Raw genomic sequence first — 57,671 nt, 5'->3', positions numbered from 1 at the left:
GTCACCACCAGGTCCACCGACCGCTCCATGAGCACCGCTACCATGCTCTCGGCTCCGACGCCCAGGGACGTCAGATGCCGCGCAAGCCGGTTCGCCCGTGACTCCAGCTCCGCGTAGGTGAGACGGGTGCCCTCGCATTCCACGGCGATCGCAGAGGGAGTGCGCGCCGCCTGGTCCGCGATCCGATCCGGGACCGTCGACGCGATGGGCTGGGCCGCGGTGTCGTTCCACCCGGTGAGGATCCGTAACCGCTCGGTGGGACCCAGGATGTCGACGCAGCTGAGCGGAAGGTCCAGGTCGCCGGCGAACGCATCCAGCACGCGCCGCCAGCACTCGGCGATCCGCTCGACCGACGCACGCTCGAAGAGGGCCGCCGATCCGGTCAGCCAGCCGCACAGTCCGGCGGGCCGACCAGCCTCGTCATAGGTCTCGCCGACGCCCGCCTCGAGGTCGTACGGCGTCATGACCGGGTCGGCGGCCGTCTCGACCGGCGCCTCGAACCGCAGGCCAGGCATGCCTAACTCGGTGGGTCCGTTGTCCAGTTGCGTGAGCATGACCTGGAACAGGGGGTGCCGGGAGAGGGACCGGGCCGGGGCCAGCTCCTCGACCAGCCGCTCGAACGGCACCTCCTGGTGCGCGAGCGCGGCGCTGTTCCGCTCCGCGACCCGGGTGAGGAGGAGCGCGAGCGTGGGGTCACCGGACAGATCGGTGCGGACCACGAGGGTGTTGGCGAGGCACCCGACCATGTCTTCCAGGCTTCGGTCGCCGCGGCGGGAGACCGTCGTCCCGATCGGGACGTCCGTGCCCGCGCCGAGCCGGGACAGCAGCGCGGCGAACGACGCCCGGAGCACGGTGCCGACCGGGACCTGCCGCTCCAGGGCTACCTCCGCCAGACGCCGGTGCAGCGCGGCGGGTGTCCGGAACGGCACACGGTGACCCCGCCGGTCCGCGCCGGCGGGGCGGGGCCGGTCCGTGGGCAACACCAGCTCCTCCGGACACCGGCCAGGGCGTCGCGCCAGTACCTCACCTGCCGGGACAGCGGGCTCTGCGGGTCGTGCGCGGTGCCGAGCAGCTCGCGTTGCCGCAGCAGGTGATCGGGGTACCGGACCGGCAGCGGCTCCCAGACGGGAGTGTTTCCTGCGGAGCGGGCGCCGTACGCCGTCACGACGTCCCGTACGAAGGGCCGCGCGGACCAGCCGTCCCACGCGATGCGGTGCACCACCACCAGCAGGACGTGCCGTTCCGGTGCCATGGCGAAAAGCCAGGCCCGGACCGGCACGTCGGTCGCGAGGTCGAAGACACATGCCGTGGCTGTCTCGATCGCCTTGGGCAGCTCGCTCTCGGAGACTTCCGTCTCCTCCAGCTCCCACCGCAGCTCCTCCATGTCCCGGACGAGCTGGTACGGCGTCTCGTTCTCGACGGGGAACACCGTGCGAAGCGCCTCGTGCCGTGCCAGGACGTCGCGCAGGGCCGCGTTGAGCGCGCTACGGTCCACCGCACCCGGCAGGCGGATCGCCACGGGGTTGTTGTAGGTCGGGCTGGGTCCCTCCAGCCCGCTCATGAACCACAGCCGCTGCTGTGCGGGAGACAGGGGAATCATCGGGTCTCCTCCTGCCGGCGCATCGGCCGCAGTACGGGCCTGGGTGGTTCGTCCTCGTCCATATGCGCGGCGAGCCGGTCGGCGATCGCCGCCACGTTCGGCGTCTGGAACAGGGTGCGCAGGGGGAGTTCGACGCCGAGGACGGAACGGATCCGGCTGATCAGACGCACCGCGAGCAGCGAATGCCCGCCCAGCGCGAAGAAGTCGTCCTCCACCCCGACCGACTCCACACCCAGCACCTGAGCGAACGCCTCACACAGGATGCGCTCCTGCTCCGTCACCGGAGCACGGCCCGCACCGGTGCCGGTGCCGGTGGTGTAGTCGGGGGCGGGCAGGGCGCGGTGGTCCAGCTTGCCGTTCGCCGTCACCGGCAGTACCTCCAGCGTGACCACGGCGGAGGGAACCATGTACTCCGGCAACCGGGCCGCAGCCCACTCCCGCACCCCGGCCGGATCCACCTCCTGCCCACCACCACCGTCGGCGACGACATAGGCGACCAGACGCACCTCACCCGGAACATCCTCACGCGCGACCACCACAGCCTGCACAACCCCCGGATGCCCGGCCACCACCGCCCCCACCTCACCCGGCTCGATCCGGAAACCACGGATCTTCACCTGGTCATCCGCACGCCCGACGAACACCAACTCACCATCCGCCGTCCACCGCACCCGGTCACCCGTGCGATACATCCGCTCACCCACACCACCGAACGGACACGCCACAAACCGCTCACCCGTCAACCCCGGCCGGCCCCCATACCCCCGCGCCAACTGCACACCAGCCAGATACAACTCACCCACCACACCCACAGCCACCGGCCGCAGACGATCATCCAGCACATACGTGCGGGTATTGGCAACCGGAACACCGATCGGCACCACCACACCCGACTCCCCCGGCAGACACACATGCCAGGTCACATCCACCGACGCCTCCGTCGGCCCATACAAGTTCCACAACCCCACCCCACCCAGAACAGAGCGGAAACGATCCCTCGTCACACCCGGCAAAGCCTCACCACTACACACCACCCGCCGCAACCCCACACACTCCGCAGCAGACGGCTCCAGCAAAAACGCCTCCAGCATCGACGGCACAAAATGCACCGTCCCCACCCGCTCCGCCACAATCAACGACGCCAGATACCCCGGATCCCGATGCCCACCCGGCCGCGCCACCACCAACACCCCACCCACCAACAACGGCCAGAACAACTCCCACACCGACACATCAAAACCAAACGGCGTCTTATGCAAAACCCGCTCACCCGGCTCCAGACCAAACCGGGACTGCATCCACACCAACCGGTTCACAATCCCCGCATGCGACACCACCACACCCTTCGGCCGCCCCGTCGAACCCGACGTATAAATCACATACGCCGGATGCGACGACACCACACCCACCACCGGCTCCGACGCCTCCAGACCGGCCAGCACACCCACCACACCCGGATCATCCACCACCACAGCCGACACACCCCGCGGCAACACCCCCACCGTCCCCCGCGCAGCAATCACCACAACCGGACCCGCATCCCCCAGCACGAAAGCCACCCGCTCCGCCGGCAACTCCGGATCCACCGGCAAATACGCCGCCCCCGCCTTCAGCACACCCCACAAAGCCACCACCAGATCGACACCACGCTCCATACACACCGCAACCACCGACTCCGGCCCCACACCACGACCGACCAACAACCGCGCCAACCGATTCGCCCGCGCATCGAGTTCGGCGTACGACACCTCCACGCCATCAGCCACCACAGCCACGGAACCAGGGGTACGTGCCACCTGCGCCCCAAACAACTCCGGCAACGACCCCACCGACACACCAACAGCCGTGTCATTCCACCCCGACACCACACGACCCAACTCAACCGCATCAAGAACATCAACGTCACTGAGCCGGAGACTGGCATCTCGGGCGAACGCCTCGAGGCAGCGCGTCCACCGTTCCGCGATGCTCTGGACGGTGGCCAGGTCGAAGAGGTCGGCCGCACCGATGAGTTGGCCGCGCAGTCCGGCGGGGCTTCCGTCGGAGTCGAAGGATTCGCCGACGAAGATGTCCAGGTCGAACTTGGCCGCCGACGCTCCGGTGGTCGAGACCGGCGCGCCCGCGTCCGTCCGTAGGCCCGGCAGTTCCTGTGCTTCTCCGCCGGTGTGCTGCATGACGAGAAGGACCTGGTGCAGCGGGTTGCGTGACAGGGAGCGAGCAGGGGCCAGCTTTTCCACCAGTCCCTCGAAGGGGATGTCCTGGTGGGCGAACGCCGCCAGGCCGGCTTCGCGTACGCGGACGAGGAGTTGGGCCAGGGTCGGGTCGCCGGACAGGTCGGTGCGCACGACAAGGGTGTTGACGAAGAAGCCGACCAGGTCGTCAAGCCCCTCGTCGGTGCGTCCGGCCGTGGAGACTCCGACGGGTATGTCGGTACCGGCGCCGAGCCGGGACAGCAGCACCGCGAGCCCGGCCTGCAGCAGCATGTACAGGGTCACTCCCTGCGCACGAGCCACCTCGGTGAGGCGCCGGTGGAGATCCGCGGATATCTGCAGGGGCACCCCGTGTCCGACATGGCTCGCGACCGCGGGGCGGGGGCGGTCCGCGGGGAGTTCCAGTTCCTCGGGCGCGCCGGCCAGTGCCTCGCTCCAGTACGCGACCTGTTGGGACAGCAGGCTGTCCGGGTCGTCCTCGTCTCCCAGGAGTTCACGCTGCCACAGGGCGTAGTCCGCGTACTGCACGGGCAACGGCTCCCACTCCGGCGCCCGGTCCTGGAGCCGAGCCGTGTACGCCGCCGAGAGGTCCCGGGCGAGCGGGCCGCCCGACCAGCCGTCCCACGCGATGTGGTGGATCACCAGGACGAGGACGTGTTCGTCCGGGCCGGTGGTGAACAGCCGGGCCTTGACGGGGATTTCGGTGGCCAGGTCGAAGGCGTACCGGGTTGCCTCGGCGACCACCTCGGACAGGTCACCCTTCGTGACGTCGGCTGTCTCGAGTTGCCATGTCAGGTCGTCCATCGCCCGCACGTGCTGGTACGGCTCGCCGTCGGCGACCGCGAACGTCGTCCGCAGCACCTCGTGCCGGCCGAGTACGTCCCGCAGCGCCGAATCCAGAGCTGTCCGGTCCAGCTGACCGGTCAGGCGGAGGACGACCGAGCTGTTGTAGACCGCGTTGGCACCCTCGAGCTGGCTGATGAACCAGAGCCGTTGCTGGGCGAAGGACAGCGGCACGCGCTCCGGTCGCTCCTTGAGGGCCAGTGGGACCCGCGCACGGGCCGCACTGCTGAGTCGCGCCGCCAGCCCCGCGGGGGTGGGTACCTCGAACACGCTACGCAGGGGCAGTTCGACGCCCAGCAGGGTCCGGATCCGGCTGACGAGGCGTACGGCCAGCAGTGAGTGCCCACCGAGCGCGAAGAAGTCGTCGTCCATGGCCACCGACTCCACGCCCAGCACGTGTGCGAAGGCCGCGCACAACAGCTCTTCGCGCAGGTCGGCCGGTGCTCTGCCGGCTCGGTCACCGGCGGTGTAGTCGGGGGCGGGCAGGGCCCGGCGGTCCAGCTTGCCGTTGGCGGTCAGCGGCAGTGCGTCCAGTTCCACCACGGCGGAGGGGACCAGGTGGTCCGGCAACCGCTCGGCCACGAACTGCCGTATCGAGGGGGCGAGTCCGCTGTCCCCGGTGTTGTGGGGGACGACGTAGGCGACGAGACGCCGGTCGCCGGTGGAGTCCTCGCGGGCGATCACGGCGGCGTGGGCCACTGCCGGGTGGGCGGCGACCACGGCCTGCACCTCACCCGGTTCGATGCGGAAGCCGCGGACCTTCACCTGTTCATCCAGGCGTCCGAGATACTCCAGTTGCCCGTCCTTGGTCCACCGGACGAGGTCGCCGGTGCGGTACATGCGTCGGGCGGGTCCGCCGAAGGGGTTCGCCACGAAGCGTTCCGCCGTCAGCCCGGGGCGCCGCAGATAGCCGCGCGCGAGTCCGGCACCGGCGAGGTACAGCTCTCCGGCCACCCCCGGGGGGACCAGCGAGAGACGCGTGTCGAGGACGTACGCCTGGGCGTTGGATATCGGCCGGCCGATCGGCGGCGTGCCGACGGTGTCGGTGCCGGCGTCGGCGTACCAGGCCGAGCAGTAGACCGTCGCCTCGGTGGGACCGTAGATGTTGGCGATCCTCACCTGGGGAAAGGTCGCTCGTACGGCGTCCAGTGTCTCCCTGCCGAGGGCCTCGCCGGCCAGTGCCACGGTCCGTGGCCGCATGTCCAGACCGCCGCTCAGGACCTGGGTGAGCGCGGAGGGCACCCCGCTGATCAGGCTGACCCGCTCAGGGGTGCGTTCGGCCAGTGTCAGGAGGTCCTGGACGATCTCGATGCTGCCGCCGGACATCAGCGGGGCGAACACCTCGAAGACCGAGACATCGAAGTTCAAAGACGTGGAGGCCAGGACCCGGGATAGTTCCTCGGCGCTGAACTCGGCGGAAGCCCAGGAGAGCAGGGCCACCACGGACCGGTGTTCGACGAGCACCCCCTTGGGGCGCCCTGTGGAGCCGGAGGTGTAGATGACGTACGCCGGATGCGCCGGGGTCAGGGGCGCCGACCGCTCGTCGTCCCGCAGCGGGCCGGATGCCAGACCGGCCAGGGCGCCGGTGGTCTCGGGTGAGTCGAGGACGACGAGATGGGCGGACGAGGGCGGCACCGTGTCCGCGGTCGTCGTCAAGGCGAGCACGGCCAAGGGCGAGGCGTCGCCGATCAGGAACGCTGTGCGGTCGGCCGGGTAGGCGGGGTCGAGCGGCAGGTACGCCCCGCCGGCCTTCAGCACGGCGAACAGCGCCACCAGCACATCGATGCCGCGCTCCATGCACACCGCGACCACCGACTCCGGTCCCACCCCATGGCTGATCAACAACCGCGCCAGCCGGTTCGCGCGTGCGTCGAGTTCGGCGTACGACACCTCCGCGCCGTCGGCCACGACGGCCACGGTGCCGGGGGTGCGTGCCACCTGTGCCGCGAAGAGGTGGGGAACCGTCGTCGGTGGCACGTCGGCGGCCGTGTCGTTCCACTGGGTCAGCACTCTGTCCAGCTCTTGCGAGCCGAGGACCGGCAGCTCGTCGAGAGACGTGTCCGGTCCGTCGGCCGGTTCGTCCTCCAGGGCAGCCACCAGGTTCTCCACCGTGGTGTGCACCAGCGCGCACACCGCGTGCGGGTCGATGGGGGCGACCGCGTCGACGGTCAGCCACAGGTCGTCTCCGAAGTCGTCGACGGACACCATGAGCGGGTAGTTGGTGCGCTCCCGCATGTACAGGGTCGTCACGCCCTCGATTCCGGCTCCGTCGGTGCGCCCGCCGCCTTCGTCGGTGTCGTGATCCGTCAGGTCGTCGTCGGGGCCGCTGTTGTGGCGGTAGTTGAACAGGGAGGTGAACAGGGGCGTGTTGCCCGGCACTCCGCTGGCCTGCTGGGCCAGCGCGAGGGGAGCGTGCTCGTGCTCCAACAGCTCAGCGAGCTGCGCCCGCATCCCCGACACCGCGGCCCGGACACCCGCCCCGTCCACCCGCACCCGAACCGGCAACGTGTTGATGAACAGTCCGGCGGCCTGGTCGGCGCCCGCGCCCGCGTTCATCCGCCCGAACAGCACCGTGCCGAACACCACGTCGTCCCCGCCCGCCACCGACGCCAGCACCCTCGCCCACGCCACATGCAGCACCGTCGCCGGACTTGCCCCCACCTTCCGCGCCACCGAACGCAGACGTCCGGTGATCTGCTCCTGGACAGGGATCTGCGCGCGGACGGCGTCGGTACCGTCACCGTGCACGTCGGTCAGGCCGTAGGGGGCTGTGGGTTCGGTGACGTCGCTCAGCAGCCGGGTGAAGTACCGCTCATGCTCCTCACGCGCCACACCACCACGCGCCTGCGCCACAAAGTCCCGGAACGGCAGCGGCTCCGCCAGTCCCCTGGCGCGACCGGTGAGGAATGCCCGGATCTCGGCGAGGAGCACGTCCATAGCGGTGTGGTCCCGCACCATCTGATGGATGCGCAGAACGGCGAACCACCGGCTTCCGCCCTCGGGGTCCGGGGCGATGTGCAGCCCCATGAGCGGCGCCCGGCCCAGGTCCATGGCGGACCCGCCGAGGCCCAGCATCCCCTCGACGGGGTCCGCTCCCGCCGACAGCTCCACCTCCTCGACCGGCAGCTCCGCATGACGCCACACGACCTGCACCGGCTCGGTCAGGCCCTCCCAGACCACAGCGGTCCGATAGATGTCGTGCCGGTCCACGACCTGCTGCAACGCCGTGACGAAAGTGTCCAGCCGCATCCGCGAGTCGAACTCCAACACCACCGGCATCACGTACACGTCGCGCTCGCCGGCGTCTGCCATCAAGTGATGGAAGAGCACGCCCTCTTGGAGCGGCGCCAGTGGGTAGACGTCGGCGATGTTGGCCGCCCCGCCCGGCACGGCCGCGACGATCCGCTCGATCTCCGCCGCTTCCAGATTCACCAGGGGCAGCATGTCCGGGGTGATCTCCCGCGCCCCGTCCGGGATCCCGTTCTCCGGTACCACCACCCGCTCGGGCACCGCAGCACCCGCCAGGCCCTCCACCGTCGGTGTCTCGAACAGCGCCCGCACCGACACGGACACCCCACGCTTCCGCAGCCACTCGACGAGTTACCGCACCGTCAACAGCGAATGACCACCCAAAGCAAAGAAATCGTCATCCACCCCCACCGACTCCACACCCAACACCTCCGCGAAACCAGCGCAGAGAATCTCCTCACGGGTGTTGGCAGGGCCCCGGCCACTCCCGGTGCGATACGCGGGAGCCGGGAGCGCCGCGCGGTCGAGTTTGCCGTTCACCGTCAGCGGGAGGGTGTCCAGCACCACGGTCGTGGAGGGGACCATGTACTCCGGCAGCCGCCCGGCCGTGAACTCCCGCACAGATGCGGTCAGTTCGCTGTCGGTCTCGTCTCCGGCGGGAACCACGTACGCCACCAGACGCCTATCACCCGGGACATCCTCACGGACCACCACCGCGGCCTGCGCCACCCCCGGATGCACCTCCACGACACTGAGCACCTCACCCGGCTCGATCCGGAAACCCCGGATCTTCACCTGGTCATCCGCACGCCCCGCGAACACCAACTCGCCGTCCACCGTCCACCGCACCCGGTCACCCGTGCGATACATCCGCCCACCCACACCACCGAACGGACACGCCACAAACCGCTCACCCGTCAACCCCGGCCGGCCCACGTACCCCCGCGCAAGCCCCGCACCGGACACATACAGATCACCGACCACACCCGGCGGCACCGGACCCAGGGCGCCATCAAGCACATACACCCGGGTATTGGTGATCGGACCACCGATGTGCGGCACATCCCCCACGGCCAGCGGAGCGCTCATCGTCGCGCACACCGTCGTCTCCGTCGGACCATAGGCGTTCACGAACCGCCGCCCCCGCGCCCAACGCGCAAGCACATCACCACCCAACGCCTCACCCGCCGACACCAACGTCGTCACCGACGCCAAACCACCCGGATCCAGCGCGCCCAGCACAGCCGGAGGCAACGTCGCATGCGTCACCCCATGCCGCCCCACCAGACCCACCAGCGAAGGCCCGGGAAGCAGATCCTCCGCCCCGGCCACCACCAGAGCCGCACCACTGCACAGGCTCACCCAGATCTCGGCACTGGCCGCGTCGAACCCCGGGGAGGCGAACTGCAGTACCCGACTGCCCGGACCTAGGGCGAAGCGTTCGGCCTGGGCGGTTACCAGGCTGCCCAGGCCGGTGTGCGCCACGGCCACCCCCTTGGGCCGGCCCGTCGAACCCGACGTGTAGATGACGTACGCGGTGTTCCCTGGCTGCGGAGGAGTCAACAGTTCGGTGTTTCGCGGCGGTTCGTCCTCGACTGCCGCCTCGCCGCCCGTCATCACGACCGGCACGCCCTCGGGCACCTTCGTCGCACCGGCCGTCGACGCGACCACGCACACCGCACCGGCATCGGCCACCACGAAAGCGATCCGGTCAGCGGGATGGTCGGGGGCGACGGGCACATACGCACCCCCGGCCTTCAGCACGCCCAGCAGCGCGACCACCAGGTCGACCCCGCGTTCCAGGCACACCGCGACCACCGACTCCGGGCCCACCCCACGGCCGGCCAGCTCCCGTGCCAGCCGGTCCGACCGGGCGTCCAGATCCCGGTACGAGACCCGCACGCCGTCCGCGAACATCGCCACCGCATCCGGTGCGGCGGCCACCCGTGCCGCGAACAGCTCCGGCACGGTGGCAGCCGGAACGTCCGCGGCCGTGTCGTTCCACTCCCTCAGCACCCGGTGCCGCTCACCCGTCTCCAAGAGGTCGACGCCGCTCAGCCGGAGTTCGGGGTCGTCGGCCAGAAGACGGAAGACCCGGACCAGCCGGTCGGTCATGCTCTGGACGGACTCCCGGTCGAAGAGGTCCGCGGCCGCGGTGAGTGCGCCGCGCAGTCCTGCGGGATGCCCGGCCTCGTCGAACATCTCGCTGACACCGACATGCACGTCCATGTCGAACTTGGCCACGGCGAGTCCGCCCGAGGCCACCGTCGACAGGGGCTCGGCCCGGGTTCCCGGGAGTTCCAGAGACGCCCGTGCGGTGTTCTGCACGGTGAGCATCACCTGGAACAGGGGGTGGCGGGAGAGGGAGCGGGCCGGGGCGAGTTCCTCGACCAGCCGCTCGAACGGCACGTCCTGGTAGTCGAATCCGGCCAGACTGGTCTGCCGCACCTGGCGCAGCACCTGTGCGAAGGTCGGGTCACCGGAGAGGTCCGTGCGGACGACCAGGGTGTTGACGAAGAAACCGACGAGATCGTCCAGGGCCTCGTCGACACGACCGGCGACGACGGATCCGACCGGGATGTCCGTCCCCGCCCCCAGCCGGGACAGCAACACGCTCAGCGCGGTCTGCACGACCATGAACAGCGTCGCGTTGTGGGCCCGTGCCACCTGTGCGAGCCGCTCGTGGACGGCGGCGGGCACGGTGAAGTCGACCCGGTGGCCGCGGTGGCTGGCCACGGCCGGGCGCGGCCGGTCGGCCGGCAGGGCCAGTTCCTCAGGCGCCCCGGCGAGCGCGCTGCGCCAGTACGCCAGCTGTTCGCAGAGCACGCTGTCCGGGTCGTCCTCGTCACCCAGAAGTTCGCGCTGCCACATGGCATAGTCCGCGTACTGCACCGGCAGCGGTTCCCATTCCGGCGCCCGGCCCTCGAGCCGTGCGGCGTAGGCGGTGGAGATGTCACGGCCGAGCGGTCCGGTGGACCAGCCGTCGCCGGCGATGTGGTGCAGCACCACCAGCAGGACGTGCTCCTCGGGTCCCGCGGTGAACAGCCAGGCCCTGATGGGGATCTCGGCTGCGAGGTCGAACGCGTATCCGGTGGCGTCGGTGACCGCCCCGGACACGTTCTCTGCGGCGACCTCCACCACCTCGAGCTGCCAGTCCAGATCGTCGAGACCCACGATCCGCTGACACGGCTCGCCGCCGGACACTTCGAAGACTGTGCGCAGCACCTCGTGCCGACCCAGCACGTCCCGCAGCGCCGCTGCCAGCGCGGGCCGGTCGACCGGCCCCGTCAGGCGGAGGGCGATGGGGATGTTGTACATCGCGCTCGGGCCTTCGAGCTGGGTGATGAACCACAGCCGACGCTGGGCGAACGACACCGGGATCATCGGGTCTCCTCCTGCTGCCGCATCGGCCGCAATGTGGGTCTGGATTTCTCGGTGCGAGGGGCGTGGTCGGCGATCCAGGCCGCCAGTGCGACCGGTGTGGGTGTCTCGAAGACCACCCGGATCGGAAGTTCCGCGCCGAGCATCGCCCGTACTCTGCTGACCAGCCGGGTCGCCAGCAGCGAATGTCCGCCGAGGTTGAAGAAGTCGTCTTCGACGCCGACTTCGGCGAGTCCGAGCACTTCGGCGAACGCCGCGCACAGGGCCTTCTCGCGCTCGTCGGCCGGTGCCCGGCCGGCGCCGGCACCCGCTCCGTAGTCGGGAGCCGGGAGCGCCGCGCGGTCGAGTTTGCCGTTCACCGTCAGCGGGAGGGTGTCCAGCACCACGGTCGTGGAGGGGACCATGTACTCCGGCAGCCGCCCGGCCGTGAACTCCCGCACAGATGCGGTCAGTTCGCTGTCGGTCTCGTCTCCGGCGGGAACCACGTACGCCACCAGACGCCTATCACCCGGGACATCCTCACGGACCACCACCGCGGCCTGCGCCACCCCCGGATGCACCTCCACGACACTGAGCACCTCACCCGGCTCGATCCGGAAACCACGGATCTTCACCTGATCGTCCGCACGCCCCGCGAACACCAACTCGCCGTCCACCGTCCACCGCACCCGGTCACCCGTGCGATACATCCGCCCACCCACACCACCGAACGGACACGCCACAAACCGCTCACCCGTCAACCCCGGCCGGCCCACGTACCCCCGCGCAAGCCCCGCACCGGACACATACAGATCACCGACCACACCCGGCGGCACCGGACCCAGGGCGCCATCAAGCACATACACCCGGGTATTGGTGATCGGACCACCGATGTGCGGCACATCCCCCACGGCCAGCGGAGCGCTCATCGTCGCGCACACCGTCGTCTCCGTCGGACCATAGGCGTTCACGAACCGCCGCCCCCGCGCCCAACGCGCAAGCACATCACCACCCAACGCCTCACCCGCCGACACCAACGTCGTCACCGACGCCAAACCACCCGGATCCAGTGCGCCCAGCACAGCCGGAGGCAACGTCGCATGCGTCACCCCATGCCGCCCCACCAGACCCACCAGCGAAGGCCCGGGAAGCAGATCCTCCGCCCCGGCCACCACCAGAGCCGCACCACTGCACAGCGCCATCACCAGTTCCCAGGTGGCCGCGTCGAAGCCCGCGGACGCGAACTGCAGCACCCGGCTGCCCGGACCGGCACCTAACGCCTCGACCTGCGCGGCCACCAGGCTCGCCAGACCGGCATGCGACACCACCACACCCTTGGGCCGCCCCGTCGAACCCGACGTGTAGATCACGTATGCCGCGTTCCCGGGGGCGATGTCGAGGCCCGGGTCCGTGGTGGGCCCAGCCGCGATCGCCTCCGCCGCCGGACCGTCGATCGCGATGGCGCGGATGCTGGCCGACGGCAGCTCGTTGAGCATCTCCCTGGTGGAGACCAGGAGGGCGGCCCGGCTGTCGGAGAGCATGTAGGCGATCCGCTCGGCGGGGTACTCGGCGTCCACCGGCAGATACGCGGCCCCGGCCTTCCATACGGCGAGGATCGCGGTCACCAGCTCGAGGCCGCGCGGTAGGCAGAGGGCGACCGTCGACTCGGGCAGCACTCCGGCGCCGAGGAGATGGCGGGCCAGCCGGTTGGCGCGGCGGTCGAGTTCGGCGTACGACACCTCGACACCGTCGGCCAGTACCGCCACCGCGTCCGGGGTGCGCGCCACCTGTGCGGCGAACAGGTGCGGTGCCGGGGCGGCCGGTATGTCGGCTGCGGTGTCGTTCCACTCGTCGAGCGCCCGGCGCCGCTCGTCCTCGGCGAGGACGGGAACCGCGCTCAGCGGAAGGCGCGGGTCGGCCACCAGGACGTCCAGGAGCCGCGCCAGCCGGCTCACGAGCCGGTCGGCCGAGTCCGGGTCGAACAGGTCGGCCGCGACCGTGAGTGTGCCGCGCAGGCCCGCCGGGGTGCCCTGGCCGTCATATTCCTCGCCCAGGATCAGGTGCAGGTCGAAGTTGGTCGTCACGTCGTCCGTCGCCAGCGAAGCGACCTGCACGCCGGGCAGTTCCAGGGCCGCCTTCGCGGTGTTCTGCACGGTGAGAATGACCTGGGTCAGCGGGTGCCGGGACAGGGAACGGGTGGGCGCGAGCTCCTCGACCAGCCGCTCGAACGGCACGTCCTGATGCGCGAACGCGGTCAGGCTCGTGCCGCGCACCTGGGCGAGGATCTGGGCGAAGGTCGGGTCGGCGGACAGGTCCGTCCGCATCACCAGGGTGTTGACGAAGCATCCGACCAGCTCGTCCAGCGCCTCGTCCGTACGGCCGGCGATGGCCGCGCCGATCGGGATGTCCGTCCCGGCGCCCAGGCGGGACAACAACACCGCGAGCGCGGCCTGCACCACCATGAAGAGCGTCACGCCCTCGGTGTGGGCCAGCTCCAGCAGCCGCCGGTGCACCCCGGCCGGAACCCGCAGCGGCACCCGGTGCCCCCGGTGGCTCGCGACCGCAGGGCGCGGCCGGTCGAAGGGCAGCTCCAGTTCCTCGGGCGCCCCGGCCAGTGTCTCGTGCCAGAACGCCACCTGTTCGGAGAGGAGGCTGTCCGGGTCTTCCTCGTCGCCCAGGAGTTCGCGCTGCCACATGGCATAGTCCGCGTACTGCACCGGCAGCGGTTCCCACTGCGGCGCCCGGCCCTCGAGCCGTGCGGCGTAGGCGACCGAGATGTCCCGCGCCAGTGGCATTCCCGACCAGCCGTCACCGGCGATGTGGTGCATCACCACCAGAAGGACATGCTCATCGGTCCCGGTGGTGAACAGCCGCACCCTGACGGGCACGTCGGTAGCGAGGTCGAAGGCGTTCCCGGCGGCCCGCGCGAGCGCCGCGGGCAGCTCCTCCTCGCTGACGTCGGCCGTCTCCAGCCCCCAGTCCAGCGCGTCCAGGTCCAGGATGCGCTGGTACGGCTCTCCGTCGGCGACCGCGTACACGGTCCGCAGCACCTCGTGCCGGCCCAGTACGTCCCGCAGCGCCGCGTCCAGTGCCTCCCGGTCCACATGGCCGGAGAGACGCAGGGCGACGGGCACGTTGTAGACGGCTCCGGGGCCTTCGAGCTGCCCGATGAACCACAGCCGCCGCTGCGCGAAGGACAATGGCACTCGCTCGGGCCGCTCCCGCCGTGCCAGTGGTGCCCGGCCCGGTGCGGCCCCGCCCAGCGCGGCAGCGACCCCCGCCGGTGTGGGGGCCTCGAACAGGGTCCCTATCGCCACCTCGACGCCGAGGAGCGAGCGCAGCCGGCTCACCAGCCGCGTCGCCAGCAGTGAGTGGCCGCCGAGGTCGAAGAAATTGTCGTCGACTCCGACCCGGTCCAGGCCGAGCACGTCGGCGAACGCCCCGCAGAGGAGTTCCTCCCATGCGTCGGCTGGGCCACGGCCGCCGCGATCCGTCGCGTAGTCCGGCGCCGGGAGGGCGGCGCGGTCGAGCTTGCCGTTGGGGGTCAGGGGCAGCGCGTCGAGCGTGACGACGGCCGACGGCACCATATGGGCGGGCAGCCGCCGCCCCGCGAACTCCCTTATCGCTTCCGGCAGTCCGGCCGTGTCACCCTCTTCCGGACCGGCTTCGGCGAGGACGGCATAGGCGACCAGGCGGATGTCGCCGGGCGCGTCCTCGCGGGCGACGACCGCGGCCTGGGCGACCTGCGGATGCGCGGCCACGGCGGCCCGCACCTCACCTGGCTCGATCCGGTGACCGCGGATCTTGACCTGGTCGTCGGCGCGGCCGAGAAACTCCAGGTTCCCATCCTGGGTCCAGCGGACCCGGTCGCCGGTTCGGTACATGCGCAGGCCGCTCTCGTAGGGACAGGCCACGAACCGCTCGGCGGTCAGCGCGGACCGGTGCGCGTATCCCCGGGCCAGCGCGGTACCGGTCACGTAGAGTTCGCCGGCGACACCGGGCGGCGTCGGTTCCAGACGGTCGTCCAGGACGTAGACCCGTGTGTTGGTGATGGGCCGTCCGATGGAGAGATCCGCACCGGGTTCGAGGGCAGCGCTCATCGTGGCGCACACCGTCGTCTCGGTCGGGCCATAGGCGTTCACGAACCGCCGCCCCCGCGCCCAACGTGCAAGCACATCAGCGCCCAAGGCCTCGCCCGCCGACACCAACGTCGTCACCGACGGCAGGCCATCCGGGTCGAGGGCACCCAGCACAGCAGGCGGCAGGGTCGCATGCGTCACCCCATGCCGCGCCACCAAGTCCACCAGCGAAGGCCCGGGAAGCAGATCCTCCGCCCCGGCCACCACCAGAGCCGCACCACTGCACAGCGCCATCACCAGTTCCCAGGTGGCCGCGTCGAAGCTCACCGAAGCGAACTGCAGCACCCGGCTGCCCGGACCGGCACCTAACGCCTCGACCTGCGTCGCCACCAGGCTCGCCAGACCGGCATGCGACACCACCACACCCTTGGGCCGCCCCGTCGAACCCGACGTGTAGATCACATACGCCGGGTGGGCCGGCAGCAGTGGCCCGCCGAGTTCGGCCACGGTCAGCGGGCCGTCGTCCGTCGTCGACAGCTGCTGTGCCATCCTGGGCTCGTCGAGCACCAGGACGGGTACGCCGACCAGGCCCGGTACGGCCTCCTCGCACTCCTGGGTCGTGATCACACACACCGGGTGGGCGTCGTTCAACATGTACAGCACGCGGTCGGCGGGATAGCCGGGATCGACCGGCAGATAGGCACCGCCCGCCTTGAGCACCGCCACGAGCGTGACGACCAGGTCGGCGGAGCGCTCCATCATCACGGCGACGAGTGACTCGGGACCCACGCCGGCGGCGGCCAGGCGGCGGGCCAACTGGTTCGCCCGCGCGTCCAGCTGTCCGTACGTCAGCTCGGTTCCGTCGCAGATCAGGGCAGGGGCGTGGGGAGTGGCCGCGACCCGAGCGGCGAACAGCCCAGGAAGCGTGGCGGCCGCCACGTCGAGCGCGGTGTCGTTCCACTCGGTCAGTACGCGCCGCCGCTCCTGTGCATCCAGCACCGGTACGGCGCTCAGCGGAAGGTCGGGGTTCTCCTCCAGGGCGTCCGCGAGACGGCCCAGGCAGGTGTGCAGCATCGTGGTGACCTGGTGGGCGTCGCCGGGGGCCAGTGCGTCGACGGTCGTGACAAAGCCGGACCCGGTGTCGTTGACCGCCGCGTCCAGGGGGTAGTTGGTGCGGTCCCGGGACAGCAGTACCCGAACGCCCTCCAGGCCGGGCCCCGACTCCAGAATCGCGGTCTGCTGGTGCCGAAAGTTGAAGATCGATGTGAACAGCGGACTGCCGGCGGGCACCGCGCTCGCTTTCTGCGCCACCGCGAGCGGGGCGTGCTCATGTGCGAGGAGGGCGGTGAGCTGGTCCCGGAGTTCGTCCAGCGCGCCGCGCACGGTCCTGCCGTCGAGGCGGACCCGTACGGGCAGGGTGTTGATGAACGGCCCGAGGACCTGACCGGCCCCGGCACCGGCGTCCATCCGCCCGAACAGCACGGTGCCGAACACCACGTCGTCCCGGCCGGAGACCGCCGCAAGCAGCCGTGCCCACGCCAGGTGGAACAGGGTGGCGGCGGAGACACCGAACCGCCGCGACAGCAGGCGCACCCGCCCGGCCAGGTCGTCGTCCACGGGGGCCTGGACCCGCACCGCCTCCAGACCGTCACCGCGTACGTCGAGCAACCCGAACGGAGCCGTGGGCTCGGTGACATCTCCCAGCAGCTCGGCGAAGTGGCGTGCGTGCTCCTCCGGCGCGGTGCCGAGGCGTGCCTGGGCGACGAAGTCCCGGAACGGCAGGGCGCCAGTCAGCGTTCCGGCCCGCCCGGACAGGATCGCCCGCAGCTCCCCCAGCAGCACCTCCAGCGTCCTGTGGTCGCGAATCATGTGGTGCACGCGCAGCAGCGCGAGCCACCGGCCACTGTGCGGATCCGCGGCGATGTGGACCTGCAGCAGCGGGGCACGGTTCAATTCGATCCAGGAGCCGCCGGCGGCCAGCAACTGCTCGATCGCATCCGGCCCATCGGCATCCAGGACCACCTCTCGCACCGGAAGCGTGGCCCGGCGTGCGACGACCTGCACCGGTTCGCGCAGCCCCTGCCACACGATCGCGGTGCGGTAGATGTCGTGCCGCTCGATCACCTGCTGCATCGCGCCGAGGAAACCGTCCAGGCGCTCCCGGGAGTCGAAGTCGAGGACATAGGGCAGTACGTAGACATCGCCCGCGTCGCGGTCGGCCATGAGGTGCAGGAAGAAGATGCCCTCTTGGAGCGGCGCCAGTGGGTAGATGTCGGCGATGTTGGCCGCCCCGCCCGGCACGGCCGCGACGATCCGCTCGATCTCCGCCGCATCCAGGTTCACCAGCGGCAGCATCTCGGGCGTGATCTCCAGCGCCCCGTCCGGGATCCCGTTCTCCGGCACCGCCACGCCTTCAGGAGCCGCGGCGACCGCGAGCCCGGCCGGTGTCGGTGTGCCGAACACGTCCCGCACCGTCAACACGACGCCGCGCTTGCGCAGTTGCTCGACCAGGGAAACAGCGAGGAGGGAGTGTCCGCCGAGGGTGAAGAAGTCGTCGTCCACGCCGACGCCGTCCAGTCCGAGGACTTCGGCGAACGCGGCACACAGGAGCTCTTCCTGCGGGGTGGCAGGCCCTCGCGCGCCGACCGTGACGGCACCCACGTAGTCGGGGGCGGGGAGGGCTTTGCGGTCGAGTTTGCCGTTCGGCGTGAGCGGCAGTGCTTCGAGTTCGACCACGGCCGACGGCACCATGTGGGACGGCAACCGCTCCGCCACATACCGGCGCACCGTCTCACCCAGGTCGGGGTTCATACCATCACCGACCACATAGCCGACCAGACGGACATCACCCGGAACATCCTCACGCGCGACCACCACAGCCTGCACAACCCCCGGATGCCCGGCCACCACCGCCCCCACCTCACCCGGCTCGATCCGATACCCCGGATCTTCACCTGGTCATCCGCACGCCCGACGAACACCAACTCACCATCCGCCGTCCACCGCACCCGGTCACCCGTGCGATACATCCGCTCACCCACACCACCGAACGGACACGCCACAAACCGCTCACCCGTCAACCCCGGCCGCTGCACATACCCCCGCGCCAACTGCGGCCCCGCCACATACAACTCACCCACCACACCCGGCGGAACCGGCCGCAGCAAGCCATCCAACACATAGGTACGCATGTTGGCCACCGGACGACCCAGCGCCACCACACCACCCGCCACCGCACCAGCAACCAACCGCCCGGCAACCACACCAATCGTGGTCTCCGTCGGCCCGTAATGATTGAACACCGGCCGCCCACCCGCAGCCTCCAGCAACTCACCCACCCAACCCGCAGACGCCGCCTCACCACCCAGCACCACACCACCAGCCGGCATCAACGCCGACAAACCCACCACACCACCCAGAGCAGCCAGATGCGACGGCACCACCTTCAAGAAATCAATCCGATGCTCCGCCACATACCCGCCACCCACACCGGATCCGTCACCGCCCCCGGATCCCAGCACATGCAACACACCACCCGAAACCAGACTGGCAAACACCACCGTGTTCCCCAGATCCGTCACCACCGGCTGCAACAACGCATACCGGCTCCCCGCCACACCCCAACCCAACCCACCCGGCACAAAACCCACATAGTTCGCCAGACCAGCATGCGTAACACCCACACCCTTCGGCCACCCCGACGAACCCGACGTATAAATCACATACGCCAACTCACCAGCCGACACCCCACACCCGGATCCACCCCCGGCAACACACCCAACTCCGCCACCGTCACCGGATCATCCACCGCAACCGTCAACAACCGCCCCACCGGCAACTCATCCAACACCTCACCACAACCCACCAACACCGACACCCGACAATCCGCCAGCATGAACGACACCCGCTCCGCCGACAGCCCCGGATCCACCGGCAAATACGCCGCCCCCGCCTTCCACACCCCCAAAATCCCCACCACCATGTCCACCCCACCCGGCAGACACAAACCCACCACCGACCCACGCCCCACACCACGACCCATCAACAACCGCGCCAAACGACCCGCCCGCGCATCGAGTTCGGCGTACGACACCCCCACCCCACCAGCCACCACAGCCACGGAACCAGGGGTGCGTGCCACCTGCGCCGCAAACAACTCCGGCACCAAACCAACCCCAACCCCACCCCCAACCGCCGTCGCATTCCACCCCTCAACCACCCACCGACGCTCCACCCCATCAAGAAGGTCAACCTCACCCACCCCAACGGACTGATCAGCAGCCATCGCAGTGAGAACCCGCACCAGACACGCCGCGATCCGGCCGGACATCTCCGCATCGAAAAGGTCCGCCGCCGCAGTGAAGACGCCGCGCAGACCGGCGGGAGCGCCATGGTCGTCGAAGACCTCACCCACCATGACATCAAGGTCGAACTTGGCCGTCGGCCGCCCGATCGACAGTGTGTCGGCTCGCAGATCCGCCAGCGAGAACCGCGACGCCATGTCCTGCATCGTGAGGACGACCTGGAACAGGGGGTGTCGGGAGAGGGAGCGGGCCGGGGCGAGTTCCTCGACCAGTCGCTCGAACGGCACGTCCTCGTGCGCCAGGGCACCCAGCGCGGTCTTGCGGACTCGGTCCAGCACGTCCGCAAAGGTCGGATCGCCCGACAGATCGGTGCGCACCACGACCGTGTTGACGAAACACCCGATGAGGTCGTTGAGGGCTTCGTCCTTGCGCCCGGCGAACGCCGACCCGATCGGGATGTCCGTACCCGCCCCGAGCCGGGACAGCGTCACCGCCAGGCCGGCCTGGATCACCATGAACAGGGTCATCCGCCGTTCCCGAGCGAGTTCGACCAGGCGCGCGTGCACCTCGGCCGGCACACTGACCCCTGCCATGTGCCCCCGGTGTGACGGTTCCGAGCGACGCGGGCGGCTGAAGGGCAGTGGCAGTTCCTCCGGCGCGCCGGCCAACCTCTCACGCCAGTAGGCGACTTGGCGCGAAGCGAGGCTGTCGGGGTCATCCTCGTCGCCGAGCAGCTCACGCTGCCAGAGTGCATAGTCCGCGTACTGCACCGGCAGCGGTTCCCACGCCGGTTCCCGGCCGTCCCGTCGTGCCGCGTACGCCGCCGAGAGGTCCCGTGACAGGGGGCCGTTGGACCATCCGTCGCCGGCGATGTGGTGGATCACCACGACCAGCACATGTTCGTCCGGGGCCACCGAGAACAACCAGGCTCGCAGCGGGATTTCCGTGGCCAGGTCGAAGTCGTACCTCGTCGTACGCGCCACGGCAGCCGCCATGTCCTCGTACGGCACCTCGTCGCCCGGCAGATCCGCTGCCGGCTCGATGGGGGGAGGTCCACCACCGGTTGGTCCCACGGCAGCTTGTCGATCTCTATGAGCCGCTGGGCCGGCCCTGTCGACCCTTCCTGCCCGGCCACCCGCACGACAGAAAGCTCCCAGAGCAGAGACTCCGGCTCCAGGATCCGCTGGCTCGGGTGACCGTCCACCGGGATAGACCGTTCGCAGCACCTCGTCTGCCGATCACGTCCCGCAGGGCCAGGTTGAGGGCGTCTCGGTCCACCTGCCCGGACAGACGCAGAATCATCGGACTGTTGTACGTGGCGCTGGATCCCTCCACCTGCCACAGGAACCACAGCCGATGCTGCGCGCGAACGACATGGGAATCATCAGGACTCCTTCTGCTGGCGCATCGGCCGCAACACCGGCCTGGCTTTTTCGGTAGTGCCGGCGTGCTCGGCGATCCAGGCGGCGAGGCCGGCCGGTGTCGGTGTGTCGAACAGCTCCCCGATCGGCAGCTCCACGCCCAGGAGGGTGTGCACCCGGCTGATCAGCCGGACGGCGAGGAGGGAGTGTCCGCCGAGGGTGAAGAAGTCGTCGTCCACGCCGACGCCCTCCAGCCCGAGGACCTCGGCGAAGGCGGCACACACCGCTTTCTCTCGCTCGTCGGCCGGTTCCCGGCTGACGAGGGCCTTCGCACCGTAGTCGGGGGCGGGGAGGGCTTTGCGGTCGAGTTTGCCGTTCGGCGTGAGCGGCAGTGCTTCGAGTTCGACCACGGCCGACGGCACCATGTGGGACGGCAACCGCTCCGCCACATACCGGCGCACCGTCTCACCCAGGTCGGGGTTCATACCATCACCGACCACATAGCCGACCAGACGGACATCACCCGGAACATCCTCACGCGCGACACCACAGCCTGCACAACCCCCGGATGCCCGGCCACCACCGCCCCCACCTCACCCGGCTCGATCCGATACCCCCGGATCTTCACCTGGTCATCCGCACGCCCGACGAACACCAACTCACCATCCGCCGTCCACCGCACCCGGTCACCCGTGCGATACATCCGCTCACCCACACCACCGAACGGACACGCCACAAACCGCTCACCCGTCAACCCCGGCCGCTGCACATACCCCCGCGCCAACTGCGGCCCCGCCACATACAACTCACCACCACACCCGGCGGAACCGGCCGCAGCAAGCCATCCAACACATAGGTACGCATGTTGGCCACCGGACGACCCAGCGCCACCACACCACCCGCCACCGCACCAGCAACCAACCGCCCGGCAACCACACCAATCGTGGTCTCCGTCGGCCCGTAATGATTGAACACCGGCCGCCCACCCGCAGCCTCCAGCAACTCACCCACCCAACCCGCAGACGCCGCCTCACCACCCAGCACCACACCACCAGCCGGCATCAACGCCGACAAACCCACCACACCACCCAGAGCAGCCAGATGCGACGGCACCACCTTCAAGAAATCAATCCGATGCTCCGCCACATACCCCGCCACCCACACCGGATCCGTCACCGCCCCCGGATCCAGCACATGCAACACACCACCCGAAACCAGACTGGCAAACACCACCGTGTTCCCCAGATCCGTCACCACCGGCTGCAACAACGCATACCGGCTCCCCGCCACACCCCAACCCAACCCACCCGGCACAAAACCCACATAGTTCGCCAGACCAGCATGCGTAACACCACACCCTTCGGCCACCCCGACGAACCCGACGTATAAATCACATACGCCAACTCACCAGCCGACACCCCCACACCCGGATCCACCCCCGGCAACACACCCAACTCCGCCACCGTCACCGGATCATCCACCGCAACCGTCAACAACCGCCCCACCGGCAACTCATCCAACACCTCACCACAACCCACCAACACCGACACCCGACAATCCGCCAGCATGAACGACACCCGCTCCGCCGACAGCCCCGGATCCACCGGCAAATACGCCGCCCCCGCCTTCCACACCCCCAAAATCCCCACCACCATGTCCACCCCACCCGGCAGACACAAACCCACCACCGACCCACGCCCCACACCACGACCCATCAACAACCGCGCCAAACGACCCGCCCGCGCATCGAGTTCGGCGTACGACACCCCCACCCCACCAGCCACCACAGCCACGGAACCAGGGGTGCGTGCCACCTGCGCCGCAAACAACTCCGGCACCAAACCAACCCCAACCCCACCCCCAACCCGTCGCATTCCACCCCTCAAACCACCCACCGACGCTCCACCCCATCAAGAAGGTCAACCTCACCCACCCCAACGGACTGATCAGCAGCCATCGCAGTGAGAACCCGCACCAGACACGCCGCGATCCGGCCGGACATCTCCGCATCGAAAAGGTCCGCCGCAGCGGTGACGGTGCCTCGGATGCCGGCGGGGGCGGCGTGTGCGTCGAAGGCTTCGCCGACTACGACGTCGAGGTCGAACTTCGCTCCGGGCCGGCCGGCGGAGAGCGGCTGCACCTCGAGTCCGGGGAAGTCCGGTACCTGGGAGATGCCACCCGCCGCGGCGGCTCCTGTGTTCTGCAGGGTCAGGACGACCTGGAACAGGGGGTGCCGGGCCAGAGACCTGATCGGAGCAAGCTCCTCGACCAGCCGCTCGAACGGCACATCCTGATGTGCGAGGGCACCCAGCACGGTCTTGCGGACTCGGTCCAGCACGTCCGCAAAGGTCGGATCGCCCGACAGATCGGTGCGCACCACGACCGTGTTGACGAAACACCCGATCAGATCGTCCAGCGCCTCATCCGTACGCCCGGCGAACGCCGACCCGATCGGGATGTCCGTACCCGCCCCGAGCCGGGACAGCGTCACGGCAAGTGCGGTGTGCAGGAGCATGAAGAGGGTCACGCCCCGCTCCCGGGCCGTCTCCAGCAGGCGGCGGTGCAGGTCGGCCGGTATCTCGAGAGGGGTGATGTGGCCCTGGTGACTGGGCGTCGTCGGCCTGGGCCGGGCCGTGGGCAGTGTCAACTCCTCAGGAGCGCCCCTGAGTGCCTGTCGCCAGTAGGCCAGTTGCCGTGCCATGACGCTGTCCGGATCGTCACCGTCATCGAGCAGTTCGCGCTGCCAGAGTGCGAAGTCCGCGTACTGCACCGGCAGCGGTTCCCACTCCGCCGCCCGGCCGTGCCGTCGCGCCGCGTACGCCACGGACAGGTCACGCGCCACCGGGTCGAGCGACCAGCCGTCCGCGACGATGTGGTGGGCGACCAGAACCAGCACGTACTCTTCCGGGCCCGTCGTGAACAGCCATGTGCGAACCGGTGGTTCCGTGGCGAGGTCGAAGGAGTACGCTGCCGCTCGCGCGGCGGCTTCCGCCAGTTCCGCCGCATCGATCTCGCACATCACCAGGTCGATGTCGACCTCGCCGGCCTCCAGGACCAGTTGGTAAGGCTCGCCCTCCCACGTCGGGAAGACGGTCCGCAAGGCCTCATGACGTGCGATCACATCGCGCAGCGCGGCGTGCAGGGCCTTCTTGTCGAGTCGTCCGGTGAGCCGCATCGCCAGCGAACTGTTGTAAGCGGCACCGGATCCCTCGATCTGCGACAGGAACCACAGCCCGCGCTGCGCGAACGACAACGGCACTCGCTCGGGGCGTCGGCGGACGCTGAGCGCCGGTCGGCCTTGCTCGGCAAGCCCCAGCCCGGCGGCGAGGCCGGCCGGCGTGGGTGTGTCGAACAGTTGCCAGATCTGCACTTCCGCGCCCAGGAGGGTGTGCACCCGGCTGATCAGCCGGACGGCGAGGAGGGAGTGTCCGCCCAGCTCGAAGAAGTCGTCGTCCACGCCGACGCCCTCCAGCCCGAGGACCTCGGCGAACGCGGCACACAACAACTCCTCCTGCGGCGTCGACGGCCCACGGCCACCACCCCCCGCCACAGCACCGAAGTCCGGCGCAGGCAAAGCCCTACGATCCAGCTTGCCGTTCGGCGTGAGCGGCAGTGCTTCGAGTTCGACCACGGCCGACGGCACCATGTGGGACGGCAACCGCTCCGCCACATACCGGCGCACCGTCTCACCCAGGTCGGGGTTCATACCATCACCGACCACATAGCCGACCAGACGGACATCACCCGGAACATCCTCACGCGCGACCACCACAGCCTGCACAACCCCCGGATGCCCGGCCACCACCGCCCCCACCTCACCCGGCTCGATCCGATACCCCCGGATCTTCACCTGGTCATCCGCACGCCCGACGAACACCAACTCACCATCCGCCGTCCACCGCACCCGGTCACCCGTGCGATACATCCGCTCACCCACACCACCGAACGGACACGCCACAAACCGCTCACCCGTCAACCCCGGCCGCTGCACATACCCCCGCGCCAACTGCGGCCCCGCCACATACAACTCACCCACCACACCCGGCGGAACCGGCCGCAGCAAGCCATCCAACACATAGGTACGCATGTTGGCCACCGGACGACCCAGCGCCACCACACCACCCGCCACCGCACCAGCAACCAACCGCCCGGCAACCACACCAATCGTGGTCTCCGTCGGCCCGTAATGATTGAACACCGGCCGCCCACCCGCAGCCTCCAGCAACTCACCCACCCAACCCGCAGACGCCGCCTCACCACCCAGCACCACACCACCAGCCGGCATCAACGCCGACAAACCCACCACACCACCCAGAGCAGCCAGATGCGACGGCACCACCTTCAAGAAAATCAATCCGATGCTCCGCCACATACCCCGCCACCCACACCGGATCCGTCACCGCCCCCGGATCCAGCACATGCAACACACCACCCGAAACCAGACTGGCAAACACCACCGTGTTCCCCAGATCCGTCACCACCGGCTGCAACAACGCATACCGGCTCCCCGCCACACCCCAACCCAACCCACCCGGCACAAAACCCACATAGTTCGCCAGACCAGCATGCGTAACACCCACACCCTTCGGCCACCCCGACGAACCCGACGTATAAATCACATACGCCAACTCACCAGCCGACACCCCCACATCCGGATCCACCCCCGGCAACACACCCAACTCCGCCACCGTCACCGGATCATCCACCGCAACCGTCAACAACCGCCCCACCGGCAACTCATCCAACACCTCACCACAACCCACCAACACCGACACCCGACAATCCGCCAGCATGAACGACACCCGCTCCGCCGACAGCCCCGGATCCACCGGCAAATACGCCGCCCCCGCCTTCCACACCCCCAAAATCCCCACCACCATGTCCACCCCACCCGGCAGACACAAACCCACCACCGACCCACGCCCCACACCACGACCCATCAACAACCGCGCCAAACGACCCGCCCGCGCATCGAGTTCGGCGTACGACACCCCCACCCCACCAGCCACCACAGCCACGGAACCAGGGGTGCGTGCCACCTGCGCCCAAACAACTCCGGCACCAAACCAACCCCAACCCCACCCCCAACCGCCGTCGCATTCCACCCCTCAACCACCCACCGACGCTCCACCCCATCAAGAAGGTCCACGTGGGCAACGGTGTCGTTCGGGGCCGCTTCCGTGAGCCAGTTCAGGACGGTGCGCAGGCGGCGTGAGATGTCCTGGCCGGCGGTCGGTGTGTGCAGGTCGCGGTTGACGTCGACCGCTATCTGGAGTCCGACGTCGGGCGATGTCGTACACGTCGATCTTCAGGTCTTCCGTGGGGCCGCTGGACAGGCCGGTGATGGTGGCGGAGCAGTCGCCGAAGCGCAGCGGCTGTTCCATGGGGATGACGTTGACGATCAGGCCGCAGAGCGCGCCTCCGCCGACGCGCCGCAGGTCCGCGAGGATGTCCTTGTACTGGTAACGCTGGTGCCGCAGTCCGGCGTGGAGGGCCCGGCCGGTCTCCCGGACCAGTTCCGCGACGGTGGTCGTGGGCGTGATCGACAGTCGTATCGGCATGATGTTGGAGGTCATGCCGGGGATGGCGAGTTCCGCCCGGCGGGTGCGCCCGTTCACCGACACACCGACGACGATGTCCTCGGCTCCGGTGGTGCGGTGGTGGTAGAGGGCGGCGGCCGAGATCATCAGGGCGGCGAAGCTGGTCTTCAGGCGTCGGGCCACCGCTTTGAGCGCGCCGGTTTCGGCAGGGCCGACGTCCGACAGGTGGCGGGCCGGTGCGTCGGGCATCCGCCGCGCCCGGTGGGTGTCAGGGCCGGCTTCTCGGCTCTCGGTGACGGCGGCGTCCGGCAGGTCGGCGAGCAGGCCGGTCCAGAAGTCGCGGTCGCGGCCGAAGTCGGCGGAGTCCCGGTATGAGCGGTCCGCGTCCATCAGGACCGCCACGGACTCAGGGGCGCCGTCGGCGGGGTCCCGGCCCTCGGCGAGTGCCGTGTAGATGTCCGCGACGCGGCCGCTGAAGATCCGGAGGCTGACTCCGTCCAGGGCCACGTGGTGGATGCGCTGGTACCACAGGTGGGTGCTCTCACCGAGTTTCAACACCGCGTGCCGGTAGAGGGGTTGGCCGGTCAGGTCGACCGGGTGCTCCAGTTCCTCCCGCATCCATGTGTCGGCGGCGCCGCGGGGGTCCTGGGCGGTGCTGAGGTCCAGGACCTGGACGGCGTGGTCGGGTGTGTCGTCGACGTACTGCCTCGGCGTGTCGGCCTCGATGCGGAAGCGGAGCCGGTAGGCGTCGGCCTCGTCCAGGGCCCGGCGCAGTGCTGTCACCAGGAGGTCCGCGTCCAGCTCGCCATGGATCTCCACGCAGTTGCCGATGTTGTAGGCGGGGTTGCCGGGCGAGAGCTGTTGGGCGTACCAGATGCCGAGCTGACCGGACATCAGTTCCCGTGACGGTATTTCGGACGCGACCATTTCCTGCCTACCTCATTCGCTCGACTCACCGGCATGTGAAGTGCCGGCCAGGATCCGCCTTGTCAGCTCGTCAGTGGGCCTGTTCCGCCGCGAGGCCGGCGAGGTGCGCGACCAGCTCGCCGATGGTGTCCACGTCCCAGATCAGCGTGGGTTCGACGGGCAGGCCGAGGGTGTCCTCGATGTCGCCGCAGAGAGCGAAGGCGTACACGGAGTCCAGGCCGCAGTCCGCGAGGGACGCGTCGGCGGAGATGGTCCCGACGGGTTCCCTGAGGTAGTGGGCTACGCGCTCGAGGACCCAGGACTGGATCTCCGCGGGGGTGCGCAACGTTGCTGTCGGATCGGCCTCTGCCATGGAAGCGTTCCCTTCTCAGCCCGGAATGGCCCGGGCGGTCAGATCGAATAGCCTGCGGTCCTGACAGCGCTGGACGGCCAGGTGGAACAGGTGGTCCTCGGCGTGCTCCCGCTCGGCGCCGGTGAGGACCGGCGCACCACCCAGGCGGCCGGCCAGCCGGTCCAGGACGCCGAGGAGGGCCGGTTCCGGGTATGTGTCGCCGCCCTGCTGCCAGACCGCGAGAGCGGACGCCGCGGCCAGCAGTACGGTGTAGCGGTCGGCCAGGTCGAACGCCTCGGGCGAGGCGTCGATGGTGATGTCCGAGGGGCGGAGTCCGGCGCAGGCGGTCTGGAGTGCTCGCAGGGCCTGCTGGAAGTGCGCCGTGAACCGGCCGACGGGGCCGCTGTCCGGTTCGGCGGCCGCGAGGGCGCCCATGATGCCGTCGTTGCGTGTCATGCCGGCGGCGAGCCGGTCGAGGTGCAGCGGGGGCAGGTCCCCGCCGAGCTGGAACAGGGTGTCCGGGGCGGGCGGGTCGGTCAGCCAGGACCGGCGGGCCAGTCGCGGGAGTTGGGGCAGGATCGTCACCAGGCACGCCGCTCGTGACACATGGGCGAAGGTGGCGGGCGCGATGTCCCGGGCCAGCTTCTGGAAGATCGCGTGCGGGCCCGTTCGCAGGTAGGCCTGGGCGCCCAGCACCGATCTCAGGTCCTCGAACGCGTCGATGACGATCCGGGACGTGAGGTACTTGGCGGCCGGTGCGTAGACGGCCATGGACTCCGGCAGCAGGTGGAGGGCCCTGACCCCGGCCGCCGAGTAGGCGTCCACGGCGAGGAGGTCGGCGTAGGCGCGGGCGATGACGGCGCGGACGTAGGGGATGTCGGCGACGGTGCCGCCGTAGAGCCGGCGTTCCAGGGCGAAGGTGAGCACGATGCGCAGTGCGCTGTCGAGAGGGCCGACGCAGATGGCCGGGACGGTCGCACGGGTGAGCTGGTAGGACCGCAGGGCGATCTCGATTCCCTGTCCGGGCTTGCCGAGCAGGGCGGTGTCGGGCACCGGGCACGCGGTGAACTCGGCACCGCCGAGCTGTACACCGTGCATGCCGGAGGTGTCGAAGCGGGGCAGATCGCGCATCCGGCCGGACGGCAGGGTGTCCTTCTGGACGAAGAACTGGCTGTGGCCGCGGCTTCCGGGCGCGTCGCTGGTCCGGGCGAACAGCACGAGGGCGCTGGACCGCCGCAGATTGGTGACGACCTCCTTGCGCCCGGACAGCAGCCAGCCGGCTGGGGCCGGGCGGGCGGTGAAGTCGGCGTGTGCGAAGTCGTTGCCGTGGTCGAGTTCGTGGAAGGCCGCGGCGATCTTGTGGTTGTCGAGCAGCAGTCGTGCCGCGGTGCGCGTCTGGTCCTGGTCTCCGGTGCTCCAGATGTTCACGGCGGCGATGAAGGAGCTGAAGCCGTAGCCGAGGCCCAGGCAGGGATCTCGCCGCCACACCGCGCGGAGGACCTCGACGAGCCGGTCGGCCCGTTCGAGGCGGCCGCCGAGGGCGGTGGGCACGAATTCGGCGTTCAGGTTGTACTGGTCGAGGAGTCGTTCGCCTTCGGCGAGCATCTCGTGGTGTTCGTCGGCGGCGAGGACGGCCTTGTGTCCGACCGGGTTCGCGGGCGCGTACGGGTCCCCGAGGAGGGCGTCGAGCTCCTGGACGGTCATGTGTGTGCCTCCGGCCGGTGGAAGGGCTGGGGCATGGGTGCTCCGAAGGGGGTGAGGGGCGCTCCGGACAGTGCGGCCTCGGCGACGGTGTGGGCCAGGGGGCCGTCGATGTGCTCGTCGCCGGGGGCGGCGGACGGTGGCGGGGTACGCAGTACCTCGGCGAGGCGGGTGCGCAGGGCGCGCAGAGCAGCCCGGGCCCACAGGCCGTCCTGCCACAGGGGTTCGCCGTGGTGGCCTTCCGCACCGACCTGCCACAGGTGCAGGCAGGCCGCTCCGGCGAAGCAGAGTTCATAGGCGGCGGCCAGCTCGTGGGCGGCCATGGGGGGCAGGGATGCGGGTCGTACCTGTGCCATGCGTCGGCCGAGTTCCGCGGTGGTGTCGCGGAGTGCCGTGGCGTGTTCGGCGAGGCCGGTGGGCGCGTGCCGGGTGATCGTCTCGGCCAGTGCGGGCAGTGACTGCACGGTGCTGCATCCCTGTGGGGAGAGCAGAGTCGTCGCGGTGCGGTCGAGTGGGCGCGGTGGCTTTCCGACGGCTGCGGCCTCGGCCAGTCCGTCGGTGTCGTGGGAGCCGGTGGCCAGCCGGCGGGCGAGGCGGGGGAACTGCTGGACGAGGGCGGAGCGGTTGACCGGTGTGCTTCCGTCGAAGATCGCCACGACCTGGTGGTCGCGGGCGACTTTCTGGAAGGCGCCGTGCTCGTGGACGGTGGTGAGGTAGGAGCGTACGCCGAGCAGTTCGGCGAGTTCCGCGACGGCGGCGTCGACCAGGGTCGGGGCGAGGGACTTGACCACGGCGGAGACGACACTCATCTCACCGGTGAGGCTGTGGATCGAGCGGCTGCCGAGGAGTGCGGCGCACTCGGTGGCGGCGAGCAGGGCTGCGCAGCGGGTGAGGATCGACCGGGGGTGCGGCCGGTCGATCAGCGGCTGCCGCTGGATGATCCGGGTGGCGGTGAACCGGGCGGCGAGGCGCAGGCCGTGTTCTCCGGCGCCGAGGGAGAGCGTGGCGCACAGCGTGCGGGTGAGCTGGAGCGCGCGCAGCACGGTTTCCAGTCCGGACCCCTCGGGGCCGATGCGGGTGGCGTCGGCCAGCCGGGCGCCGTCGAATCCGATGCCGGAGATGTCGATGCCGCGGATGCCGTGGGTGGGCACCTTGGGCAGGGCCCGCCAGGTGCCCGGGGCGAGGTCCGTCTTGTCGACGAGGAAGAGGCTGTGGCCGCGAGCGGTGCCCGGGGCTCCGGTGCAGGCCAGCAGGGTGAGGTACCCGGCCCTGGTAGCGTTGTTGACGGGCCACTTGGCGCCGTCGAGCCGGTAGCCGTCGCCGTGCCTGGTGGCGGTGAGGGAGCCGTTCAGCAGGTCGGCGCCGTGTTCCGGCTCGGAAAGCGCCCAGGCGACGGGCGTGCCGGAGAGTACGGTGGCGGCGGTTCTGGTCGCCTGTTCCGCGTTGCCCGCGACCCAAACGGAGGCCGCGCCCAGGTACGTCTTGCCGTGGGCCACCGCGGCACTGAGGTCACGGCGGGCGACCGTGCGCCACAGCCTCAGCAGGCGTTCATGGTCGTCGAGGGCCCCGCCCCATTCCGTGGGCACATAGTGGGCGGGCAGTCCGAAGGCGTCGAGCCGCGCGCATAGTTCGGCGGGAAACGCCTCGGCGAGGTCCCGTTGCGCGGCCAGGCGGGCCGTCTCCTCGGGATCTCCCAGGGCCGCGTCGAGCGCCGCCTCCGATCCGGCGGTCGGCGGAAGGCTCACGCGGCACCGCCGGTGACGAGGTGGCGTAGCGCGGGTTCGACTTCGGCGTGGAGCACGGCGGCGAGCCGGCCGGTGAGGAACCCCTCCCGCATGGCAGTGCGCTGGATCTTGCCACTGGTCGTGCGACGCACCGTGCCACGCCGTACGAGGACGACATTGCGCACCGGGATGGCGAAGACGGACGACAGGTGCCGGGTGACGGCCGCGGCGACTGCCGGCAGTTCCTGGGCCGCGGTCTTCGGGCTGACCTCGTGCACCAGGACGATCCGTTCCTCGGGCGCCGCGACCGAGAAGGCCGCGCCGACGAGGCCGGCGAGGCCGGGGTCGGCTTCGCGGGCCTGGTGTTCCAGGTCCTGGGGGAAAAGGTTGCGGCCGCGGACGATGAGCATCTCTTTGATGCGGCCGGTGACGAAGAGTTCTCCGTCGATGTAGGCGCCCAGGTCGCCGGTGCGCAGCCAGCCGGTGCTGGTGGCGTCCGTTTCGTCGTCGGCGAGGCGGGCCTGGAACACTTCCGCTGTGGCCTCCGGCCGGTTCCAGACGCCGTGGCCGACGCTCGATCCGCGCAGCCAGATCTCACCGATGGCGTTGCCGCGCAGTTCACGGCGGTTGTGCGGGTCGACGATGCGCAGTTCGAGGGAGCTGGGATGGCCGACACCGACGATCTCCGTGCCCGTGCCGCCGGATGTCGGGCGGAGTTCGGGGTGCTCGGTGGCCTCGAGGTGACGCGGGTCGGCGACCATCACGGTGGTCGGGGTGCCGGCCCGGTTCGTGGACACGTAGACCGTCGCCTCGGCCAGGCCGTAGGCGGGTGAGACGACATCGGAGTGCAGGCCGGCCGCGGCGAACCGCTTGGTGAAGGCGGTCATGATGGGTACGTGGATCGGCTCGGAGCCGTTGAAGACGACCCGCACGCGGGAGAGATCGAGGCCCTCGAGCCGTTCGTCCGTGATGAGCCGCCGGCACAGGTCGAAGGCGAAGTTCGGGGCGGCCGTGACCGTGGCGCCGTAGCGGTCCAGCATGCGGAACCATTCGACGGGCCTTCTGACGAAGTCGGACGGCGGCATCAGGACGATGGGGGCTCCGAGCAGCAGTGCGGTGCTGAGCTGGCCGAAGAGTCCCATGTCGTGGTGCAGCGGCAGCCAGCTGGCGAAGACGTCGTCGGGGCCGACGCCGCCGCCCGCCGCGAACGCCTCGACGTTGGCGAGGATGTGGCCGTGCCCGAGCATCACACCCTTGGGGTCGCCGGTGGACCCGGAGCTGTACTGCAGGACGGCCAGGGTGTCCTGGTCCGGCGGCCGGATGTGGTCGGAGCCGGGGACGGGGTCGCCGGGTCGGGCCGGTGCGGCCGGTTCGGCCGGTTCGGCGGGGATGTCGCCGAGGTCGTGGTCGCCGAGCCGCTGGGCGAGTTCGTCCCGCTCGGTGCCGGTGGTGATGGCGAGGCTCGGGGTGCAGTCCCGGGTGATGGCGACGGTGCGTTCCACGGCGTTGGCGGAGCCGGCCGCCACCGGAACCGGTACGGCGACCAGCCCGGCCATCAGGCAGGCCAGGTAGTACTCGACGAACTCGGTGCAGGTGGGGAGCGCGAGAAGGACGCGGTCCCCGGGGGAGAGACGGGCACCGAGTGCGGCGGCGTGCCACCTGGCGCGCCGGTGGAGTTCGGCGAAGGTGAGTGTCTCGTGATCCGTGGCGGAGGATCCGCGGTAGACGGTCAGCGCGGTTCTGTCCGGGTGGGCGACGGCGCGCTCGGCGAACGCGTCGCCCACGCTGCGGTGGCCGGTGAGGTTCAACGTCATGGCTCTGTCTCCATGGATCTGCCGTCCGTGCCGTCGCGGTGGCCCGGAGGCGGCACCTGTCGCCGCGTGTCCTCCGGGAGCGGTGCGGCCGGGAGGGGGCGCCGGCCCCCGGTGTGGCCTACTTCTTGTTCATCGCCTCGATCAGGCTCTTGGGCCGCATGTCGGTCCAGGACTTCTCGATGTAGTCGAGGCATTCCTGGCGTCCGGCTTCTCCGAACACCGCCTGCCAGCCATCGGGAACGTCCGCGAAAACGGGCCAGAGCGAGTGCTGCCCCTCGTCGTTGACGAGGACCAGGTAGTTGGCGTCGGGGTTTTCGAAGGGGTTCGTCACCACGTCGTCCTTTCTCGCTTCGATGAAGTGCGTCGCATCGCTGGCACGGGGGCGCCGGCGCATGGCTGCGCCGGACCCTTGAGGAAGTGGGCATGGACGAGGAATCCGCGAACTGCCGGGCGGCCCGTCCACCACCTGGCCGTGACGCGCCGGTGTCCGGTGGTGAGTTCGGAAGACATCCCGGCGTGGCGTCGATGACCACTATGGCTCAGCGCCGCGCGACGCAGCAATGCCTTACCGGGCTGGTCATCGCCTGAACGGCCCTGTCCGCAGCGGCTGTTCAAGTGCGTCGTCGGCACCGGTTGAACGGCATCCGGGCGGGTCTGGTCCGGGCTGTGGCCCGATGCAATAGTGGCCACGTCTACGCCGTCGATTCGGGCGGGTCTGCTGTCGGTGGCGTCAGCCACCTTTTTCATTGCGACATTCGCGTGACCGCCTTTCCCGGCAAGTGTGCCGCGAATGTCCCGCAAAGCCAGAGCATTTCCACGATGAAGGGAAGTCCATGAGCGAAAGCGGCGAGCCGAGGTTTCTCCGCTCGAATGTCGTTCTCGAACCGCTGGTCGACCGGTTCTACGCGTGGCTGCACACCGTCGCGCCCGTCCAGGCGTCGATGAACCTGGCGTCTGTTCAGGTGCCCCTGCTCGAGTCGTACCTCCAGTCACCTCAGGTGCATATCGCCGCGAGCACCAACCCGGAGCTGCGCGGGGGCTACTTCGTCGGGGTCGAGGAGTCCCGCGGTGCCGAGGTGGCCGAGCTGCTCGACTCGATCAAGCGGGACCGGGCCGGCATGCTGGAGTTCGCCGCGGCCATCGCGGAGGCCGAGGAGCTGGTCCGGCAGAATGCGATCGGCTACGACCTCACACCGCTGTACCCGAAGCTGCCGGCCGCTCTGAACGGCCTGGTGGAGCTGGCGTACGACACCAGCAACCAGGCGTCGCTCCACTTCCTGGAGCCGCTCGTCTACCGGAGCGCGGCCTATGACGAGCGGCGCCAGTCGGTGCAGCTCTCGCTGGACGACGGGGTGGAGCGGCCGTTCATTCTGAGCACGCCGCGGCTGCCCTCCCCCGACGTGCTGGAGCTTCCGCTGGCGTTCCGGGATCCAGGGCTGGAGGAGCTGGTCAAGGCCAGGGTCCAGCCGACGAGCGCGGCCCGGCTGCGTGAGGCCCTCGGGCTGGACGACGCGCAGGCCGTACAGCTGGACCGGCTGCTGGCGCCGCAGCCCAGCCTGTCGCCCGACCGACACATCGACGCCGGCGGCCGCGTGCGCTACTTCGGCCATGCCTGCCTGGTGCTGCAGACGGCCGAGGCCGCCATTGTCACGGACCCGTTCATCAGCACCGACAACCGGCACGGTGACCGGTACACCCTCGACGATCTGCCGGACCACATCGACCTTGTCCTGATCACCCATGGGCACCAGGACCACATCGTGCTGGAGACACTGCTGCAACTGCGTGGCCGGGTGGGTGCCGTCGTGGTCCCTCGGTCCTCGCGCGGCAATCTGCCGGACCCGTCCATGGGGCTGTACCTGTCCCATCTGGGACTGCCCGTCATCGAGGTAGACGACTTCGACGAGGTGCCGTTCCCCGGCGGCAAGGTCGTGGCCACGCCGTTCCTCGGCGAGCACGCCGACCTGGACATCCGCGGCAAGTCGACGTTCTGGGTCGAGCTGGCCGGCAAGAACGTGTTTGTCGGCGCGGACTCCTCGGGGATCGACCCGGTGCTCTACCGGTACATCCGCGGCCACCTGGGCAAGGCCGACATGGCGTTCCTCGGCATGGAGTGCGACGGCGCCTCCCTGACTTGGCTCTACCGGGGCCTGCTCACGCGCCCGGTGCCCAAGAAGATGAGCAGCTCGCGCAAGCTGTCGGGGTCCAACGCCGCGCAGGCCGGAGCGATCATGACCGAGCTGGGCGCGGACGCCGGTTACATCTACGCCATGGGCGAGGAGAGCTGGCAGGGCCACGTCATGGCGACGACCTACAACGAGGACACGTACCAGCTCAAGCAGATCGAGGAGTTCCTCGGCTGGTGCGGTGACCGCGGCATCACCGCCGAGCACCTGTTCAACAAGCGCGAATGGCGCTGGTGACGGGCACCCCATGCCCTACGTGAATGCGAACGGTGTCCGGCTGGCCTACGAGCGCTCCGGCCGGGGAGAGAATGTTCTCCTGGTCATGGGCTCGGGTGCGGCCGGACACGTGTGGACCATGCACCAGACACCGGCGCTGCACCGGGCGGGATACGGCACGGTCGTCTTCGACAACCGCGGCATCTCGCCGTCGGACGTGCCCCCGGGGAAGTACTCTCTGGCCGATATGGTGGCGGATACCAGGGGGCTGATCGAAGCCCTGGATCTGGCACCGTGCCGGATCGTGGGTCTCTCCATGGGTGCGCTGATCGCCCAGGAGTTGGCGATCGACCACCCGCAGCTCGTGCGCAGCGCGGTGCTGATCGCCACCAAGGCGCGGTCGGACGCGGCCCGGCGTGCCCAGGCGGCGGCGGACATCGCGCTGCTGGAGAGTGGTGTCCGGGTGCCGGCCGAGTTCGAGGCCGGCATGACGGTGCTTCAGATGCTGTCACCGGCGACCCTCAATGACGACAAGGCGGTCTCCACCTGGCTCTCGGTGTTCGAGCTGTCCCATGCCAAACAGCGGCCGGCCAGCGGTCAGGCGTGGATCGACACCTCCGTGGACCGGCGGGCCGCGCTGCGGGGTGTCACCGCCCCGTGCCGTGTGATCGCGTTCGCCGACGACCTCGTCACTCCGCCGCATCTGGCCGCCGAGGTGGCCGAGGCCATCCCGGACTGTGACTACGTAGAGATCCCGCGCTGCGGCCATCTGGGACACCTGGAACAGCCGGACGCGGTCAATGCGGCCATCACCGAGTTCCTGGACCGGCACTGACCGTGCCGCCGCGGGTGCGCCGGCCCATCGCGGAACGTCACGAGAGCAAGGAGGATGACCTTGGCCACGATGGGCGGTCCCAGCATGGGGCCCTGGCGGCTGCGTCTGGATGAGTCGATCACGCGTCAGCGGGTGAGCCCGGGCACCCTGAAACGGATCATCCCGTATGCGCTGCGCTACCGGGGGCAGTTGACGCTGCTGATGTTCGCCACGGTGCTGGACGCGGTCATCACCGCCGCCAGCCCGCTGATCCTGAAGGCGGTCGTCGACGACGGCATCCTGCCCCGGCGCCTGCACGTCGTGGTGGCCCTGTCGTTGTCCATCGCCGCGCTCGCCCTGGTCGACACGCTGGCCATTTACGCCCAGACCTGGTGCTCGGGCCGTGTCGGCGAGGGAATCGTCTACGACCTGCGCACGAAGGTGTTCGACCATGTGCAGCGGCAACCGCTCGCCTTCTTCACGCGTACGCAGACGGGCGCGCTGGTCAGCCGGCTCAACACCGATGTCGTGGGCGCGCAGCAGGCGGTGACGACCCTGCTGTCCCAGACCGTCTCCACCGTTCTGACGGTGGTGCTCGTGCTGGGCGCGATGTTCTATCTGTCCTGGCAGATCGCCCTGGCATCGCTGGTGGTGATCCCGGTCTTCCTGCTGCCGGCCAAGCTGATCGGCGGCCGGCTGCAGCGGCTCACCCGGCAGATGATGCAGCTCGACGCCGAGATGGGCTCGATGATGAACGAGCGGTTCAATGTGTCGGGGGCGATGCTGACCAAGCTCTACGGGCGGCCCGAGGAGGAGTCCGAGACGTTCGCACACCGGGCGGCCCGGGTGCGTGACATCGCCGTCGTGGCCGTGGTGTACGCGCGGATGTTCACCATTATCGCCTCCCTGCTGACCGCGCTGACCACCGCGCTGGTGTACGGGCTCGGCGGGGCCCTCGCAGTCGACGGGGCGTTCCGGATCGGCACCCTGGTCGCCATGGTGACCCTTCTGCTACGGCTGTACGGGCCGGTCAACCAGCTGTCGAGCATCCAGATCAACGTGATGACGGCGCTGGTCAGCTTCGACCGGGTCTTCGAGGTGCTGGACCTGGAGCCGCTCATCGCAGAACGGCCCGACGCCCACGCGCTGCCCGCCGCCGGGGCCGGCGCCGCGGCGCCGGACATCGAGTTCGACCAGGTGTCCTTCCGGTATCCCTCGGCCGAGGAGGTGTCGCTGGCCTCCCTGGAGTCCATCGCACTGCCTTCAGCCGAGAGCAGTCAGGACGCGTGGGTGCTCGAGGATGTGTCCTTCCGGGCCCCCGCCGGGCGACTGACCGCGCTGGTGGGTCTCTCCGGCGCCGGAAAGACCACCATCACCCAGCTGGTGTGCCGACTCTACGACCCCGACTCGGGTGCCGTGCGGATCGGCGGGCACGACCTGCCCGATCTGACCCTCGGCGCGGTGCGCGACGCGGTCGGCGTCGTCACCCAGGACGCGCACCTGTTCCACGACACGATCAGGGCCAACCTGGCGTACGCGCGACCGGACGCCACCGAGCATGAGCTGGTCGAGGCCTGCGAGGCGGCCCGGATCTGGGACACCGTCGCGTCCCTGCCCGACGGGCTCGACACCATGGTGGGCGACCGCGGCCACCGACTGTCAGGAGGTGAGAAGCAGCGGATCGCCCTCGCCCGGCTGCTGCTCAAGTCCCCGCCGATCGTGGTGCTGGACGAGGCCACTGCGCATCTGGACTCCGAGTCGGAGGCGGCAATCCAGCGTGCGCTCAAGTCCGCACTGACGGGCCGTACCTCACTGGTGATCGCCCATCGGCTGTCCACCATCCGTGAGGCCGATCAGATCCTGGTCATCGAGGCGGGCCGGATCCGCGAAAGCGGTACGCACGACGAGCTGCTCGCCGCCGGTGGCCGGTACGCGAGCCTGTACCGCAAGCAGTTCGCCCAGCAGGAGGCGGACGGCACCGGTAGCGAGTCACCGGCCGTGGTTTCGCCGGTTTCCTCCTGATACCACACCGTACGCGACCCGCACCGGACCAAGTGTGAGGGGCGAGGGCCCACCGGCCCTCGCCCCTCACACTCGTGTCCGTCCGCTACAGCGTGCGCTGGATGCTCTGCAAAGCTCCGGGACCGGCCTCATCGGCCGAGGCGATCCCGCTCAGCGCCATCGCGTCCACCAGTTCGTCCAGCACCACTTGGAGCACTCCCGCCACGCCCTGCTGCCCGCCGACGGCCAGGCCGTGCAGCACCGGCCGTCCCAGGAGCACGGCGTCGGCTCCCTGGGCCAGACAGGCCAGTACGTCCCGACCGCGGCGGATGCCACCGTCCACCAGAACCGGGCAGCTGTGCGCGACCGCTTCCACGACCTCGGGCAGGACGTCGAACGTCGCCGGGACGCCGTCCAGTTGCCGGCCGCCGTGATTGGAGACGATCACGCCGTCGGCCCCCGCGTACACCGCGCGCCGGGCGTCGTCACCGGTCAGGATGCCCTTGAGCAGGACGGGCAGTGCGCTGACCGAACGCAGCCACTCGACCACCGTCCAGTCCATGGCCGGCTCGAACTCGCTGAGCGCGTGGCCGACGGGCGAGGAGAAGTCGCCGCCGTCGAGATTGGCGGGCACGACGCCGGGTGGCAGGCGGAAGCCGTTGCGCAGGTCGCGCAGCCGCCGTCCCAGCCGTGGCGCGTCCACGGTGAGCACCACGGCCTCGAAGCCCGCCTGTTCCGCGCGGGTGATCAGCTGTCGGGTTCGCGCGCGGTCACGGAAGCAGTAGACCTGCAACCAGAGCGGAGCCGCGGCGGCGGCGGCGAGTTCCTCGAAGGCCCGCCCGGCGAAGGTGCTGGCGATGAACGGGATCCCGGCCGCTCCGGCCGCCCGCACCGCCGCGACCTCGCCTTCCGGGTGGACCAGTGTGTGGTAACCCATGGGCGCGACGGCCAGCGGGGCCGCCCAGTACCGCCCGAGGATCCGGGTCGCGGTCAGAGGCGTGCCGGAGCCGGTCAGCACCCGGGGGCGCAGCCGAACCCGGTCGAACGCCTCGGTGTTCTCGGCGAGCGTCCGCTCCTCGCCCGCGCCACCCGCGATGAAGTCCCAGACGGCTCCGTCCAGTTCCGCACACGCCCGGGCCGCGTACTCGGCCAGGGACAGCGCGGGGGCGGCGCCGGGACTGCCGACGGTCACTCGGCGGCGCCCAGCATGTCGCGGTCCACGGCCTCGTACAGGGCCTTGATGTTCGCGCTGCCGAAACCTCGTGAGCCACGGCGCTGGATCAGCTCGTAGAAGAGGGTGTTCTGCTCGAAGGGAGAGCGCGTGAACAGTTGGAGCAGATAGCCCCACTCGTCCCGGTCCGCCAGCACATGTGCCGTGCGCAGCTCGGCTATCTCCCCGCCCATGTCTGGGAACCGCTCGGCGAGCATGTCGTAGTAGGCGCCCGGGGTGTGCAGGAAGTCCACTCCCCGGCCGCCGAACTCCCGGACGGCGGGCAGAATGTCGTCCACCAGGAACGCCAGGTGCTGCACACCGGGGCCGCTATTGCGCTCCAGGAAGGCGTCGATCTGGCCGGAACCCTTTGTCGCGTCCGGCTCCAGCAGGGTGAAGGTGACGGCGCCCGAGGAACTGCGGACGACGATGGAGTCCATCGCCTGGTCGCCGACGGCGATGTACTCGCTGGAGTAGCGGTCCAGCCCGAAGCCGTCCTGGTAGTAGTCGGCGTAGTCGACGAGGGTGCCGCCATCGAGGCACACCGCGACATGGTCGAGCAGCCGGATGCGGCCCGTCGGACGGGCCGGGCGCGTCGGCGTGGTCGCCCAGTCCCGGCCCACAGGCAGCCGGTCGTCCGCGGCCGGGGCCGCCGGCAGGAGGGTGTGACGGCAATCGCCGAAGCCGCTCAGGACCGGATGGCCCTGCAGGGTGCCGACGAGGCGGCCACCGGCCGCCAGCACCGCCGTGCGGGTGGCGTGGACGTCGTCGCAGAGAAAGGCGATATCGGCGATGCCGTCACCGTGCTCGTCGAGGAAGTCGCGGGTCACCGGGCCGGCGGTGACGACGAGTTGCACGTCGCCTTGGCGCAGCACCGAGGAATCCGCCTCGGGTGTCACGGCGTGCGCGACCGTAGTGAAACCGAACAAGGATTGGAAGTAGTCGACGGTCGCCTTCTTCTCCAGTGTGTACAGCTCGACATATGCGATGCCCGAAACAGCCATGTTGGAGTCTCCGGTAGGGCGGAGCGCACAGAGACGGATCGCAAGCTCAATAGCGCCCGGAATGCTCCGCTGCCCAGGGAGCCGTCGGCCGACGGCCCTCGGCGGTGCTCGGTGAGCGGGCCAAGTACCCCTGGTGGCCTGAACGTTCAACTGCGTCGGCCACATCGGTTGAACGGCGCCGCGATGTGCGCGGCCCGCCGGGGTGGAATGAGCCCGTGTTCCCGACCAGCATGCTCGCGCATCACGCGGCCCGGTGGAAAGCTTTACGGGGCGCGGAAGAGGCCACCGTGCCCCTGAGACCCGACGGCCGACGAGGAGGGGGGACCCGGCGTTCCGGATCCCCCCTCGTCGGCAAGCGGCGCTATTCCGTGCGCAGCGCGGTCGCCGTGCGTGTCCTGGCCGCCCATCCGGCCGGCAGCAGCGCGCCGACCGTGGCGATGACGAGTCCGCCGAGGAGGAGCGCGACGAGCACCGGCGCATCGTAGGCGGCCATGTCCTCGGCCGGGATCTTGGTACCCGCCGCTCGGCCCATGACCGGCAGTACGTAGTCGTGCAGCGCCACGCCGATCGGAACGCCGATCGCACCCGCCACCAGGCCGGTCCCGGCGACGGAGGTGAGAACCATGACGACGGTCTGCTTCGGCGACATCCCCAGCGCCTTGAACACTCCGAGGTCGTGGATGCGTTCACGGGTGTCCAGGACGACCGTGTTGAGGACGCCCAGGCCCGCGACGACCACGAGCATCAGGGTGAGCATGGCGGCGAGGGTGTCCATCGCGATGACCGTGTTGCTCATCCCTCCGGCGTTGGTCTGGGCGCTGATGCCGTACTCGGCGAGGGCCTGGTCGAGGGTCTGTACGTAGGCCTGCCGGTCGGTACCGGATTTGAGGTCGATGTCGAACTGGACCGACTGCGGCAGGACATAGGCGCCGAGGCCCGCCAGGGAGGAGCTGTCGGTCAGGATGACCATGCCCTCCTCGCGCAGGTCGAAGACCTCGCCGACGATGCGCACCCGGGAGGTGTGCCCCTGGTTGGCCAGGGTGATGGTGTCACCGACATGGGTACTGGTGGCATTCAGGAATCCCGAGGGCACGACCGCCTGGCCCTTGCCGTGGAACCACCGTCCGGAGACCATCTGGTAGGCCCCCCAGGACGAGTCACCCTGGTATGGGATCACCGTGGTCCCGCCCGCCAGTCCCGCCACACTGATCTTGGTCTCACCGGTGGTGAAGTACCGCCGGGTGCCCGGCTGCGCCGCGATCTTCCGGCCGACGTCGGCGAGGTCGACGGGCTTGGTCTTGACGGTGGTGGTCTCTCCGCCAGGCCCGGGAGCGGGCGGAGGAGGCGGTCCGAAGGTCTGGACGACGACCGAACCGACCGAGTGGCGGTTGATGCCCTGCTGGATGGCGTTGAGTGAGATGGCCAGTCCGGAGCCGAAGGTGACACCGATCGTACCGAAGGCGACCGCCGCCGCCATGGTGGCCGTCCGCCCAGGCCGGGTGAACGGATTGGCCAGGCCGAGGCTGACCGAGCGAGGCAGCGGCAGCCGCCCGGTCAGGCGCCTGATCACGCGGCCGCGTCCGTTCTGCGGGGTGCGTCCGAAGGCGAGCGCCTCCACGGTCCGCAGCCGGCCGGCGCGCAGCGCGGGTACCAGGGCGGTGGTGGCGACGGCGGCGAGCGCAGCGGCGGGCACGGCGATGTCGATCCAGGGAGCGAGCACCGTGGTCCCGGTGCCGAAGGCGGTCTCCATGTCACCCATGACCGGGATGGCCAGCAGATTGCCGCACACCACGCCCAGAGCGGTGCCGACTCCCGCGGGCAGCAGTGCCTGGCCAATGTAGGCGCGGACTACCTGTGACGGTGTGAAACCGAGGGACTTGAGAATGCCGATCCGCCGGGTCGCGGCGCCGACCGCGCCGCTGACCACGATGCCGATGATCAGGACGGACATGAAGAGGCCGAGCACACCGAAGGCCACCACGAACGGCACATACGTCGCGGAGGTGCGGTCCACGGCGAGCTTGACCTTCAGATAGGACGCCGCCGCGGTCATCGACCCCGCCGGTACGGCCCGGGCGACGGCCACCCGGTCTGCCGCGATCTGGTTGTTGGTCGCCGCGTCCCGGAAGCGGTAGAGCATCTGGTAGTCGGGGACGGTGCCGGACGCGGTGAGTGCGGTGAGCTGCGCCGGCTGCACCCAGGCCTCGGAGCTTTCGGCCACCGACCTGGCCAGCCCGACGACGGTCAGCGTGGGACGGCCGGGCAGCTCGGGGAAGGTCATGGTGTCACCGACACCGAGGGGCGCGTTCTGGTCGCTGAGCACGATCTGCCCGGTTGTGGTGGCCCACTTGCCCGAGGTGAGGACGAGGTCGTCCACCGGTCCGCCGGCGTCGGCCCGGCCAGTGACGGTCATCGGCGCCAGTTTGTCGCCGACCGTCATCCCGGCGGAGTTCCGGCCCACGTGCGGGCGCAGTGACAGCACCGGATTCGGGCCGGCGGAGGCCGTCACTCCGGCCACCTGCCCGGTCGCGGCGGCCCGTGCCGCGTCCACCTTGGCGCCGTTGAACTGGACGGTCAGATGGGCGCCGTGCTGTCGGGAGAAGGCCTGGTCGAAGGGTGCCTGGGAGGCCACCAGAAGGCCAGTGGCCAGGACGGACGCGGTGACCGCCATCATGGTGGTCAGCATCATCACGAAGGTCTGGATACGGCGCCTGCCGACACCTGCGCGCACCACCTTGCCGAGCGCGCTCATCACACCGCCGCCTGGACGTCACGGACGATCTTGCCGTCGACCAGCTCGATGGTCCTGGTCGCGCAGTACTCGGCGAGTTCGGTGTCATGGGTGACCAGCACGATCGTCTGGCTCTTCTCGTTCAGCTCGATCAGCAGCTCCCTGACGTCCGCGGCGGACCGCCGGTCCAGCGCACCGGTCGGCTCGTCGGCCAGCAGGAGTGCCGGACGGTTCATCATCGCGCGGGCGACGGCGACCCGTTGGCGCTCACCGCCGGAGAGCCGGCCGGGGAAGGCGCGGGTGTGCCGGGCGATGCCGAGGTACTGCAGCAGTTCCGTCGCGCGCTGCCGGGACTCGCCCCGCCCCATACCGGCCAACTGCGCGGGCAGCAGGACGTTGTCCTCGACCGTCAGATCGTCCAGCAGGTTGAAGAACTGGAACACCATGCCGATCCGTTCCCGGCGGTAGCGGGCCAGCTCGGCCTCGGTCCTGTCGTCGATGCGCACGCCGTCCACGGTGACGGTGCCCTCGGTCGGTTTGTCCAGCCCGGCGATCATGTTGAGCAGGGTGGACTTCCCGCTGCCGGACGGGCCGAGCACGGCGAGCGCCTCCCCCGCGTTCACCTCCAGATTCAGGCCGGCCAGCGCGGGGCGCCCGACGTCGTACTTCTTGCTCACATCGCGGATCTGGATGATCGGCGCCGTCACGGGGTCCTCCACGGTCGACTCGGCTTTCGTGCCGTCCCGACGCTAGGTGCGGGCCACGGGTGCGGACGTCCGGCAAGCTGACGAAGTCGAGTCCACCGTGCGGAGGACGGACGTTCCGGGTCGTCCAAAGGTCGTACGAGGAGGGTGCGGACGCGATCCTCACGTCGAGGGATGTCACGTACCGGCCGAGTTGCCACACTGGCCGCGTGAACAGATCAGAGATCGTGGACCGATGGAAAGCGGGCGTGGCGGCGGCGCTGCGGCCGGCCACGAGCCCGCCTCCGCGGTTGTCCCGCCGCGCCTGGGCGACCGACGCGCTCCTCGCCATCGCTCTGACCGCCGGGACCGTGAACGACGCTCTCAGCAGGGCGGACTACTCCACGGACCCCGGGGCTCCGCCCGGTGTGCCGCTGCCGCCGGGCCCGGCCGGTCCCAGTCCGCTGGCGCACCACTACGGGGCCGCCCAGCCGTGGCAGGTGTTGCTGGCCGCGCTGACCGGGCTGGCGCTCGTCACCCGCCGGCGCTATCCGCTCGCAACGTTCTGGGTGGTGATCGGCGCCTCGCAGATTTACCACCTGAGTCCCGGTTTCGACCCCACGTTCACCTTCATCGTCAGTGTGGTCGCGGCGTTCAGCGCCTCGATGTACAGCCCGTACCAGATCCTTGCGACGGCCAGCACGCTGGTCGGGGCCGGGCTGATCATGGGGACCCACAAGGCGAGCGTGCCCTCCATCCGTTCCGGTGTCGTCACCTTCCTGCTGCTGATCCCGATAGGGATCGCCTCGCACGCGATCCACACGTGGAAGCACCGGGTGCGAAGTCTGGAGGAAGAACAGGAGGCGGCGACGCGGCGGGCCGTCGAGCAGGAGCGGTCCCGCATCGCACGCGAGCTGCACGACGTGGTCACACACAACGTCAGTGTGATGGTGGTGCAGGCCGGGGCGGCACGGAAGGTGATCATGACCGCTCCCGACCAGGCCGAGCAGGCGATGCTCGCCGTCGAGTCCGGCGGGCGGGCCGCGATGACCGAACTGCGCCATGTGATGGGCCTACTGACGATGAACGCCGAGGACACGGATCCGGCCGGGACCGCCACTCTCGCTCCTCCCCCGCGGCTGGGCCAGATCGCGTCGCTGGCCGCCCGGCTCCGCTCCACCGGCGTTCCGGTCGAACTGGTCGTGACGGGCTTCGAGACGCCGCTGCCGGCAGGCGTCGACCTCACCGCGTACCGGGTGGTGCAGGAGGCGCTGACCAATACGGTCAAACATGCCGAAGGGGCCCGCGTGAAGATCGCGATTGACTACACTCCCCGTATGCTACGGCTCGAGGTGACCGACACCGGCGGTACCCGCACCGCGGCAGCCCGTTCCGGCAGCGGCCGGGGACTGATCGGGCTGCGGGAACGCCTCAGCCTGTACGGGGGCAATCTGGAAGCGGGCGAAGTGCCCGCCGGCGGTTACCGCGTGCACGCCGCGATTCCGTTGGAGGACGTGTGACCGACCCGCTGCGTGTGGTGATCGCCGACGATCTGGCGCTGGTCCGCACCGGCTTCAAGCTGATCCTCGCTGCCGACGGGATCGACGTGGTGGGCGAGGCCGCGGACGGCGAGGAGGCCATCACCCTGGTCCGCCGCACCCTGCCCGATGTCGTGCTCATGGACATCCGAATGCCCGAGCTGGACGGACTGGAGGCGACCCGGCGCATCCTGTCACAGCAAGCGGTGGATCCACCGCGCGTCATCATCCTGACCACATTCGACCTGGATGAGTATGTGTACGCGGCGCTGACCGCGGGAGCCAGCGGATTCCTGCTGAAGGACGTCTCGCCCGAGCACCTGGTGTCCGCCGTTCGGCTGGTGCGCTCCGGAGACGCGCTGCTCGCGCCGACGATCACCCGGCGCCTGATAGAGCGTTTCGCACCCCGGGACAACGCGGTCGCGACCCTGCGCCGCGATGTGTCGGACCTCACACCTCGCGAGCTGGAGGTGCTCAAGCTGCTGGCCAAGGGACTGAGCAACGCCGAACTCGCCGCGCGGCTCCACGTGAGCGAGACGACCGTCAAGACCCATGTGACACGCGTTCTGTTCAAGCTCAGTCTGCGCGACCGCGCCCAGGCGATCGTCCTGGCCTATGAATCGGGGCTCGTCACCCCGGGGTCGACAAGTGCCGCCGACGACTGACGTGCGCCGTCCCGGGCCCGGTTCGCCACGGCGGACCGGGCCCGCGCCGTTTCCGGCACCGCGGAGTGTCGTCGACCGATGGCAGTGCGTGATCACGGTGCCGCCCGTACCGCCCCCATCGGACGTGCGTTCGGCAAAGGTTCGTCCATCAAGGCGCGACAGCGCTGGTCGGCGCCGGGCTCGACACCGGACTCCGGTACTCACGAGTCACTTGGCGGGTGCGCATCGTCCGGGGCCATCGGCGAAGCGCTGACCTGGGGCGAGGTCGTCGGCACGCCACTGCGGTATCCCACCGCAATACCACGGACTCGGCTCCGGATAGGCCCTCGACCACAGCCAGGTGACCTCTTTCCGCCACAGCACAGAAGTACAGAATCTCGCACATCTCTGACAAAAACCGCCCGAGTCGGATGGCTCGACAGTGTGCAGGACCCGTGGTGACGATGGGACCCGTCTTACCGAAGCGGGCATTCGCACGACAACGCGCAACATCACCTCGAGGGAGGGGCGCTGACGGTGGCCCAGGGCACCAGGCACGGCTCCGTGGCAGGCGTCTCCATCCAGCGAATGCCTGAGTCACGGAGGACGGACGGATTCTGAGATGAAGTCAACGGGGGAGGGTAGAAGGTTGCATCAGTCACGCACCGACTCACTCGACAGAGCACCGGAAGGGAGGGCGCCCCGCAGGGCCGCCGTACTCAACGCAACGGAAATCGTCACCGTTCCTATCGCGACGCTGCTGCCAGGAGATTCACCCCGGTCCGAAGGGCCGGATCACAGCCATGTCTCACAACTAGCCGAATTAGACGGGCCGTTAGCGCCGATCCTCGTACACAGCGCCACCATGCGGGTCATCGACGGCATGCACCGCTATCTCGCCACGCTGCGGAAGGGCCTGGCGACGATCGACGTCGAGTTCTTCGACGGCACGAGCGAAGAAGCGTTCCTTCGGGCTGTCGAGGCGAACGCCGCCCACGGGCTTCCGCTGTCACAGGTCGACCGTCGCACGGCGGCGGAACGCATCATCATGTCCCATCCGCACATGTCCGACCGGGCCATCGCCAAGGCGTCGGGGCTGGGCACCCGGACGGTGGCGGCGATCCGGCGCCGACTGACCGACAGTCTGCCGCAGTTGGGCGTCCGCGTCGGCCGCGACGGCAAGACCCGCCCCCTCGACAGCACAGAGGGCCGCAGACGGGCGGCCCAGGCGATCGCCGAGAACCCGGGCGCCTCGCTGCGGGAGATCGCCCGGCTGGCTGGGATCTCTCCGGCGACGGTGAGCGACGTACGGCGTCGCATCGAGTCCGGAGAGGATGCCGTACTCGGTCACGGTGCCACTGCGGTCGGCGGCAAGCCGGCCAAGGCGGCGGCCGAGACGCCCACGACGCGGGCCAAGGCCGAACGCCGCGTGCGGGACGCACAGTTGGATCCCGTCTCGGTGATCGAGAAGCTGCTGCGGGATCCGTCGCTGCGCCACAAGGAGGAGGGCCGCCATCTGCTCCGCCTCCTGCAGCACAACGCGGTCCAGGGGGAGGAACTGGCCAGACTGACGTCGGCGGTGCCGCCGCACTGCGGCGGCCTGGTCGTGAACCTCGCCCGACAGTACTCCAACACCTGGCGGGAGTTCGCCCAGGAACTGGACGACCGCGTCCGGTCCATCCCTGTCACATCCGTCGCCGAGTGAACCGGTGCCTGCCGACCCACGGGGAGCTGCCAGACATCGCGTTCCCGCGTGGATCGGCGGGCATCCGCTCGTCATTTCCTCCCACGTATCTCGCGCATTCCCCCATGTGTTCCAGCGCATTCCCCCCACACACGTTTCCCTTCCGGATTCCCGGTCCCGTACCTTTCTCTTCGCGCTCGAAGACCCCGTCCGGACATCCCGAAGAAACGGATACAGCTCCCATGCTCTCCGCCGTTGTGGTCGGTACAGGACTGATAGGCACTTCCGCGGCGCTGGCGCTCAGCAACCGGGGCGTGAACGTGCATCTGAGGGATCTCGATCCGCTCGCGGTCCGCACGGCCGCGTCGCTCGGTTCCGGCACCGGACAGCCACCCGAGGGAGTGGTGGATCTGGCGGTCGTCGCCGTACCCCCGGCCATGGTCGGCCGGGTCCTGCGGGCACTCCAGGACGAGGGCGTGGCACGTCACTACACGGACGTCGCCGGGGTCAAGGGCGGGTTGGAACAGGACCTCGGCGCGCTGGACTGCGACATGCGCCGCTACATCGGCGGACACCCCATGGCCGGCGCCGAGCGCAGCGGCCCGCTGGCGGCCCGGGGTGACCTCTTCGAGGGGCGTGCGTGGGTGCTCACGCCCACCGCCGAGACCGACACGGAGACCCTCAACACGGCGCTGGAACTGGTGGCCCTGTGCGGCGCCACGCCCGTGGTGATGGGCGCTGCGGCGCACGACATGGCGGTCGGGCTGGTGTCGCACATGCCCCATCTGGTGGCGAGCCTGGTCGCCATGCGGCTGACGCAGGCGGAAGGGCGGGCCGTGAGCCTGGCGGGTCCCAGCATCCGGGATCTCACCCGGATCGCCGCCTCGGACCCGCGGCTGTGGGTCGACATCCTCAGCGCCAACGCGGGCGTCGTGGCCGACCTCCTCGAAGAGCTGGCGGCCGACCTGGACACCACCATCGGCGGTCTGCGCGCGATGGCAGCGACGGACGACGCCAAGCGCGCCCACGGTGCCGAGGTCATCGAGGACGTACTGCGCCAGGGCAACACAGGGCGCGCCCGGATCCCCGGCAAGCACGACGGCCGCCCCGTGCGGTACGCGGCCGTGTCGGTGCTGATCGGCGACCAGCCCGGCGAGATGGCCCGGCTGTTCACCGACGCCGGCCGCTCGGGCGTCAACATCGAGGACGTTCGTCTGGAGCACGCCACGGGCCGGCTCGCGGGTGTGGTGTACCTCAGCGTGGCCCAGGAGTCGGTCGCGCTGGTGGAGAACACCCTCCAAGAGCGCGGCTGGCGGCTGCGCTAGCCGCTCGGCGGCTGTCCAACCCCGGCCCCGGCGTCAGTTGAACGCACCGACGCGGGCAAGTATTGATCGACCCGGCCGCGGCAGGTCATAGTTCTATCCAGCACGTTCCGTTCAGCGGAATTTCCGGCCCTCGGCGCCGCGGGCGTCAGGCATTCTCCACTTTCCTTTATCCGCCGCCAGAAGCACGGGCTGCGCTTATCTGAATTTCCGCTCACCGACCGCATCGCCCCCGTGCCGTGCGCCGGTTCTCCAGCGGCTCCAGCGCCTTGAGGAGGTGCTCTCATGGTTGTGCGCGATGTGGCGTACATCGATGTCTACGCGAAGGACAAACTGTCCACCGTCGACCGTCTTGCAGCCACCCTCGGCTTCACACGTCTGGTGGACTCGGTCGGTGTGGACCGGAGTTCGGTACTGCTGCGGCTGGGCACGGCACATCTGCTGATCACCTCGGGCCCCGCCTGCTGGAAGTACCTGGACCGGCACGGCGATGGTGTCGCCGACATCGCACTCGTGTGCGACGACGTGGCGGCCACCCTGGACTCGGCGCTGGCCGCCGGCGCCGTACTGGCCGATGTCATGGGGGGAAATCCGGTGATCTCCGGGTTCGGCGGTATCCGCCACACCCTGCTCCCGCTCCCCCGCGGTTCCCGCACCGGGCTGCCTTCGGGCAGGCGTTGGGCGACGGATCCGGCGAGTCCGCCTCCTACGGTGCGCGGCCGGAGGGAGCGCCACCGTCCGCAGCGCGTGGAGATCGTCGTGGAAGGGGACCGTCTCACCGAACACGAGGGCTTCTACCGTGACGCCTTCGCTTTCTCTCCGGACGGCGCCGCCCGCTCCGGCCCCGGCGGGCCACCGGTGGGTTCCCGTGTCGTCCGCAGCGCCTCGGGGGATGTGACGTTCTCCCTTATGGCACCCGGTCCGGGGGAGGATCCGAGGCCGGGGGGTCCCGCCGCGTTCCTGGCCGCGCACGGCGGTCCGGGCGTACGGCAGCTCACGTTCCCGGTCGCCGGGCCGGCGCCCGTGACGCACGTCTTCCATGGTCGTGCCATGGCCCACCAGAGCGCGGTGGCCCCATGAGCCGCACGGAGTCCGCCGGCACGGCGGCGGCCGTCACCGCGTCGGCCGACCTCTTCCAGGACGAGCTGCACGCCAGCGTCTGCGATCCGGTGCTGGACACGATGAACTTCCTCAACGAGGTCACCCACCGGTATCCCCACGCGATCTCGTTCGCCCCCGGCCGCCCGTACGACGGCTTCTTCGACACCGAGCAGATCTTCGTCCATATGCGCCGCTACCTCGATCACTTGGTGGAGACCGGCTGCTCATCCGGCGAGATCCGGGACGCGCTCTTCCAGTACGGCCCGACCAGCGGCCGGATCCGCGACCTGATCGCCGACTCGCTGCTCAAGGACGAGGGCATCGACGTCCCGCCGGAGTCCATCGTGGTCACGGTGGGGTGCCAGGAGGCGATGTTCCTGACGCTGCGCGCCCTCATCCCGGGACCCGACGACGTGCTGCTGGTGTCCAGCCCCTGCTATGTCGGCATCACCGGTGCCGCCGGCCTGCTCGACATCGGTCTGACGGCGGTGGCGGAGAGGCCGGACGGGTTCAGCTGCGACGACCTGGAGACGGCGCTCCTCGTCGAACGGGACCGCGGGCGCCGCCCCCGGGCGTTCTACGTCGTCCCTGACCACTCGAACCCGTCCGGTACGACCATGCCGCTGCGCACCCGGCACGAACTCCTCGACCTGGCCGCGCGGCACGACTTCCTGATCCTCGAGGACAGTCCCTACCGTCTGGTGAGCCCCGGACGGCAACTGCCGACGCTCAAGTCCCTGGACCGCGAGCGCCGGGTGGTCCATCTCGGCTCGTACTCCAAGACGCTGTTTCCCGGTGCTCGGCTGGGTTTCGCCGTCGCGGACCAGATCGTCGCCGACCGCAGGGGCGGCAGCGGACTGCTCGCGGACGAACTCGCCAAGATCAAGAGCATGGTCACGGTGAACACCTCACCGCTGAGCCAGGCGGTGGTCGCCGGCATGCTGCTCGCTTCGGACGGCCGTCCCTCACAGCTCAACACCGAGACGTCCGCCCACTACGAGCAGGCCATGCACGCCACGCTGCGACGGCTGGACGCGTGCTTCCCGGACGATGTCCGGGCCGGTCTCGGCGTCCGCTGGAACACTCCGAGCGGAGGCTTCTTCCTGGCCGTCGACGTCCCGTTCACCGCCGACAACGCCGCGCTCACCAGGTCGGCCGAGGAATTCGGCGTCATCTGGACGCCGATGTCGTACTTCTACCCCCAGGGCGGTGGCGAGCGCACGCTCAGGCTGTCCGTCAGCTATCTGACGCAGGCCGACATCGCCGAGGGAATCGACCGGCTGGCCGGGTTCATCACCGACCAGGCGGCCGGGTCCCACTGACCACCACACGCAGAAGGGCCGAGTGCAGTGCTGAAAGCAGTCCAGCTCATTCGCAGCAAGCCACGTATGTGGGGGTGGACATTCCGGTGATCACTGCTCCGATCCTCGCGAGCGCCGGTGCCAGGAGCCGACCGGCACCCGGCACCGGAGACGTCCCGGGCCCCCGCCCCGCGTCCCGGTGGAAGAACACACCGGGCGTCGCCCGGATCACGGGAGTGGGCACGGCCGTCACGGACCGGGCCTACTCGCAAGCCGAACTGCTCGACATCTTCGGCATCACCGACCCCAAGGTCCGCTCCGTCTTCCTCAACAGCGCGATCGAGCGGCGCCACTTGTCCGTTCCGCCCCGGGACGCCGACGGCACGGTGGTGCCCGAGCCGCAGGGCGAACTGCTCGCCAAACACCGCCGGCTCGCGCTCGACATGGGTGCGCGCGCGGTGCTGCACTGTCTGGAGAGCGCCGGTCTCGAACTGCCGGACATCGGCTACCTGTGCTGCGTCACCACGACCGGCTTTCTCACCCCGGGGCTGAGCGCTCTGCTCATGCGCGAGATGGGGATCGACCCGCGATGCCACCGGGTGGACGTGGTGGGCATGGGCTGCAACGCGGGGCTGAACGCCCTGAACGGCACGTCCAGTTGGGCGGCGAGCCATCCCGGGCAGGCCGCCGTGATGCTGTGCGTGGAAGCGTGCTCCGCCGCCTATGTCATCGACTCGACCATGCGCACCGCGGTGGTCAACAGCCTCTTCGGGGACGGCGCCGCCGCCGTCGCCCTGGTCGCCGACTCACCCGATGCCACCGGCCCCGCGGGCATACCCGACGGCATGGCCTCGGCACCGGCGGGACCACGGGTGCTGTCCTTCGCCAGCCACCTGATCACCGACGCGATCGGTGCCATGCGCTACGACTGGGACGACGAGCAGGGGAAGTTCAGCTTCTACCTCGACCCGGACATCCCCTACGTCGTCGGCGCGCACGCCGAGCCGGTCATCGCCCGGCTGCTGTCCGGCACCGGTCTGCGCCGGAGCGACATCGCGCACTGGCTGGTGCACTCGGGCGGCAAGAAGGTGATCGACGCGGTCCGGGTCAATCTTGGCCTCACTCGGCACGACCTGCGGCACACCAGCGGAGTGCTCCGCGACTACGGCAACGTCTCGAGCGGCTCCTTCCTCTTCTCCTACCAGCGGCTGCTCGAAGAGGGCCTCACCCGCGCCGGCGACTACGGCGTGCTGATGACCATGGGACCCGGCTCGACCATCGAAACGGCGCTGGTCCAGTGGTGACGGGACAACACATGACACGGGACACCGACACACCTCCGGCCGTCACGCGCGCCGGCACCGCGGACGACACGACGCTCGTCCTCCGGATCGACGGGACGCGACCTCTGTCGGCCGAGTCCGTCGCTGCGGTCAGCGCCCTCTGCGACGACGCCGAGGACCGCGCCGGGCTGAGTACGGTCGTCGTCCATGTCTCCGGAGCTCCGGACGGGCCCCCGGCCGATGCTCCCGCCGTGGGGCTGGTCAGCAAGTGGGAACGCGTCCTGCGGCGGCTGGAGCGGCTGCCGGCCGTCACCGTCGCGGTCGCCGACGCCGACTGCGGCGGTACGGCCCTGGACGCGCTCCTGGCCACCGACTACCGCATAGCAACCGCCTCGGTGCGCCTGCTGCTGCCCGTCCTGGGTGGTGCCACCTGGCCGGGCATGGCGCTGTACCGCCTGGCCCAGCAGGCGGCCCGAGCCGGCCGGATCCGCAGAGCGGCGCTCTTCGGCGCTCCCATCACGGCGCGCGACGCGCTGGACCTGGGTCTGGTCGACGAGCTGATCGACGACGTGCCCACCGCGCTGTCCGCGGCGATCGCACTGACCGGGTCTGTCTCGGGTCCCGAACTGGCCATCAGGCGCCAGCTGTTCCTGGAGGCGCCGAGCGTCCTCTTCGAGGAGGCACTGGGCGCGCATCTGTCGGCCTGCGACCGGGTGGCACAGCGGACAGGCACCGAGGAGGTCTCATGACAACGACCGGCGTGGAGACCGGGCGGCGGGACGAACTGCGGTCCATGCGCGCGGAGCTGGGTCAGGCCCGCACGGCGCTCGACAGGGCCGCGGAACGTGTCGGGGACCGGGTGGGGGCGCTGCCCGCACCCGAGCTGCGGTCACCGGATCAGCGGGCCGTCGCCGCCGCCGAGTACGACACCGCCCGTGCGCTGCGCAGCGCGTTCATGGACGCGCACGCCGAGGCGGTCTACGACGAACTCACGGACGGACGCTCCGTCAGCCTGAGCCTCACCGAGCTGACCCGGGCGGCGGCCGCCGCCTTTCCCGGACTGGTTCCCGACGACGAGGTCCTCGCCGACGAACGGAGCCGGCCGCAGGCCCTGAAGGACGGCCACGAGATCGACCAGGGCATTTTCATCAGCCGGATCCTGCGCTCGCCGGTGGCCGGTCCGCACCTGCTCGATGCGATGCTGCGGCCGACCACACGCGCCCTCGGCCTGCTGCCGCGGTTCCGCGAGACCGGCAGGGTCGACCTGACCTCGCTGCTCCTGGAGCGACGGGACGGCGTGGCCCGGGTGACCATGTGCCGGGACGACTGCCTGAACGCGGAGGACGAGCAGCAGGTCGACGACATGGAGACCGCCGTGGACCTCGCGCTGCTCGATCCGGCCGTCGAGGTCGGCCTGCTGCGCGGCGGCATCATGAGCCACCCGCGGTACCGGGGCAGACGCGTCTTCAGCGCCGGTATCAATCTCAAGGCGTTGCACGGCGGCCGCATCTCGCTCGTCGGCTTCCTGCTGCGGCGCGAACTCGGCTACATCCACAAGCTGATCCGGGGCGTTCTGCTCGAGGACGACATGGCCTGGCGGTCGCGTACGCTCGAAAAACCATGGGTCGCCGCGGTGGACGGCTTCGCCATCGGTGGCGGCGCCCAGCTGCTGTGCGTCTTCGACCAGGTGCTGGCCGCCTCCGACGCCTACGTCAGCCTCCCGGCCGCCCAAGAGGGGATCATCCCCGGAGCCGCCAATCTCCGGTTCTCCCGGTGGGCGGGGCCGCGGCGCTCGCGTCAGGTGGTCCTCGGCGGCCGCCGTATCCACGCAAGCGAGCCGGAGGCGCGGCTGCTGATCGACGAGGTGCACGAGACCTCCGAGCTGGATCTCGCCGTCGAGCGGAGTCTGGAACGGCTGCGTGGACCGGCTGTGATTCCTAACCGGCACATGCTGAACTTCGCCGACGAGCCGGTCGACGGCTTCCGCCTGTACATGGCGGAGTTCGCGCTGCAGCAGGCACTGCGACTCTACAGCGAGGACGTAATCAACAAGGTCGGCCGCTTCACCGGCGACCGGCGCTGACGCCCCGGTGTGGCTCTCCGACCTCGCCGGAGAGCCACGCCGGGGCTTCCCGGAACGCCGTCACCGCCTTCCGGGCCGGCTTCCGGGACACGGGCGGCGCCACGAGGGAGCCGGTCACACGCGGCGCGGGTCCGCTGTTCGGCGAACCGTGCAGCGTGCGGGCAGATCATCCCCAGCGCCCTGTCCGTCCCCTCGTCGCCGGGCGTGCGGGCGAAGTGCGTCAGCCGACCGCCCAGAGGAGTCTTGGCCTTCTCGTAGCGCGAACTGGCGCCCGCGAAATCAGCCCGTCGACCGGCCGGAGGTCCGTCAGATCGGCGGCCTGACTGGAAGTGGAAGTCGGCGTCCAGGCCGAGTTCGGCATGGCAACAGTCCAGGATCACCGCCTTTGTGGCGGCTGGCGATCGCCGCTTCTTGACGATCTGCGGCTCGAAGCTGCCGGCAGTGTCACGAGGCACCTTCACTTCCACCGGCCCGACGTCGGTCAGCACGGTCTTGGCGCGGGTGCCGTTGCGGCTGTTGCCGTTGTTCTTCCCTGCCGGATCATGCTTCTCATAACCGAGGTGGTCGGTGATCTCGCCTTCCAGGGCAGATTCCAAGACCCGCTTGGTCAGCTGCTGCAGCAGCCCACCCTGTCCGGTCCTCCGACCGGGCCCGCTCCACCAGCATCGCGACCAGTTGCTCGTCGGACACGGGCGCAGGCTGCCCGGACCGGGCACTCTCGACAGGCTCCACGGCCTCCAACTCCACGGCGGTGTCAGTCACTTGACGTCTCTCCCATGATCGTCGGGATCCGCCGTTAGATTTACACTCCCCGGTTCGAAGTGGCCCCACCGGCCGAACTGCACGGTCAAGAAGGTGGGTGGGGCCACTTCGCGCCGCCTCGAACGCCTGTCGGCGCCAGCGTCGGCCGTTTTGCTGGGGCCGGCTGACACCGCCGCAGCCAGTCTGGACGGAACTCACGGAACACCGGTACTTGTTCCGTCTCAGCCGATCTGATCCCTGTCTCAAATGATCTGGCCCGATTCGCCCGTCGTCTCAGATGATCTGTTCCCGTTGGTGCCGCTGTTGTCTCGTCTCACTGAGCTTGGAGAAGTGTCACTGATCCGAGCGGGATGGCCTCGAATCTCATGTCCGGTGGCTGTTGTCGAGGGTGCGGTCACCCACTGGGGTGACTCGCGTCTCGTTCAAGGTGGCTTGTCTCACGGTGGGCCCGTGGGGCTGCCGGTGGCCCTGCCAGGAGGGCGAAGCCGACGATCAATTGACGGGCCGTCAGTTGGGTGCGGCGTGCAGGAAACGCAGGACGGCAAGGACGCGCCTGTGATGGCCGTCCGCGGGGGGCAGGTCGAGCTTGGCGAAGATGTTGTTGATGTGTTTGGCGACCGCGCTGTCGGTGACAACCAGGTCTTCGGCGATGGCGGCGTTCGAGCGGCCTTCGGCCATCAGGGCGAGTACCTCTCGCTCGCGCGGCGTCAGCCGCTCCAGCGGGTCACTGTCACGGCGCAGTAGCAACTGGGCGACGACCTGCGGATCCAGTGCCGTGCCGCCGGCCGCCACCCGCCGTACCGTCGCGGCGAACTCCTCGACGTCGGCGACGCGTTGCTTGAGCAGATAGCCCACCCCGCTGGTGTCGGCGGTCAGCAGGTCGGCGGCGTACCGCTCCTCGACGTACTGGGACAGCAGCACGACGGCCGTAGCCGGCCACTGCCGACGGATCGCCAGCGCCGCGTGCACGCCCTCGTCGGTGAAACCGGGCGGCATGCGGACGTCGATCAGCGCCAGATCGGGCCGGTGTTCCCCGACCGAGGCCAACAACGCCTCGGTGTCGCCCACTTCGGCCCTGACCTCGAAGCCCGCCATCTCTAGCACCTTGACCAGCCCCACCCGCAGCAGCACGGAGTCCTCGGCGATCACCGCTCGCACAGCGACTCCCACGGCAGCTCCGCGGCGACCGTGGTCGGGCCTCCGGCGGGGCTGCTGATCCGGAAGACGCCGTCGACGGAACCGACGCGCTTGGCCAGCCCGGTCAGCCCGGTGCCAGCGGCCGTGTCGGCGCCACCCACACCGTCGTCGGTGACCTCCACCCGCACCGCCTTTCCGGTCCGCCGTACGCTCACGTCCACGCGTGTGGCGCGGGCGTGCTTGGTGACGTTGGTCAGCGCCTCGGAGACGACGAAGTACGCGACCGATTCGGCACCGGGCGCCACACGCCCGTCCAGGTCGACGTGGAGGCGTACGGGCAACGGTACCCGGGCGGCCAGACCGGACAGCGCCGCGTCGAGGCCGCGGTCGTCGAGCACCGCGGGATGCAGTCCGCGGACAAGGTCGTTCAGTTCGCTGATGGCCTCCTTCGCCTCACGGTGCGCCTCGTCGATCACCCTGCGCGCCTCGTCCGGCAGGTCCGTGAGCGTCGCCCTGGCCAACCCCAGGTTGACCGCGAGGGAGACCAGGCGCTGCTGAGTGCCGTCGTGCAGATCGCGTTCGATCCGGCGGCGCTCGGCGTCGGCCGCCTCGGCCAGGTCGGCGCGGCTCACGGCGAGATCCGTGACCCGCCGCTCGAGTCGCTGCGCACGGCTGGGCCCGAGCAGCACCCGCGCCGCGCGGGTCTCCACCCGGGTCACCGCCGCGGCGAGCGGGGGCGCCGCGGCGAGGAGCAGCACGCCTACCGCGGTGACGTACGCCGCCTGGATCGTGTAGAGGTCGGTGAGTCCCATGTGCGGGGGCACCACCCACATCCACCCGTAGACGGTGGCGCACGCGATGCCGGTGCCCCATACGGCCAGGACCAGCACTTCCGCGGCGGCGAGAAGCGGCCCCAGGAGCGTGTGGT

The 57,671-nt window shown here is 69.8% G+C and carries 35 protein-coding genes and 2 pseudogenes (2 of these 37 only partly in view); 12 read left to right on the top strand and 25 right to left on the bottom strand.

The features are described from left to right. The 18 genes and pseudogenes from SMIR_RS40535 to SMIR_RS40445 form a co-directional block, all read right to left on the bottom strand. Positions 1 to 929, bottom strand: partial view of a non-ribosomal peptide synthetase gene (locus SMIR_RS40535; RefSeq protein WP_283959581.1) — the 5' end (the start) only. 1,627 nt of this gene lie to the left of the window's left edge; only the first 929 of its 2,556 coding nucleotides appear in the window; its start codon is at positions 927 to 929; the stop codon falls past the left edge of the window. Beyond that, positions 881 to 1,600, bottom strand: a complete 720-nt coding sequence (locus SMIR_RS44480) for a condensation domain-containing protein (protein WP_212728241.1) — start codon at positions 1,598 to 1,600, stop codon at positions 881 to 883. Before SMIR_RS44480 ends, SMIR_RS40535 begins: the two co-directional genes overlap by 49 nt. Then, positions 1,597 to 8,226, bottom strand: a complete 6,630-nt coding sequence (locus SMIR_RS40525) for a non-ribosomal peptide synthetase (protein WP_212728240.1) — start codon at positions 8,224 to 8,226, stop codon at positions 1,597 to 1,599. The genes SMIR_RS44480 and SMIR_RS40525 overlap by 4 nt, the downstream gene beginning before the upstream one ends. Positions 8,227 to 8,253: 27 nt before the next feature. After that, on the bottom strand, positions 8,254 to 11,286 hold the full coding sequence (locus SMIR_RS40520; protein WP_212728239.1) for a non-ribosomal peptide synthetase: 3,033 nt from the start codon (positions 11,284 to 11,286) through the stop codon (positions 8,254 to 8,256). Continuing rightward, entirely contained in the window at positions 11,283 to 18,215 is a 6,933-nt protein-coding gene (locus SMIR_RS40515; protein WP_249938593.1) for a non-ribosomal peptide synthetase, read from the bottom strand. Before SMIR_RS40515 ends, SMIR_RS40520 begins: the two co-directional genes overlap by 4 nt. Continuing rightward, positions 18,149 to 19,024 (bottom strand): AMP-binding protein, encoded by an 876-nt coding sequence (locus SMIR_RS40510; RefSeq protein WP_249938664.1) that lies wholly within the window; start codon positions 19,022 to 19,024, stop codon positions 18,149 to 18,151. The genes SMIR_RS40515 and SMIR_RS40510 overlap by 67 nt, the downstream gene beginning before the upstream one ends. A 35-nt stretch (positions 19,025 to 19,059) precedes the next feature. Further along, on the bottom strand, positions 19,060 to 20,640 hold the full coding sequence (locus SMIR_RS40505) for a condensation domain-containing protein (RefSeq protein ID WP_212728234.1): 1,581 nt from the start codon (positions 20,638 to 20,640) through the stop codon (positions 19,060 to 19,062). 389 nt (positions 20,641 to 21,029) lie between these two features. After that, the gene (locus SMIR_RS40500) at positions 21,030 to 21,491 is read right to left on the bottom strand and encodes a phosphopantetheine-binding protein (protein ID WP_212728233.1); all 462 of its coding nucleotides are present in this window, start codon (positions 21,489 to 21,491) and stop codon (positions 21,030 to 21,032) included. Further along, a complete protein-coding gene (locus SMIR_RS44740) occupies positions 21,488 to 21,721 on the bottom strand; it encodes a hypothetical protein (RefSeq protein ID WP_349636924.1) in 234 nt (77 codons plus the stop codon). Before SMIR_RS44740 ends, SMIR_RS40500 begins: the two co-directional genes overlap by 4 nt. A 35-nt stretch (positions 21,722 to 21,756) precedes the next feature. Then, positions 21,757 to 22,880 (bottom strand): annotated as a pseudogene (locus tag SMIR_RS44095) (AMP-binding protein). A gap of 8 nt (positions 22,881 to 22,888) precedes the next feature. After that, positions 22,889 to 25,360 (bottom strand): condensation domain-containing protein, encoded by a 2,472-nt coding sequence (locus SMIR_RS40480; protein WP_212728228.1) that lies wholly within the window; start codon positions 25,358 to 25,360, stop codon positions 22,889 to 22,891. Continuing rightward, positions 25,260 to 26,024 carry an AMP-binding protein gene (locus SMIR_RS44475; RefSeq protein WP_212728227.1) on the bottom strand — a complete coding sequence of 255 codons (765 nt, stop codon included), beginning with the start codon at positions 26,022 to 26,024 and terminating at the stop codon, positions 25,260 to 25,262. Before SMIR_RS44475 ends, SMIR_RS40480 begins: the two co-directional genes overlap by 101 nt. Positions 26,025 to 26,141: 117 nt before the next feature. Then, entirely contained in the window at positions 26,142 to 27,440 is a 1,299-nt protein-coding gene (locus tag SMIR_RS40470; RefSeq protein ID WP_212728226.1) for a condensation domain-containing protein, read from the bottom strand. A gap of 103 nt (positions 27,441 to 27,543) precedes the next feature. Then, on the bottom strand, positions 27,544 to 27,825 hold the full coding sequence (locus tag SMIR_RS40465) for an acyl carrier protein (protein ID WP_168488184.1): 282 nt from the start codon (positions 27,823 to 27,825) through the stop codon (positions 27,544 to 27,546). A 15-nt stretch (positions 27,826 to 27,840) separates the two neighbouring features. Then, positions 27,841 to 29,508, bottom strand: a complete 1,668-nt coding sequence (locus SMIR_RS40460) for an acyl-CoA dehydrogenase family protein (RefSeq protein ID WP_168488186.1) — start codon at positions 29,506 to 29,508, stop codon at positions 27,841 to 27,843. After that, positions 29,505 to 31,250 carry an acyl-CoA dehydrogenase family protein gene (locus SMIR_RS40455; RefSeq protein ID WP_212728225.1) on the bottom strand — a complete coding sequence of 582 codons (1,746 nt, stop codon included), beginning with the start codon at positions 31,248 to 31,250 and terminating at the stop codon, positions 29,505 to 29,507. The genes SMIR_RS40460 and SMIR_RS40455 overlap by 4 nt, the downstream gene beginning before the upstream one ends. Further along, positions 31,247 to 33,043 carry a fatty acyl-AMP ligase gene (locus SMIR_RS40450; RefSeq protein WP_212728224.1) on the bottom strand — a complete coding sequence of 599 codons (1,797 nt, stop codon included), beginning with the start codon at positions 33,041 to 33,043 and terminating at the stop codon, positions 31,247 to 31,249. The genes SMIR_RS40455 and SMIR_RS40450 overlap by 4 nt, the downstream gene beginning before the upstream one ends. A gap of 118 nt (positions 33,044 to 33,161) precedes the next feature. Next, complete coding sequence (locus SMIR_RS40445) at positions 33,162 to 33,374, bottom strand: MbtH family protein (protein WP_282190283.1); 213 nt, start codon at positions 33,372 to 33,374, stop codon at positions 33,162 to 33,164. 502 nt (positions 33,375 to 33,876) lie between these two features. On the opposite strand from SMIR_RS40445, the gene SMIR_RS40440 reads away from it, so the two are divergent. The 3 genes from SMIR_RS40440 to SMIR_RS40430 are packed head-to-tail and all read left to right on the top strand — an operon-like array spanning position 33,877 to position 38,281. Next, positions 33,877 to 35,466, top strand: coding sequence for an MBL fold metallo-hydrolase (locus SMIR_RS40440; protein ID WP_168488194.1), 1,590 nt, complete (start codon positions 33,877 to 33,879; stop codon positions 35,464 to 35,466). Between the two features lie 10 nt (positions 35,467 to 35,476). Further along, entirely contained in the window at positions 35,477 to 36,280 is an 804-nt protein-coding gene (locus SMIR_RS40435; RefSeq protein WP_168488196.1) for an alpha/beta fold hydrolase, read from the top strand. 54 nt (positions 36,281 to 36,334) lie between these two features. Then, entirely contained in the window at positions 36,335 to 38,281 is a 1,947-nt protein-coding gene (locus tag SMIR_RS40430) for an ABC transporter ATP-binding protein (RefSeq protein WP_248002703.1), read from the top strand. An 85-nt stretch (positions 38,282 to 38,366) separates the two neighbouring features. Here the strand turns inward: SMIR_RS40430 and SMIR_RS40425 are convergent, their stop codons facing one another. The 4 genes from SMIR_RS40425 to SMIR_RS40410 form a co-directional block, all read right to left on the bottom strand. Next, complete coding sequence (locus tag SMIR_RS40425; protein ID WP_212728223.1) at positions 38,367 to 39,452, bottom strand: alpha-hydroxy acid oxidase; 1,086 nt, start codon at positions 39,450 to 39,452, stop codon at positions 38,367 to 38,369. Then, positions 39,449 to 40,474, bottom strand: coding sequence for a 4-hydroxyphenylpyruvate dioxygenase (hppD, locus tag SMIR_RS40420; protein WP_212728222.1), 1,026 nt, complete (start codon positions 40,472 to 40,474; stop codon positions 39,449 to 39,451). Before hppD ends, SMIR_RS40425 begins: the two co-directional genes overlap by 4 nt. Before the next feature lie 361 nt (positions 40,475 to 40,835). Further along, entirely contained in the window at positions 40,836 to 43,226 is a 2,391-nt protein-coding gene (locus SMIR_RS40415) for an ABC transporter permease (protein ID WP_168488202.1), read from the bottom strand. Next, positions 43,226 to 43,912 (bottom strand): ABC transporter ATP-binding protein, encoded by a 687-nt coding sequence (locus SMIR_RS40410; RefSeq protein ID WP_211118518.1) that lies wholly within the window; start codon positions 43,910 to 43,912, stop codon positions 43,226 to 43,228. Before SMIR_RS40410 ends, SMIR_RS40415 begins: the two co-directional genes overlap by 1 nt. A gap of 206 nt (positions 43,913 to 44,118) precedes the next feature. On the opposite strand from SMIR_RS40410, the gene SMIR_RS40405 reads away from it, so the two are divergent. The 9 genes from SMIR_RS40405 to dpgC all read left to right on the top strand — a co-directional run bounded on the left by SMIR_RS40405 (position 44,119) and on the right by dpgC (position 54,844). Next, positions 44,119 to 45,408 (top strand): sensor histidine kinase, encoded by a 1,290-nt coding sequence (locus tag SMIR_RS40405; protein ID WP_168488204.1) that lies wholly within the window; start codon positions 44,119 to 44,121, stop codon positions 45,406 to 45,408. Continuing rightward, positions 45,405 to 46,091, top strand: a complete 687-nt coding sequence (locus SMIR_RS40400; RefSeq protein WP_168488206.1) for a response regulator — start codon at positions 45,405 to 45,407, stop codon at positions 46,089 to 46,091. The genes SMIR_RS40405 and SMIR_RS40400 overlap by 4 nt, the downstream gene beginning before the upstream one ends. Before the next feature lie 844 nt (positions 46,092 to 46,935). After that, positions 46,936 to 47,775 (top strand): helix-turn-helix domain-containing protein, encoded by an 840-nt coding sequence (locus tag SMIR_RS40395; protein ID WP_248002704.1) that lies wholly within the window; start codon positions 46,936 to 46,938, stop codon positions 47,773 to 47,775. A 221-nt stretch (positions 47,776 to 47,996) separates the two neighbouring features. Next, complete coding sequence (locus SMIR_RS40390; protein ID WP_212728220.1) at positions 47,997 to 49,079, top strand: prephenate dehydrogenase; 1,083 nt, start codon at positions 47,997 to 47,999, stop codon at positions 49,077 to 49,079. Positions 49,080 to 49,361: 282 nt separating this feature from the next. Next, positions 49,362 to 50,156 (top strand): VOC family protein, encoded by a 795-nt coding sequence (locus tag SMIR_RS40385; RefSeq protein ID WP_212728219.1) that lies wholly within the window; start codon positions 49,362 to 49,364, stop codon positions 50,154 to 50,156. Continuing rightward, positions 50,153 to 51,499 (top strand): aminotransferase-like domain-containing protein, encoded by a 1,347-nt coding sequence (locus SMIR_RS40380; protein WP_422664500.1) that lies wholly within the window; start codon positions 50,153 to 50,155, stop codon positions 51,497 to 51,499. Before SMIR_RS40385 ends, SMIR_RS40380 begins: the two co-directional genes overlap by 4 nt. Before the next feature lie 86 nt (positions 51,500 to 51,585). After that, positions 51,586 to 52,782, top strand: coding sequence for a 3,5-dihydroxyphenylacetyl-CoA synthase DpgA (dpgA, locus tag SMIR_RS40375; protein ID WP_422664499.1), 1,197 nt, complete (start codon positions 51,586 to 51,588; stop codon positions 52,780 to 52,782). Between the two features lie 11 nt (positions 52,783 to 52,793). Continuing rightward, the gene (gene dpgB / locus SMIR_RS40370) at positions 52,794 to 53,510 is read left to right on the top strand and encodes an enoyl-CoA-hydratase DpgB (protein WP_248002705.1); all 717 of its coding nucleotides are present in this window, start codon (positions 52,794 to 52,796) and stop codon (positions 53,508 to 53,510) included. Positions 53,511 to 53,554: 44 nt separating this feature from the next. Then, positions 53,555 to 54,844, top strand: coding sequence for a (3,5-dihydroxyphenyl)acetyl-CoA 1,2-dioxygenase DpgC (gene dpgC, locus SMIR_RS40365; RefSeq protein ID WP_212728504.1), 1,290 nt, complete (start codon positions 53,555 to 53,557; stop codon positions 54,842 to 54,844). Between the two features lie 401 nt (positions 54,845 to 55,245). On the opposite strand, the pseudogene SMIR_RS40360 reads toward dpgC, so the two are convergent. From SMIR_RS40360 to SMIR_RS40350, 3 genes and pseudogenes are all read right to left on the bottom strand, one after another. Then, positions 55,246 to 55,485, bottom strand: a pseudogene (locus tag SMIR_RS40360) (transposase); the annotation flags it as partial. A gap of 628 nt (positions 55,486 to 56,113) precedes the next feature. Continuing rightward, positions 56,114 to 56,764, bottom strand: coding sequence for a response regulator (locus tag SMIR_RS40355; protein ID WP_212728503.1), 651 nt, complete (start codon positions 56,762 to 56,764; stop codon positions 56,114 to 56,116). Next, positions 56,752 to 57,671, bottom strand: the 3' portion of a protein-coding gene (locus SMIR_RS40350) for a sensor histidine kinase (RefSeq protein WP_212728218.1). 373 nt of this gene lie beyond the right edge of the window; 920 of the gene's 1,293 nt are visible here — the last part of the coding sequence; the start codon falls outside the window, past its right edge; it ends in the stop codon at positions 56,752 to 56,754. The genes SMIR_RS40355 and SMIR_RS40350 overlap by 13 nt, the downstream gene beginning before the upstream one ends.

Source organism: Streptomyces mirabilis (genome assembly GCF_018310535.1).
GTDB lineage: Bacteria > Actinomycetota > Actinomycetes > Streptomycetales > Streptomycetaceae > Streptomyces.
The sequence above is the reverse complement of the archived record's forward strand: the minus strand, read 5'-3'. Positions and strand labels throughout refer to the sequence as shown.

Bases quoted from the DNA above. Each gene is read 5' to 3' on its own strand.
- SMIR_RS44480 (WP_212728241.1), bottom strand. From the start codon at position 1,600: ATGATTCCCCTGTCTCCCGCACAGCAGCGGCTGTGGTTCATGAGCGGG.
- SMIR_RS40520 (WP_212728239.1), bottom strand. From the start codon at position 11,286: ATGATCCCGGTGTCGTTCGCCCAGCGTCGGCTGTGGTTCATCACCCAG.
- SMIR_RS40505 (WP_212728234.1), bottom strand. From the start codon at position 20,640: ATGGCGGCTGCCGTGGCGCGTACGACGAGGTACGACTTCGACCTGGCC.
- SMIR_RS40500 (WP_212728233.1), bottom strand. From the start codon at position 21,491: ATGAACCCCGACCTGGGTGAGACGGTGCGCCGGTATGTGGCGGAGCGG.
- SMIR_RS40470 (WP_212728226.1), bottom strand. From the start codon at position 27,440: ATGTCCGGTCAGCTCGGCATCTGGTACGCCCAACAGCTCTCGCCCGGC.
- SMIR_RS40465 (WP_168488184.1), bottom strand. From the start codon at position 27,825: ATGGCAGAGGCCGATCCGACAGCAACGTTGCGCACCCCCGCGGAGATC.
- SMIR_RS40460 (WP_168488186.1), bottom strand. From the start codon at position 29,508: ATGACCGTCCAGGAGCTCGACGCCCTCCTCGGGGACCCGTACGCGCCC.
- SMIR_RS40450 (WP_212728224.1), bottom strand. From the start codon at position 33,043: ATGACGTTGAACCTCACCGGCCACCGCAGCGTGGGCGACGCGTTCGCC.
- SMIR_RS40440 (WP_168488194.1), top strand. From the start codon at position 33,877: ATGAGCGAAAGCGGCGAGCCGAGGTTTCTCCGCTCGAATGTCGTTCTC.
- SMIR_RS40435 (WP_168488196.1), top strand. From the start codon at position 35,477: ATGCCCTACGTGAATGCGAACGGTGTCCGGCTGGCCTACGAGCGCTCC.
- SMIR_RS40430 (WP_248002703.1), top strand. From the start codon at position 36,335: ATGACCTTGGCCACGATGGGCGGTCCCAGCATGGGGCCCTGGCGGCTG.
- hppD (WP_212728222.1), bottom strand. From the start codon at position 40,474: ATGGCTGTTTCGGGCATCGCATATGTCGAGCTGTACACACTGGAGAAG.
- SMIR_RS40415 (WP_168488202.1), bottom strand. From the start codon at position 43,226: ATGAGCGCGCTCGGCAAGGTGGTGCGCGCAGGTGTCGGCAGGCGCCGT.
- SMIR_RS40395 (WP_248002704.1), top strand. From the start codon at position 46,936: ATGCGGGTCATCGACGGCATGCACCGCTATCTCGCCACGCTGCGGAAG.
- SMIR_RS40390 (WP_212728220.1), top strand. From the start codon at position 47,997: ATGCTCTCCGCCGTTGTGGTCGGTACAGGACTGATAGGCACTTCCGCG.
- SMIR_RS40385 (WP_212728219.1), top strand. From the start codon at position 49,362: ATGGTTGTGCGCGATGTGGCGTACATCGATGTCTACGCGAAGGACAAA.
- SMIR_RS40380 (WP_422664500.1), top strand. From the start codon at position 50,153: ATGAGCCGCACGGAGTCCGCCGGCACGGCGGCGGCCGTCACCGCGTCG.
- dpgB (WP_248002705.1), top strand. From the start codon at position 52,794: ATGACACGGGACACCGACACACCTCCGGCCGTCACGCGCGCCGGCACC.
- dpgC (WP_212728504.1), top strand. From the start codon at position 53,555: ATGCGCGCGGAGCTGGGTCAGGCCCGCACGGCGCTCGACAGGGCCGCG.